The 57,671-nt window shown below is 40.6% G+C and carries 54 protein-coding genes, 1 tRNA gene and 1 rRNA gene (1 of these 56 running past the window's edge); 20 read left to right on the plus strand and 36 right to left on the minus strand.

The window, feature by feature from the left end:
* Positions 1–95: 95 nt before the first annotated feature.
* Together BLP52_RS13155 and rrf are read left to right on the plus strand one after the other, a co-directional pair.
* Positions 96–167: transfer RNA gene (locus BLP52_RS13155), tRNA-Cys, on the plus strand.
* Positions 168–194: 27 nt separating this feature from the next.
* Positions 195–316, plus strand: a 5S ribosomal RNA gene (rrf, locus tag BLP52_RS13160).
* A 317-nt stretch (positions 317–633) separates the two neighbouring features.
* Here the strand turns inward: rrf and BLP52_RS13165 are convergent.
* Complete coding sequence (locus BLP52_RS13165) at positions 634–2,013, minus strand: sodium-dependent transporter (RefSeq protein WP_091710951.1); 1,380 nt, start codon at positions 2,011–2,013, stop codon at positions 634–636.
* Positions 2,014–2,141: 128 nt separating this feature from the next.
* On the opposite strand from BLP52_RS13165, the gene BLP52_RS13170 reads away from it, so the two are divergent.
* A complete protein-coding gene (locus BLP52_RS13170; RefSeq protein WP_091710952.1) occupies positions 2,142–3,575 on the plus strand; it encodes a dihydrolipoyl dehydrogenase in 1,434 nt (477 codons plus the stop codon).
* 35 nt (positions 3,576–3,610) lie between these two features.
* Here the strand turns inward: BLP52_RS13170 and BLP52_RS13175 are convergent, their stop codons facing one another.
* The 14 genes from BLP52_RS13175 to BLP52_RS13245 all read right to left on the minus strand — a co-directional run bounded on the left by BLP52_RS13175 (position 3,611) and on the right by BLP52_RS13245 (position 17,841).
* Complete coding sequence (locus tag BLP52_RS13175) at positions 3,611–4,519, minus strand: glycine betaine ABC transporter substrate-binding protein (protein ID WP_091710953.1); 909 nt, start codon at positions 4,517–4,519, stop codon at positions 3,611–3,613.
* Positions 4,520–4,582: 63 nt separating this feature from the next.
* Positions 4,583–5,416 carry an ABC transporter permease gene (locus BLP52_RS13180; RefSeq protein ID WP_091710954.1) on the minus strand — a complete coding sequence of 278 codons (834 nt, stop codon included), beginning with the start codon at positions 5,414–5,416 and terminating at the stop codon, positions 4,583–4,585.
* On the minus strand, positions 5,403–6,617 hold the full coding sequence (locus BLP52_RS13185; protein ID WP_338011383.1) for a quaternary amine ABC transporter ATP-binding protein: 1,215 nt from the start codon (positions 6,615–6,617) through the stop codon (positions 5,403–5,405). Before BLP52_RS13185 ends, BLP52_RS13180 begins: the two co-directional genes overlap by 14 nt.
* Positions 6,618–6,898: 281 nt before the next feature.
* Entirely contained in the window at positions 6,899–8,461 is a 1,563-nt protein-coding gene (locus BLP52_RS13190; protein ID WP_091710956.1) for an alkaline phosphatase, read from the minus strand.
* Positions 8,462–8,694: 233 nt separating this feature from the next.
* A complete protein-coding gene (gene cofE / locus BLP52_RS13195; RefSeq protein WP_091710957.1) occupies positions 8,695–9,477 on the minus strand; it encodes a coenzyme F420-0:L-glutamate ligase in 783 nt (260 codons plus the stop codon).
* The gene (gene thiC, locus BLP52_RS13200; protein WP_091710958.1) at positions 9,477–10,724 is read right to left on the minus strand and encodes a phosphomethylpyrimidine synthase ThiC; all 1,248 of its coding nucleotides are present in this window, start codon (positions 10,722–10,724) and stop codon (positions 9,477–9,479) included. The genes cofE and thiC overlap by 1 nt, the downstream gene beginning before the upstream one ends.
* Before the next feature lie 2 nt (positions 10,725–10,726).
* Entirely contained in the window at positions 10,727–11,605 is an 879-nt protein-coding gene (locus tag BLP52_RS13205; protein WP_091710959.1) for a methylenetetrahydrofolate reductase, read from the minus strand.
* A 32-nt stretch (positions 11,606–11,637) separates the two neighbouring features.
* A complete protein-coding gene (locus BLP52_RS13210; RefSeq protein WP_091710960.1) occupies positions 11,638–12,306 on the minus strand; it encodes a hypothetical protein in 669 nt (222 codons plus the stop codon).
* The gene (locus BLP52_RS13215; protein WP_091710961.1) at positions 12,293–12,895 is read right to left on the minus strand and encodes a hypothetical protein; all 603 of its coding nucleotides are present in this window, start codon (positions 12,893–12,895) and stop codon (positions 12,293–12,295) included. The genes BLP52_RS13210 and BLP52_RS13215 overlap by 14 nt, the downstream gene beginning before the upstream one ends.
* Positions 12,896–13,162: 267 nt before the next feature.
* Complete coding sequence (locus BLP52_RS13220; protein ID WP_091710962.1) at positions 13,163–14,095, minus strand: ABC transporter ATP-binding protein; 933 nt, start codon at positions 14,093–14,095, stop codon at positions 13,163–13,165.
* Complete coding sequence (locus tag BLP52_RS13225) at positions 14,095–14,844, minus strand: ABC transporter permease (protein WP_091710963.1); 750 nt, start codon at positions 14,842–14,844, stop codon at positions 14,095–14,097. The genes BLP52_RS13220 and BLP52_RS13225 overlap by 1 nt, the downstream gene beginning before the upstream one ends.
* A gap of 951 nt (positions 14,845–15,795) precedes the next feature.
* Entirely contained in the window at positions 15,796–16,353 is a 558-nt protein-coding gene (locus BLP52_RS13235; RefSeq protein ID WP_091710965.1) for a hypothetical protein, read from the minus strand.
* Positions 16,354–16,663: 310 nt separating this feature from the next.
* Positions 16,664–16,951 carry a hypothetical protein gene (locus BLP52_RS13240; protein WP_091710966.1) on the minus strand — a complete coding sequence of 96 codons (288 nt, stop codon included), beginning with the start codon at positions 16,949–16,951 and terminating at the stop codon, positions 16,664–16,666.
* A gap of 140 nt (positions 16,952–17,091) precedes the next feature.
* A complete protein-coding gene (locus BLP52_RS13245) occupies positions 17,092–17,841 on the minus strand; it encodes a hypothetical protein (RefSeq protein WP_091710967.1) in 750 nt (249 codons plus the stop codon).
* Positions 17,842–18,303: 462 nt separating this feature from the next.
* Here BLP52_RS13245 and BLP52_RS13250 point away from each other — a divergent pair, with 462 nt between their 5' ends.
* Positions 18,304–19,011, plus strand: coding sequence for a winged helix-turn-helix transcriptional regulator (locus tag BLP52_RS13250; RefSeq protein WP_154717888.1), 708 nt, complete (start codon positions 18,304–18,306; stop codon positions 19,009–19,011).
* On the opposite strand, the gene BLP52_RS13255 is transcribed toward BLP52_RS13250, so the two are convergent.
* From BLP52_RS13255 to BLP52_RS13280, 6 genes are all read right to left on the minus strand, one after another.
* Positions 19,003–19,623 carry a methylenetetrahydrofolate reductase C-terminal domain-containing protein gene (locus BLP52_RS13255; protein ID WP_091710969.1) on the minus strand — a complete coding sequence of 207 codons (621 nt, stop codon included), beginning with the start codon at positions 19,621–19,623 and terminating at the stop codon, positions 19,003–19,005. The genes BLP52_RS13250 and BLP52_RS13255 overlap by 9 nt on opposite strands.
* A complete protein-coding gene (folP, locus tag BLP52_RS13260; RefSeq protein ID WP_091710970.1) occupies positions 19,620–20,855 on the minus strand; it encodes a dihydropteroate synthase in 1,236 nt (411 codons plus the stop codon). The genes BLP52_RS13255 and folP overlap by 4 nt, the downstream gene beginning before the upstream one ends.
* 88 nt (positions 20,856–20,943) lie before the next feature.
* Complete coding sequence (locus BLP52_RS13265; protein ID WP_091710971.1) at positions 20,944–21,804, minus strand: tetrahydrofolate dehydrogenase/cyclohydrolase catalytic domain-containing protein; 861 nt, start codon at positions 21,802–21,804, stop codon at positions 20,944–20,946.
* Positions 21,805–21,849: 45 nt separating this feature from the next.
* Positions 21,850–23,085, minus strand: a complete 1,236-nt coding sequence (gene glyA / locus BLP52_RS13270; protein WP_091710972.1) for a serine hydroxymethyltransferase — start codon at positions 23,083–23,085, stop codon at positions 21,850–21,852.
* A 76-nt stretch (positions 23,086–23,161) separates the two neighbouring features.
* Positions 23,162–23,770: a phosphoribosylglycinamide formyltransferase gene (gene purN / locus BLP52_RS13275; protein WP_091710973.1), complete on the minus strand. Its 609-nt coding sequence runs from the start codon at positions 23,768–23,770 to the stop codon at positions 23,162–23,164.
* Positions 23,771–23,882: 112 nt separating this feature from the next.
* Positions 23,883–24,851, minus strand: a complete 969-nt coding sequence (locus BLP52_RS13280; protein ID WP_091710974.1) for a transcriptional regulator — start codon at positions 24,849–24,851, stop codon at positions 23,883–23,885.
* 249 nt (positions 24,852–25,100) lie between these two features.
* Between BLP52_RS13280 and BLP52_RS13285 the strand changes: the two genes are divergently transcribed.
* Both BLP52_RS13285 and BLP52_RS13290 read left to right on the plus strand, forming a co-directional pair.
* Entirely contained in the window at positions 25,101–26,999 is a 1,899-nt protein-coding gene (locus BLP52_RS13285; protein ID WP_091710975.1) for an ATP-binding protein, read from the plus strand.
* 67 nt (positions 27,000–27,066) lie between these two features.
* Positions 27,067–28,371, plus strand: coding sequence for a tRNA(Ile)(2)-agmatinylcytidine synthase (locus BLP52_RS13290; protein ID WP_238380841.1), 1,305 nt, complete (start codon positions 27,067–27,069; stop codon positions 28,369–28,371).
* A gap of 17 nt (positions 28,372–28,388) precedes the next feature.
* Here BLP52_RS13290 and BLP52_RS13295 read toward each other — a convergent pair whose 3' ends face one another.
* From BLP52_RS13295 to BLP52_RS13305, 3 genes are all read right to left on the minus strand, one after another.
* Complete coding sequence (locus BLP52_RS13295) at positions 28,389–29,168, minus strand: NAD+ synthase (RefSeq protein WP_091710977.1); 780 nt, start codon at positions 29,166–29,168, stop codon at positions 28,389–28,391.
* A 47-nt stretch (positions 29,169–29,215) separates the two neighbouring features.
* Positions 29,216–29,923: an RAD55 family ATPase gene (locus BLP52_RS13300; protein WP_091710978.1), complete on the minus strand. Its 708-nt coding sequence runs from the start codon at positions 29,921–29,923 to the stop codon at positions 29,216–29,218.
* Positions 29,924–30,001: 78 nt separating this feature from the next.
* Positions 30,002–30,712 carry an RAD55 family ATPase gene (locus BLP52_RS13305; protein ID WP_091710979.1) on the minus strand — a complete coding sequence of 237 codons (711 nt, stop codon included), beginning with the start codon at positions 30,710–30,712 and terminating at the stop codon, positions 30,002–30,004.
* A gap of 112 nt (positions 30,713–30,824) precedes the next feature.
* Here BLP52_RS13305 and BLP52_RS13310 point away from each other — a divergent pair, with 112 nt between their 5' ends.
* Positions 30,825–31,304 (plus strand): NOB1 family endonuclease, encoded by a 480-nt coding sequence (locus BLP52_RS13310; protein WP_091710980.1) that lies wholly within the window; start codon positions 30,825–30,827, stop codon positions 31,302–31,304.
* Between the two features lie 53 nt (positions 31,305–31,357).
* Positions 31,358–31,969, plus strand: a complete 612-nt coding sequence (locus BLP52_RS13315) for an orotate phosphoribosyltransferase-like protein (RefSeq protein ID WP_091710981.1) — start codon at positions 31,358–31,360, stop codon at positions 31,967–31,969.
* Positions 31,970–32,006: 37 nt separating this feature from the next.
* On the opposite strand, the gene BLP52_RS13320 is transcribed toward BLP52_RS13315, so the two are convergent.
* Complete coding sequence (locus BLP52_RS13320; protein WP_091710982.1) at positions 32,007–34,130, minus strand: DHH family phosphoesterase; 2,124 nt, start codon at positions 34,128–34,130, stop codon at positions 32,007–32,009.
* Positions 34,131–34,536: 406 nt separating this feature from the next.
* Between BLP52_RS13320 and BLP52_RS13325 the strand changes: the two genes are divergently transcribed.
* Both BLP52_RS13325 and BLP52_RS13330 read left to right on the plus strand, forming a co-directional pair.
* On the plus strand, positions 34,537–35,301 hold the full coding sequence (locus BLP52_RS13325) for a slipin family protein (protein WP_091710983.1): 765 nt from the start codon (positions 34,537–34,539) through the stop codon (positions 35,299–35,301).
* Positions 35,302–35,312: 11 nt separating this feature from the next.
* The gene (locus tag BLP52_RS13330; protein WP_091710984.1) at positions 35,313–36,662 is read left to right on the plus strand and encodes an NfeD family protein; all 1,350 of its coding nucleotides are present in this window, start codon (positions 35,313–35,315) and stop codon (positions 36,660–36,662) included.
* A 46-nt stretch (positions 36,663–36,708) separates the two neighbouring features.
* On the opposite strand, the gene BLP52_RS13335 is transcribed toward BLP52_RS13330, so the two are convergent.
* The 4 genes from BLP52_RS13335 to BLP52_RS13355 form a co-directional block, all read right to left on the minus strand.
* A complete protein-coding gene (locus BLP52_RS13335; RefSeq protein ID WP_091710985.1) occupies positions 36,709–38,028 on the minus strand; it encodes an AIR synthase-related protein in 1,320 nt (439 codons plus the stop codon).
* Positions 38,029–38,040: 12 nt separating this feature from the next.
* On the minus strand, positions 38,041–38,649 hold the full coding sequence (hisH, locus tag BLP52_RS13340; RefSeq protein ID WP_091710986.1) for an imidazole glycerol phosphate synthase subunit HisH: 609 nt from the start codon (positions 38,647–38,649) through the stop codon (positions 38,041–38,043).
* Between the two features lie 408 nt (positions 38,650–39,057).
* Complete coding sequence (locus tag BLP52_RS13350; protein WP_091710988.1) at positions 39,058–39,324, minus strand: type II toxin-antitoxin system RelE family toxin; 267 nt, start codon at positions 39,322–39,324, stop codon at positions 39,058–39,060.
* Between the two features lie 12 nt (positions 39,325–39,336).
* Positions 39,337–39,528 carry a DUF7557 family protein gene (locus BLP52_RS13355; RefSeq protein WP_091710989.1) on the minus strand — a complete coding sequence of 64 codons (192 nt, stop codon included), beginning with the start codon at positions 39,526–39,528 and terminating at the stop codon, positions 39,337–39,339.
* A gap of 200 nt (positions 39,529–39,728) precedes the next feature.
* On the opposite strand from BLP52_RS13355, the gene BLP52_RS13360 reads away from it, so the two are divergent.
* Positions 39,729–40,220: a carboxypeptidase regulatory-like domain-containing protein gene (locus BLP52_RS13360; RefSeq protein WP_238380842.1), complete on the plus strand. Its 492-nt coding sequence runs from the start codon at positions 39,729–39,731 to the stop codon at positions 40,218–40,220.
* Between the two features lie 30 nt (positions 40,221–40,250).
* Positions 40,251–40,682: a carboxypeptidase-like regulatory domain-containing protein gene (locus BLP52_RS13365; protein WP_091711020.1), complete on the plus strand. Its 432-nt coding sequence runs from the start codon at positions 40,251–40,253 to the stop codon at positions 40,680–40,682.
* A 323-nt stretch (positions 40,683–41,005) separates the two neighbouring features.
* On the opposite strand, the gene BLP52_RS13370 is transcribed toward BLP52_RS13365, so the two are convergent.
* The 3 genes from BLP52_RS13370 to BLP52_RS13380 form a co-directional block, all read right to left on the minus strand.
* Positions 41,006–41,662, minus strand: coding sequence for a hypothetical protein (locus BLP52_RS13370; RefSeq protein ID WP_154717889.1), 657 nt, complete (start codon positions 41,660–41,662; stop codon positions 41,006–41,008).
* A 54-nt stretch (positions 41,663–41,716) separates the two neighbouring features.
* Positions 41,717–41,977 carry a hypothetical protein gene (locus BLP52_RS13375; RefSeq protein ID WP_091710991.1) on the minus strand — a complete coding sequence of 87 codons (261 nt, stop codon included), beginning with the start codon at positions 41,975–41,977 and terminating at the stop codon, positions 41,717–41,719.
* A 61-nt stretch (positions 41,978–42,038) separates the two neighbouring features.
* Positions 42,039–43,334 carry a UDP-glucose dehydrogenase family protein gene (locus BLP52_RS13380; RefSeq protein ID WP_091710992.1) on the minus strand — a complete coding sequence of 432 codons (1,296 nt, stop codon included), beginning with the start codon at positions 43,332–43,334 and terminating at the stop codon, positions 42,039–42,041.
* A gap of 147 nt (positions 43,335–43,481) precedes the next feature.
* Here BLP52_RS13380 and BLP52_RS13385 point away from each other — a divergent pair, with 147 nt between their 5' ends.
* Both BLP52_RS13385 and BLP52_RS13390 read left to right on the plus strand, forming a co-directional pair.
* A complete protein-coding gene (locus BLP52_RS13385) occupies positions 43,482–46,601 on the plus strand; it encodes a DEAD/DEAH box helicase (RefSeq protein ID WP_091710993.1) in 3,120 nt (1,039 codons plus the stop codon).
* 79 nt (positions 46,602–46,680) lie between these two features.
* Positions 46,681–47,238 carry a class I SAM-dependent methyltransferase gene (locus BLP52_RS13390; protein ID WP_091710994.1) on the plus strand — a complete coding sequence of 186 codons (558 nt, stop codon included), beginning with the start codon at positions 46,681–46,683 and terminating at the stop codon, positions 47,236–47,238.
* A 21-nt stretch (positions 47,239–47,259) separates the two neighbouring features.
* Here BLP52_RS13390 and BLP52_RS13395 read toward each other — a convergent pair whose 3' ends face one another.
* The 4 genes from BLP52_RS13395 to hisI all read right to left on the minus strand — a co-directional run bounded on the left by BLP52_RS13395 (position 47,260) and on the right by hisI (position 51,573).
* Complete coding sequence (locus BLP52_RS13395) at positions 47,260–47,418, minus strand: type II toxin-antitoxin system HicB family antitoxin (RefSeq protein WP_091710995.1); 159 nt, start codon at positions 47,416–47,418, stop codon at positions 47,260–47,262.
* A 133-nt stretch (positions 47,419–47,551) separates the two neighbouring features.
* Positions 47,552–49,132, minus strand: a complete 1,581-nt coding sequence (locus BLP52_RS13400; protein WP_091710996.1) for a hypothetical protein — start codon at positions 49,130–49,132, stop codon at positions 47,552–47,554.
* A gap of 129 nt (positions 49,133–49,261) precedes the next feature.
* Positions 49,262–51,103: a PINc/VapC family ATPase gene (locus tag BLP52_RS13405; protein WP_091710997.1), complete on the minus strand. Its 1,842-nt coding sequence runs from the start codon at positions 51,101–51,103 to the stop codon at positions 49,262–49,264.
* A 107-nt stretch (positions 51,104–51,210) separates the two neighbouring features.
* On the minus strand, positions 51,211–51,573 hold the full coding sequence (gene hisI / locus BLP52_RS13410) for a phosphoribosyl-AMP cyclohydrolase (RefSeq protein WP_091710998.1): 363 nt from the start codon (positions 51,571–51,573) through the stop codon (positions 51,211–51,213).
* 104 nt (positions 51,574–51,677) lie between these two features.
* On the opposite strand from hisI, the gene BLP52_RS13415 reads away from it, so the two are divergent.
* The 6 genes from BLP52_RS13415 to BLP52_RS13440 all read left to right on the plus strand — a co-directional run.
* Entirely contained in the window at positions 51,678–52,442 is a 765-nt protein-coding gene (locus BLP52_RS13415; protein ID WP_091710999.1) for an RAD55 family ATPase, read from the plus strand.
* An 88-nt stretch (positions 52,443–52,530) separates the two neighbouring features.
* Positions 52,531–53,766, plus strand: coding sequence for a hypothetical protein (locus tag BLP52_RS13420; RefSeq protein ID WP_154717890.1), 1,236 nt, complete (start codon positions 52,531–52,533; stop codon positions 53,764–53,766).
* 130 nt (positions 53,767–53,896) lie between these two features.
* Positions 53,897–54,226, plus strand: coding sequence for a HesB/IscA family protein (locus tag BLP52_RS13425; RefSeq protein ID WP_091711001.1), 330 nt, complete (start codon positions 53,897–53,899; stop codon positions 54,224–54,226).
* Between the two features lie 46 nt (positions 54,227–54,272).
* Positions 54,273–54,623 (plus strand): nascent polypeptide-associated complex protein, encoded by a 351-nt coding sequence (locus tag BLP52_RS13430; protein WP_091711002.1) that lies wholly within the window; start codon positions 54,273–54,275, stop codon positions 54,621–54,623.
* A 398-nt stretch (positions 54,624–55,021) separates the two neighbouring features.
* Positions 55,022–56,911: an acetate--CoA ligase gene (acs, locus tag BLP52_RS13435; RefSeq protein WP_091711003.1), complete on the plus strand. Its 1,890-nt coding sequence runs from the start codon at positions 55,022–55,024 to the stop codon at positions 56,909–56,911.
* Between the two features lie 88 nt (positions 56,912–56,999).
* Positions 57,000–57,671: the 5' portion of a beta/alpha barrel domain-containing protein gene (locus BLP52_RS13440; protein ID WP_091711004.1), read on the plus strand. 120 nt of this gene lie beyond the right edge of the window; only the first 672 of its 792 coding nucleotides appear in the window; the start codon lies at positions 57,000–57,002; the stop codon falls past the right edge of the window.

Here is a 57,671-nt window from a genome sequence, read left to right on the forward strand (position 1 = left end):
CTTTGTCCAGGCGAAATCTGATATGTGTGTGTTGAGTATACACGGTTATTTCGATAAAGTTTATATACAATGGTTCCATCCATGTATCGCTCATTGCCAAGATGGCGGAGCGGCTACGCAATCGCCTGCAGAGCGATTCCATTCCGGTTCGAATCCGGATCTTGGCTTTAACTTTATCTTTCATCGTGAGTGAGTTTGGCGGCCATAGCGGCGGGGTAATTCCTGTACCCATCCCGAACACAGAAGATAAGCCCGCCAGCGTTCCTTACTGTACTGAAGTATGAGAGTCTTCGGGAAATACGGATCGCTGCCAACTCACTCACAATTAATCCTGCTTTTCTATTAACAATATTTTTATTCTACAAACAGTAACAACTTTAAACTTTTGGTTTTTCTGATAATTTTATTAGAAATTTTAATCATTAAATCGATATACAATTGGTTTTGTATGTATACGATTCTTCTCTTAAATAATCTTTCAATGAGCCCAGCCGATTTTATTATGGGGTATTATATTATATGTATTATATACTCAAAAGCACCTTTATAACATAAAGTCAGTACAAGAATTGTTTCTCTCTTGTTCAAAAATGGGGCTCAACAGCCCTCATTTTCTTTTTTGAAAAACTGTGTTTATTTGAACAGATTTATCCATCCCTGTACGAGTATTACAAGGATCACCAATGGAAGCACATATCTTGCGTAATACTTAGACCATTCTGGTATTTTCTTTCCAATTCCCGTGTTTGCTTCAGTAAGGAAATTATCCCATCCCCAGCCCCTTTTCAAGGCACAGAACAATACTATTGAAATCGCACCAATTGGCAGAATGTTATAGCTAAAAATAAAATCTTCAAGATCAAGAATTCCACTTCCCGGTCCAAATGGTTGAATACTGCTCAACGGGCCAAAGCTCAGTGCACATGGGAGTGAAAGAACAAATATTCCGATCCCATCGACAAGTGCAGCCTTTTTACGGCTCCATCCCCATTCATCCATTGTAAATGCCATTATATTCTCAAAAATTGCAATAACAGTTGACATTGCAGCAGATGAAAGAAAAACAAAGAACAGAAATCCCCACATTATTCCCCATTTCATATTATTGAAAATATTAGGGAGCGTGACGAAAAGAAGCTCAGGCCCCGATCCGGCATCCACTCCAAAAGCAAATGCTGCAGGGAAAATAACAAGACCTGCAAGCAGTGCAATCGAAGTATCAAGAACAACAACATTCATGGCTTCTCCAGACAAAGCTCTTTCTTTTCCAATATAGCTGCCAAAAATAGCCATTCCTCCGGCACCAGTGCTTAATGTAAAAAATGCCTGTCCCATTGCAGCATAAACTGCATCCCGGTTTATCAGGCTAAAATCAGGTTTCAGATAAAAGAGAATACCAGCAGATGCTCCTTCAAGACTTACAGATTTAAAGACTAGGATTATTAATATGACAAACATCCCTGCCATAAGTCTTTTACTGATCTTCTCCGCACCGTTCTGAAGTCCTCTGGAACAAACCCAGAATCCAGAGATTACAACAATTCCCATCCAGAATACTATTTCCTTTGGGTTGCTAAGGAAATTTCCAAAGAAATCACCAACTTCCTGTGGGCTAAGTCCGTTAAAACTTCCAGTGATTGAATAATATATGTATGCAATTCCCCATCCTGCAACTGTTGTATAGAACATAACAAGAATTATATTTCCAACAATTCCCATGTACCCAAAAAGATGCCATTTAGTTCCAGAAGGTTCAAGTTTTCTCATGGCTCCTGCAATATTAAGTTTTCCTGCTCTTCCAATGGAATACTCCATGAGAAGTATTGGAAATCCAAGCAGTAGAAGAAATGCAAGATAAATAACTACAAAGGCCGCTCCTCCATATTTACCTGTTATATATGGAAAGCGCCAGATATTTCCAAGTCCAATGGCACATCCTGCTGATATCAGAAGGAATCCCAGTCTGCTGGCAAGTTGTTCTCTTTCATCATTTTTGTTTTTGTCATATTGCATAGCTTCTCTGTCTATTATGTTTGCATATATAATATATTTATACAACGGTTTTGACAGACAAAAATCTATCAGAAATAATTATACGGGTAAAGGTCAATGTTTACAGGATATCGTATGTGGGGAATTTAATGAAAGAATATGATCTGATTGTAATTGGCTCTGGTTCAGGTATGAATTATGTAAATGCAATGCTTGATGCAGATCCTGAAATGAAAGTTGCCTTGATAGACAAAGACGAACCAGGAGGAATATGTCTTACAAGAGGCTGCATCCCTTCAAAGATGCTTCTCTATCCTGCAGAACTTGTAAGAAACATTGAAAAAGCAGAGAATTTTGGTATCAAAGCTTCAATCGCGGATATTGATTTTAAAGCTGTAATGGATAGGATGCGCTCTACAATATCTTCAGACATCGAAGACATAAAACATAGCTATACACATATTCCTCGTCTGGATTTCTATAACGAGGCTGCAGAGTTCGTTTCACCCTACACCATGAAAGTAGGTGATGAAACCATCAACTCCAAAATGATTTTCCTGTGTACAGGCTCAAAACCGGCAATTCCACCGGTAAAAGGACTTGATGATGTGGAATATCTCACAAGTGACGATGTCTTGAGACTAACAGAGCTCCCGGAAAGCCTTGCCATAATCGGTGGAGGGTACATTGCAGCGGAATATGGTCATTTCTTCTCAGCCATGGGTTCAAAGGTTACTATAATTGGAAGAAATGCAAGGATAATACCTGAAGAAGAACCAGAAGTTTCCACCCTTGCAAAGAAAATGATGTCAGAGTATATGGACATTCTTACCAATTGTGAGGTTGTGGAAGTAAAAAACTCACCTGAAGGTAAGCTTGTGATTGCAAAAGACCGCAAAACCGGTGAAGAAAAAGAAGTTGTTGCTTCTGTAATACTTGTGGCAACAGGCAGGGCTCCGAATACCGATATTCTCAAACCAGAACTTGGGGGCGTCGAAACTGATAAACATGGCTGGATAAAGGTAAATGAACATCTTGAAACATCACAACCCAACGTATGGGCTTTTGGTGACGCGAACGGAAAGTATCTTTTCAAGCATGTTGCAAATCATGAATCAACTGTTGTCTACTACAATGCTGCTCTGAAAAAGAAAGCAAAGGTAGACTATCATGCCGTGCCTTACGCTGTCTTCTCTCATCCTGAGATCGCAGGGGTTGGCATGACCGAGAAGCAGGCCATCGAAGACTACGGAGAAGACAAGATAATTCTAGGTTACTATCGCTTTCAGGATACTGCAAAAGGAATAGCCATGTCGCTTACCGATGAGTTTGTTAAGATAATTCTAGATAATGATACTCAGAAGATTCTCGGTGCTCATATCATAGGTCCTGATGCGTCGGTTCTTATTCACGAGATAATTCCTGTTATGTACACCGAAGAACAGGCTGCCGGTCCTATTATGTACTCAATGGATATTCATCCGTCACTTAGTGAAGTCATCAAAAGAGCATTCTATTCAAGAATCCCACTCAATGAATACCATATGATAATGCAGGCTTATGGATTGGAAGAAACAGAGTAATTAATAATATCTAAAAAAGGAAATATGAGAGAACTTTAGTTCTCTCCTAACCATTCGTTGACTTTATCCGGGTTTGCATCTACCCATTTCTGAGCAGCTTCTTCCTCAGGTACACCATCTGCAAGATCAGACATTACAGACTGGATATCATCGTGAGTCCAGTGGAATCTGCTAATTATTCCGTAAAGTTCAGGGTCATCTTCTGCGAGTCCTTTTCTTGCGAGTGTTTCTACATGGTCAGCCTGTCCATAAACACCATTTGGATCATCAAGGTATTTCAGGTCAAAGCTGTTAAATGCCCAGTGAGGTGACCAGAGAGTTACAACAACCCATTTCCCATCTTCTATTGAGTTCTTAAGTTCAGCTGTCATTCCTGCACTGCTGCTTGCAACAAGTTCGTAATCAAGGCTATAGTTCTCAATTGCAGTTTCGGTTGTTGACATGATGCCTGCTCCCGGATCAATACCAATGATCTCACCATTGAACTGATCCTTATGAGCATTTAGTTCATCAATAGAATCAATTGTCACATATGTTGGAACAACAAGACCGATGCGGCAGTCTTCAAGATTCACTGCAACACTATCGATTTCATTTCCATACTGTTCCCAGTAATTCTTCTGGGTCTGTGGAAGCCATGCGGAAGTTGTAAAATCGAACTGACTGTCTGCAAGTCCCTGATAGAGTGCACCTGCGTCAACAGCAATTATATCAACATTATAACCTGCTTTTTCAAGAACAAGTTTCATAACATTAGTACTGGCAATCTCCCCATCCCAGAGAACATAACCAATTGTTGCTTCTTTTGTAACCGGGGTTGTTTCTTGTACTGTTCCATTGTTCGTATTGTCTGCATTAGTAGTGTTCTGGCCAGCACATCCGCTTACAATGACAAGCATTGCAAGCATCAGTATGACTGTAATTATTTTTGTTTGCTTTTTCATATTATCACAACGTTAATTAAAGGTATAAAGGCCACTTGGGGCCCTTATTTCTGTTTTGTACTGTTACTTTTTAGGCGTGAGACTTTGTGTCAGCCTGTCAAGTATAATGGCAATTATCACAATTCCAAGACCTGCTTCGAATCCCTGCCCAATGTTTACTCTCTGGATTCCTACAAGAACCTGGTAACCAAGTCCTCTTGCACCGATCATAGCTGCGATAACAACCATTGATAGTGAAAGCATGATACACTGGTTTACACCCGCCATAATTGTAGGTAGAGCAACGGGAAGTTCAACTTTGAAGAGCTTTTGTATTGAAGTTGTTCCAAAAGCAGTTGCAACTTCTTCTAGTTCTACAGGAACCTGGCGGATACCCAGATTTGTCAGGCGAATTGCAGGTGGCATTGCAAACACGATTGTTGCCACAAGACCGGGAACATTTCCAAGTCCAAAGAAGATAACTGCAGGTATCAGGTAAACAAAAGAAGGCATTGTCTGCATGAAATCCAGTATCGGTTTGACAATATGGAAAATCGTTTCATTCTTTGCAGCTATGATTCCTGTTGGAATAGCAATTAACAAAGCCACAAGGGCCGACGATAATACAAGGGCAATGGTTTCCATGGAAAGTGTCCACAATCCCATGCTATCAATTAGTAATAACCCGAATGCGCTTCCAATTGCAAGTTTGATATTTTTCCTGGAAATGAGGTAAATAAGAATTGTAGCCACAATGATGAATGCAAAAGGTGGTAAAAATAACAAAGCATCCTTAAAACTGGATATTAAGATGTCGATGATATTACTGAAAATATCCATCAAAAAACCGAATTTGTCATTCAGCCAGTAAACTCCTGATTCTACAGTTTCCCCTATGGGAAGGTCAGGTAAGATCATTCTGATCATCCTCCGTGATCGCCAGAGCACCAAGTATGCTGCCTCTGACAATTACTCCTATGAGTTTGTTGTTTTCATTAATTACCGCAAGCGGACTGGAAGAGTCTGACATTACAGGAATGATTTCCTTGATAGGTACGTCAGGTTTCACAGACAGAATATCTGTAACTAAAACATCTTGTATTGTTTTTTTGTCTTTCACTGCCGCAACGGCATCATCTATGAAGAGTATCCCCTTGACGGTCTTTTCAGGATCAACCACAAATATCGAGGATATTCCGTGTTTCTTCATAAGCTGAAGTGCAACTTTAAGTCCTGAGTTGATAGAAACAACAGGTTCAGGTCTTTTCATCACATTTTCAGCAGTAAGTATTTTAGTCCTGTCAACTCCGGCAACGAATTCTGAAACGTAATCATCTGCTGGGTCAGTAAGTATCTCCTCTGCAGTACCTATCTGGGCGATGATACCATCCTTCATGATGGCGATACGGTCACCGAGTTTCAGTGCTTCGTCAAGATCGTGTGAAACAAAGACAATGGTTTTTTTCATCTTATCCTGAAGTGCAAGTAGCTCATCCTGCATCTCTGATCTGATAAGAGGGTCAAGCGCACTGAATGCTTCATCCATAAGCAGGACATCAGGGTCAGTAGCAAGTGCCCTTGCAAGTCCTACTCTCTGTTGCATTCCTCCGCTTAACTGTGATGTTTTACTTGATTCATAACCTTTAAGCCCGACTTTAGCGATTGCTTCTTCAGCTTTTGCATACCTTTCTTCTTTTGAAACTCCCTGTATCTCAAGACCAAAAGCCACGTTGTCGATAACAGTTCGGTGAGGCAGGAGTGCGAATCCCTGGAATACCATACTTAGCTTTTTTCTCCTGGTTTCCCGGAGTTCCTTATCGTCCATGGTGGCAATATCGTCACCATCGATCAGAATGTGTCCGTCACTTGGCTCAATCAGACGGTTAAGGCAGCGTAAAAGAGTTGATTTTCCTGAGCCAGAAAGTCCCATAAGCACAAAAGTTTCTCCTTCATAAACATCAAAACTGACATTGTACAGACCAACCGTCTGTTTTGTCCTTTCGAATATTTCCTGTTTAGAGACGCCTTGCTCTACTAATGAGATTGCTTTTTGAGGGTGTTTGCCAAAGATCTTGACAAGATTACGAATTTCTATTTTCTTTTTTCTATGAATTGTAATACCTCAATTTGAATTACGATCATTTGAATTAGTTGCCTATATTTTTGACTTGACAACCCTATATTAATGTATCGTTTAATTTTTGTCTAAATAAGTTCTATTATGTTTGATTTTGCCAAAATAAGCTCAAAAACTAATTTTCTGTGTATTATTATAATAGTAGCGCAGAGGGACTATATTCATTTATATATAATTCTTATTTGCTTGAATAAAAGACATTATCACAAAAGAAAAGGGATAATATCCCTTTTTGGTAAAGAAATCAGATAAATTCTGATATTTTATCTTTTGAATTTGCCGTTAATTAACCACTTGTTGTTCTTACTCTTTAAGATATCGACAGCTTCCTGTGGAATGAATACTTTTCCGTTTCCATCGTCTGCTTTTGGAGCATATACTACAACACCATTGAGTTCGATCTCATCTCCACTGCCAATGGTCATAATATCCTTGTTTACAGGAAGTTCGGCCACCTTGTCCTCGTATGTGATTACAAGTACGGGGTTCTTTGCATCTGTTGTATCAAGTTCCCACATTCCCGGGAATGCTTCTTCTACATCTACAAAGAGCTTGTCACTTACGTCATCAAGGACAAACCCAAACTCATCAGCTACATATGTTGCAAGTTCTGTGTTGTCGAAAAGACCTATTGGCCTGTCAGGACCGTATGACCAGAGAGGTACATCTCCACCGGTGTGTCCGCCTGTTGTCCATCCAATCTCATTGTCGCTGTCTTCTGCTACAAGTGGGTCAATGAGTTCTTCAACTGTGAGGTCTGTGTAGGATGTTTCTCTGTTTCCGATTGTCATTCCACCTGTGTTGTGATCAGGGAAAACAATTACCAGAGTATGTCCGTCCTCTTCTGCGAAGTCAACAGCTGCTTTTACAGCTTCATCAAATGCAAGGAAATCAGTTACCATGTATACAGGATCATTTGCGTGTCCTGCCCAGTCAACCTGACTTCCTTCTACCATAAGGAAGAAACCATCCTGGTCTTCTGAAAGAAGATCAATAGCTTTTGTGGTCATTTCTGCAATTGTTGGTTTTTCATCCACGCGGCTCATTTCTGGAGACATAGCTGCTCCTGCAAACATTCCCCATACTTTTCCGTATTCAAGTTTTTCAAGTTCGCTTGATGTTGTAATGAACTGGTAGTTTCTGCTTTGAAGGACATCAATTAAGTTTTCTCCGTCACCACGGGCTTCATAGAGGTAGTCTTCTCCACCGGCAAGTACTACGTCAACATCCTCGTAGACCATCTGCTCAATAATGTCATCATAAGACTTTCTTGAATCGACGTGTGAAGCAAAAGCTGCAGGTGTAGCATGTGGAATCTCTGAGGTTGCAACAAGGCCTGTTGCCTTTCCTTCAAGTTTCGCACCTTCAAGAACAGTTGCAAGTGGTACATATTGTTCAGCCACTTCAGATTCATCGATTGTGCTGAGAAGTGTGTCATATTCTGGACCTACACTGAGGAATCCGTTAGATGTCTTATAACCAGTTGAAAAAGCAGTTGCAGCAGATGCAGAGTCAGTAATTATTGAATCTGCCATGTATGTCTTGACCATTCCAGAAACCATGCTGTCAAGCTGAAGGTCTTCGCCACTGTACCAGCGAGCAAGTGTCTGGACACTCTGGTCACATCCGTCAGGTACCATTACAATAATGTTTTTGATCTTCTTTTCTGAATTCTGGTTAGAATTGTACTGGCCTGAGTTTTTGTAATCATCATCATAGTTCCAGTTGTTGTCATTGTTCTTGCCAGCCACAGCAGAAGCTGCACTTCCAAGAACGAGCATGCATATAACAAATAACGCAAATAGTATATTGTGTCTCTTATCCATCAAATCACCAACCTCTTTTGAGGTTCACTGGCTTGTTTTTGGTGTAGGGACATTTGAACTTTCTACCAATAGATTATGTAGCTGAATTTTTTATTTTCTTTATTAGTAGTGCTATATACTACGTTGATAATAAAATAGTTCCGTTAGAACTCAAAAATCTATATAGTTCTATAACTGCGTAGCATGTTTTTTTAAGATCAAAGAAATAATAACATGAAAAAGAAACTGAAAAGCTAGGCTTTTCTTATATTACTGTAATACATGCATTCTTCCCTGCTGAAAAGTGGCATGTCAATATCATCATCAACTACCTGGGCAGGTGACCCTCTTACAAGTACAGCAGGTACACTTTCCCCGGCTTCTCCCATAAGAAGCTGAGCAGCAGAAACAAGATTATCAGCAACTGCTTTGCGGGTGATTGTCATCTCTTTTCCAAAGAGGTCAAAAGTTCCCCTTGCATCCTCAACAGGAACCATTCCGGAAGTTCCAAGTGCAATTCCAACACACCCAAGTCTCAGAGGCTGTGTACGGCTGTCACCGACGATAACTCCAATGTTGCGTTTGCAACGTTCTTTGATCTCTCTTCTGATCCTGCCAGCACTTTTCTGTGCATTTTCAGGAAGAAGAACTACATATCCTTCAGGTGCATTGGAAGCATCAATACCGGCATTAGGAGCAAGTGTTCCTTTGGTAATGGTAAGTGCAGCTCCCGGAACGCCTCCGAATATCTCATCGCATTCCTGAAGTATCAGTTCCATTTCCCTGACATCAAGCTGGTATTTTTCAGCAAGCTCTTCTGCTTTTTCTCCGGGAATAATATCATCAAGGCGCACAAGCCGTCCTTCGGCTGTTGCAACTGGTGATTCGGCAATGATGAGAATGTCATTATCCTTAAAAATCAATCCTTGCTTTTCAAGTGAATCAATGATCTTCTCTGCAATGTTGTCTCCGGGTTTAATTAGCGGAGTTTTTATCCCAAACATTTGCAGGGATGGGAAAGATGGCTCATCTGGCATTAGTTCTCTCCTGTAAGATAGTTTTTCATAATTTTGATGGCACAGTAATCTCCACACATGGAACATGGCCCTTCATCAGGACACATCTGTGCAGGTCTGGTAGGGTCTATAGCAAGTTCTGCCTGTCCTCTCCAGTCAAAGTTTGCTCTCTTTTCAGCTAGCATCAGGTCAGCATCAGTTAATCCATATTTCATGGAATCTCCGATGTGAGCTGCAATCCTGAATGCAATAAGTCCTTCTTTAACCTGTTGCGGGTTTGGAAGTGAAAGATGTTCTGCAGGTGTAATGTAACAGAGATAATCTGCTCCGGCACCACTGGCCATACTTGCGCCAACTGCTCCTGCAATATGGTCGTATCCAACAGCAATATCAGTAGGAAGTGGTCCTGCAACAAACAATGGAAAATCAGCTTTTTCCTTGTATAATTTCACAGAATCCCGAATGTCAGATGCCTGAATGTGTCCCCCCATTCCGTTGATTATAACTTGCACGCCCATTTCATTTGCTCTTTTAGCAAGTGCTGCATTAGTTTCAATTTCCATTAACTGGGCACTATCTTTCAGGTCATGTACGCATCCGCTTCGCATTGTATTTCCAAGTGACAGGACGACATCATTCTCCCTAAGTATCTCCATTATCTCGTCAAAATGCTCAATGAAAGGATTCTCACATTCATTAAGAAGCATGAAACTGCTGGTAAAGGAGCCACCTTTTGAAACCATTCCCATAACCCTGCCTGTGTCTTTGAGTTGTTCAAGCATCTCCTTTTCCACGCAATGAAGCAGCACTGAACTTACTCCTTCATCAACATGTTTTTTCAGGTAGGAAAGAATGTCATCGGTAGTTACATTCTCCATTCCACATTCAACTATTGTCTGGTAAATAGGAACAGTTGTTACAGGAAGTTCTGTGTTCTCAAACACCATTTTCCTGATGGCAGAGATATCTCCTCCCATTGACAGATCAGTAATTGTAGCCGCTCCGTATTGCTGTGCGATCTTCACCTTTTCGATCTCTGCTTCAGGGTCAATTGCAGCTGATGATGTTCCCAGGTTAACATTGATCTTGGTGCTGGCACCTTTGCCGATCGCAACAGGCGGGCACCCTTTGCGAGTCATTATAACAAGGCTGCCGTTTGCAACTCTTTCCAGAACAAGTTCTTTATCAATATTCTCTTTTTTTCCAATTTCCAGCATCTCAGGTGTGAGGGTGCCCTCTTTTGCATGGTCGATCTGCGTTTTTGTCATTATTATTTCTTCCTGATATCGGCCAGTTCAAGTATGGTTGGTGTATTGTTATGTTTGCCAATTGGCATAAGGTGAATTCCACGACAGAGCTTTTGCAGCTCTTTTATTGCCTCTGCACAAATGGCCACTCCTTCTTCCATTGGTCTTTCAGCTGAGTCCATTCTCTCTATAATCTCATCAGGCACGCTTATTCCAGGAATGTTCCCGTTCATAAACCGTGCCATGTTTGCAGACCTGAGTGGAATAACTCCGGCAATAATCGGGACTTCAATGTCTCCGATGGATTCCATGAAGTCTTCGAACATAGAAATATCATAAACAGCCTGCGTCTGCATGAAATCAATGCCTGTTTTGACCTTCTTTCGCAGTTTCATCATCTGTGCTTTTTTGGAAGGATCAGTATTTGTCACAGCTCCCACAACAAACTGCGGCGGATTATCAATGACATTGCCTGCAAGATCGAGACCTTCCTGCATCTTCCTTATGATATTCAGAAGCTGCACGGAGTCCAGGTCATAGACCGGTCTTGCTTTAGGATGATCTCCTTTTGTTGTGTGATCACCTGTCATAATGCAGATGTTCCTGATGCCCATGGAGTATGCCCCAAGCAGATCGGATTGCAGTGCAAGCCTGTTCCTGTCCCTGCATGTAAGTTGCATGATAACCTCATGACCGCTGTCAAGGAGAGCTTTACTCACTGCCAGTGGACTCATACGCATAATAGCTTTCTGGTTGTCAGTTACATTGAGAGCGTCTACCCACCCTCTTGTGAGTTCCGCATCAGAAAGCATCTCTGCAAGGTCTGTTCCCTTTGGAGGGCTGACCTCTGCTGTTATCAGAAAATCGTTTGATGTGAGTTTATCTTTGAAGGTCCGGGACATCGGGGAATTATATGTATGTCAGGGTTTTAAAATCATCGCAGGAGGGAATCTAGTTTCTTTTTCAAGAGTAAGTATTTCTCTTCGTTTTCAGGATAAAGGTTGATTTCTCCAGGCTTGATATTTATTTTGATGGCTTTTGGATAATGGGACATTCTATATGCATTTATGAAAATTATTATGCACATCAGAGGGACAAAGATTGATCTTATAATTATTTGTAAATCTATATTTCCAATTCTACGCGTGTTATCCAAGGAAAAATATGTTGTCGCCAGTATCGCTGAACCTAAAAATAAAAAATATGGTATCTTATATTTGTACAAGAAATTGTTAAAATCAGAGATATCTATGATTTTTTCCACAGGTATTGTCGTTTCTCTGAAAAATGGTTTTTTTATTCTCACTTCATCAGAGTAGATTGATATTTTATAAAGTGCTAGCAAATAGATTGTTGCTAAAATGCACGCACTTATAATCGTAATTCCCCATTCTGTGAAGATATGTATATAGAATAACTCCATAAAAAATAACATCACTAATGCTGTAGACACGGTGACTACTACGAATATCACTTGAAAGTCTACCATGCTCAAAGGTACTTTCATTTTGACGACATCGTTTGCTTTGTTCTGATCAACAATTTGTTGAGATGATTTAAAATTTGAATTGCTTTGTTTTGTCTCCATGTCATGCAGTTTCATGTGTTTCAATTATCCTTTTCAGTTCTTCAGGTTCCTTTGAGTAAAATATGAAGTTGGATTTGTCGGTATCTACTCTCAGCAAATTTGAGTATGGAAGTCTTTTCAGTAGATTTATAATAACTACTGCTTCCAGGAATATAAGCCAGAAATCATAAAGGAATAGATTTATTCCTTCCATTAATGAAACTCCTGCTATCCCATAAAAGAAGTCTTGCCCGGATTTGTAACTTATATATATTGTAAGAAAAAGTAATATGGTTACTATTGCCAAACGATATGCGTAGTTTCTATTCTTCTTTATTTGCACATCTTTTATGTCTTTCTTGTTAATCACCAGAGGACTCATAAGAGGTCTGTGAATTATTATCATGTGGGGATCTATCTCAACCTGTGTCCGTTCTTTAATAAGAAGGATGATGAATCCCATGTACCAGATTACATAAATCAGTATTTTGCATTCTGAAGTTCGCAGGCACAGAGCATAGAGTATTAAAGTTGCTACTATCATGGGGACAAGAACTTTTAACATGCTTTTGTCAAAGGTCATGTCCAGTTGCATCTTTTGTTTAAACTGGTTGTCTGTGTTCATTTTAGCAATCTCTTCTCAAATTAGAACCTGGCATTTCAATAGATCATTTGTATCATCAGGAAGTTGGGGGAGCAAGGCCACATGTATGTGAGTCTAATCGGATTACATTGCGACCTTGCAGTTGGTACATTGGGTTCCCACGGACTTTCTATATTTGTGGGGGACAATACTAAAAAAACATTAATTTATTTATGTATTATGGCCAAAGATTCAAACTGTTTGGTATGGATCAATTATAAAAAAGTACAGGGATGATCAGAAATCTCTTTATTCTTTCATTTCTGTTGCACTGAGGTATGCATCTTCCAGTGAAAGGGAGTTCTCGATAAGTTTGAATACCTGTCCTCCGTTGTTCACAATTAATTTGTTAAGTTCCGGTTTAACATCTGTTTTAGAGTTAACATAGATCTCCAGAATATTCTTCTCTTTTAATTCGGTCTTTACAACGTATTCCACACCTTCTACTAAAGATACTATTTCAGGTGACATGTTGTAAATTCCAACTGTAATTACTCCATTTGACTCAAGCCGTCGGATATCTCCGATTGTTCCTTCGGTGATAAGCCTGCCATTCTTCAGGATTCCTATATGGGTGCAGATCTCCTGAATTTCCAGAAGGTTGTGGGATGAGGCGAATATTGTAATTCCATTATCATTGCAGTCACGGATTATCTGTTTGACCTGTCGCACTCCAACAGGGTCGAGACCATTTGTGGGTTCGTCGAGAATGAGTATTTTCGGGTCATTTAAAAGGGCCTGTGCAATGCTTAATCGCTTTTTCATTCCATGGGAAAAAGAGCCTACTTTTTTTGTCATCTCGTTTTCAAGGCCGACACGTTCCAGTAAAAGCATTGATTGTTCCTGTCCTTCATCTTTGCTAAGACCTTTCAGTCTGGCAAAATAATTCATCTGGCTGAGGGCAGTTCGTTCATCATAAAACTCAGAGTCCTGCGGAACCAGACCCAATATATTTTTGATTTTGTCAGCTTCCAGGGACAGATCCATATTATCAATAAGTATCTGACCACCATTTGGAATTGAAAGTCCTGATAGTATTTTGATGGTGGTGGTTTTTCCTGCGCCATTCTGTCCCAGAAATCCGTATATACTTCCCTTTTCCACGTCAAAGGACAGATCTTCCAGTACGTATCTTGGGCCATATTTTTTGTACAGGTTCTTAATGGAGATTGCTGTTGCCATTATAGATCTCTCCTTTTAAATACTAATACATCAATGGATAAAGTGGCAATTATAAAGACCAACATTGAAAAGAGGTTCTTGATTATATTGAAATAGTCATTTTCTCCGGGGAGATTTTTCATCGTTTCTGAAACAGCAAAAGCATAATAGGGGGGAGTTAAGTATCTCAAATACTCGATGCCACCCTGCATAAAGAAGTATATGGTAATTCCCAGTAGTACTGCTGACATCGTAAATGCTATTTTGTTATTTCCTGACAGAATTGACACAAAAGTAAAGATACTGATAAAGCATCCCAGATACAGACTTGAAAATAGCCAGAAAAATATCATTTTCTGCAGGTCAAAGACGTTGCCTGATGTGAAATTATCTACCTGTCCTACAATTGCAACAATAAAAGTAAGGAATGCAAATATTATGAATAAAAAACAAAACTTGCCAAGCACAAAAGATGCTCTGTCAATTTTTGAAATTATATATCTGACCGTTCCATTTTCAACTTCATTGCTTATGCTGTCAAATGCTGTAACAAGTATGAAAAAAGGTCCGATGATCAGTATTATCATGAAAGAAATATAGGTGAACGGAATATTACCCGGATCTGAAAACAGGAATGCTAAAGATGTGCTGTAGTGCATTGCCAGAATACAAATGAATGCCAATGCACTGCTGAAAAACCATACATGCCTGCTTTTTACCCCTCTTAATATCTCGTCCTGGGCAACAATTCTTATTTTAGATATATTCATGTTATCAGTCCGTTCTATTATCACTGATGTTGCATGCGACAAATGCTGCAAATGATCCAATATCGAATGAATTAAAATATTAATAACTACAAACCCACTTAATAATGCTGTGGCTGCAATCTTCAATTAATATGTTCTATATCCTCGCTGCATTATGATTATATGTTTTTCTTCTAATAGTTGAAGTGATTGAATAGGTGGTTATAGCAATTACCAAAATACCAAAAATGAAAGACAAATTCTCAAAATCTGTTATCTTTTATCGTATGTATTTGTTCATATGTCCAAAAAAAGACTATAGACACAATTCCAAGAATTGTTATTCCTTTTAGTATAGGTAAAACTGGATACTTAAGAACAGAGTAACGAGCAAGAATGAAAATTGAGCATGTAATATAGAAAAAAATCCAATTTTTTAGATTAATTATATATGTATCATTTTTTATGAAGAAAATCTTTGATACTTTATCGGCAACAATTATCAGAACTAGTATCCAAAATATCTGATTTATGTTATACATTATGGAACTGTAAATATATACCAGGTATATTAATGTTAGAAATGCAATTATTTTTATCTGAATTTCTGAGTTTCTCTTATTTGTTTCATCTTTTATATTAAGTGCATGTTTTAGTATCAAATTTATAGAAGAATTTTCCAAATTCTCTTTCCTCCTATACCAAACCATAATAGTGAAGTGAATTATAGTAATTAATAGCGGCAGAGTAAATTGAACGGATGTTTCTATTGAAATGTAGCCTTCCAGTTTAACTAAACCAACAATCAGGAAAGAAAAAAATAAACTGGAATAGAACGCCAGATTTCTTCCTTTACAATTGCATTCATTTAATCCTTCCCCTCAAAATCTACAAAATAAAATATCGCTGATTATGTTTTCATCGATGTTGCTGTTACATAACCCTAATTTTCAAAATTGATGTAGTGCTTTTTTAATCATAAACTTGATCATCTGAACTAGGAGGAGTCCCACTGGAATCCACATCTACATTACGGTATACAACATCAACTTCCATTTTTTCCCCATTTCGTCTTATCTCCCCTGCTTGTTCAATTATGTATTTTATGTTTAGTATGCCCCCGAAATCTACCCAGCCAATTACTCCCGCTTCTGATGCTGTAAAACGAGCTTTGCTTTTAGAATAGCCAACGACATTTCCATTGTAGATATATATCTCTGGCTTACTTCCTTCATTCATAAGTATGCCGGGTTCTAATTCTAATTTGTATTCTTTCCCGGATAACTGAATAGTAATTTTGCCAGAATCTGCATCTTTCATGAAAGCTACAGGGTCAACAGTGACAATATCATATTTCGTTATTGAATCGAACCTCTGTAAATTGACTCCATCATCTCCATTAATTTCTATTTTTTCAAAATGCACATTTTGTGAAGTTTCGTTTGATGATTCTACTGCTTTCTCATTTATAACTATCAGAGAAACGAATACCAGTACAAAACAAATTATTATAATTTGTTTATTATTCATTTATCTCTCGCCTTGCCTTTATACGCTTTTGAGCCGAAATAACTCTATAATCTTATGTTGATATATGGTGCATATTATTGCAATGTAGTCGTTTCATTTTTTATTTAACTATTATGGCCAGAGCTCAAACTGAAAATACTATAGTTCAATTTTTTGATGCAAAAAGACACCAGTAATAAACAACTTCAAAAAAAGAAAATAGAAGGCTATGGATAACCTCAGCCGATTTCATAAGATGCTACAAGCACTTCTCATGTATTTACATCAATAACAAGATTCATGTTCTACCGGATATTGCATACAAAATGAATTAGCGATTTTCCATTGCGATCGTGATCCTGTAAAGAAGTGATGACAAAACTATCACTGCAACCACCCACAAGATGCCGGTTTCAACCAACATTCTGGAAAAATCCGCACCTGATATGTCCATCAGGTACAAGGAGCCCGTTACATATCCAACCTTAAAAATATCATTTTGAAATCGGGAGCGTTTCATGTCCGGATCATTATCAAAATACTTGTCCTGCAACAAATAATATAATTTATACAGTATCACGGATTCTATTAAAAAAACAAGACTTGATAGCATATCCATATTAAGATCTCCGATTTTGATTATTGTGAGTGTGATCTCATTTTATATTAGTTAGAAACTATGCCTGTATTAGATCAATTTGAAATGATCGTATCGGTCTAACACAGTGCAAGTTTCAATCAAGTTTGTTTAATTTGCCTTTAATATTCGTTAGCACTAGCATACCACGTGAAACTGGGATATGTTCCTGCTGGAGATTTTACCTGTACCCCAGCAGCATTAAATCCTACATCAAAAGTGCCTGTTCCACTAGCAGACCACTTTGATTCAAACTGAGTTGTAGTGAAAACATTAGGATATAACTTGCCATCGGGATCAGTGAATGTTTGAGATATTGAAGCAACTACTGGCACGGATAATCCAAGTGTAAGTGTCTTAGTCTCACCACTTTCTGTATACACCGTTCCACTTGGTGACCAATCAACAATTTCTCCATTATTAATATTTTTGATACCCGTTTTAATCCATTTCAATGGTAATGGCACATTAAGCTTATCAGTAGATTGTACCCAAATAACGAAATAATCATAATCAGGGTCATTTTCATTATCGACAGAATACATTCTGTAGGACATCAATTGCTGGCCATAGATGTTACTTGTATCTGATGCATCAGACCCTATTAATGTTAATCCACTTGTAGAAGGATTGGGGTTACTTAATGAACGTATGCCAATATCTGATTCATTTAGTAGTATTTCAGGTTTAGAAACATGCTTACTCACCGAAATTCCACCACCATCAAAATTATTTACTTCTTTAGCACTCACAGCCGGTACAAACGCCATGCTAACCAGCAACGTTGCCGCAAGCATCATGCTTAATCCAAATATAATATATGTTTTCATCATTTCACCTTTTGTTTTGTCCCAAAAAGCAAAATTTGACAAGCTTTAAGTATCCTCAAAGCCAACCATAACCTTGCCTTAGGGCGTTCCGGGGTTCAAGTAGACTCTGCAAGTTTAGTTTGAACCCCACCCCACATTATTATAATGTGACATCGTAAAATTATTTGTTGTTTTATTTATCTATTGTGGCCATCGTTTAAACTGAGTATGCAGAACATATAATTTATAATTATAAATTTAATACTTGTCTCGGTTATTTTTTTATAATTCTGCCGGTATGTTACGTTTTCTACGTGGGGTACTTTATGTAAAATAATGTGGTATATTTGATGACGTAGTATTTTGAAATTAGTTGGAATGATTGGCCATAATCTATATATCTTATATTTGTTATCTTCAACCAGTTGTTTGTTTAAACGTAGAACGCATCGACAAATGATGTGATGGTGGGGGATCCATTATTTGAAAATAAGGTTAAGCAACATTTTGAAAATCTTGGTTTTTTTGTTATTAATTGTATGCGGCTGCCTTATTGCAAGTGCCGAACCTTACGTTACTTTTGAGCCAGTAAAAGACATTCCTCGGGAGAATGTACATGATACTGGATGTGATGTTAATCTTACTTTCCGGGATCTTCCCCTTAAACTCAAATTTATATGGGTAGGTTGTACGATCTGGTTTCTCATAGTCTCACTGGGAAAATTCATTCCACTGATTCTGGGGAAAATGGCTTGTAAAAAAGGTGAAAAGAACAGGAAAAAGATACTTTCGTATGTGTCTGAAAATCCCGGATGCTCGGAGAGCGATATTCTTTCTGATTTGGAGATGAAAAGAGGAACGTTCAGGTATCATGTAGATAAGCTCCAACTTTCAAATCTCCTTGTTGCTATCAGGCAGGGGCGCTTCATCAATTATTTTAGTAAGGGTAATTCTAATGAAAAATCTCTGCAAGCCTCTGTTTCTAATACACAAAGTGATACCAGAAAATGCGTTCTGGAAACAATATGTGAAGAACCCGGTGTGACTGGTAAAGAATTATCAGAAAAAATAGGTGTTGACAAGAGTACCATTCACTGGCACATAACCAAACTGAAAGATGAAAATGCAATTCGTGATGAAAAAGATGGCAGGTACAGGAAATATTATCCAGCAAGCAACTTTTCAGCTATTCAGGACAACAACAATAACAAATTCGCAGTTATGTCAGACTGACTTTTCAGTGCCTTCTTCAGCATCCCATGTGATATCAAGCAGGTCAAGTCTTCCTATTTTCTCAAGCCTGTTGCAGATGAGTTCCCATGCACAGTCCTTTTCTGGATCAACTTCGCATTTTCCTTTTACTGAACCTCCACAGGGTCCGTTCAGCAAATGCTTGGGACACAAACTCTTCGGACACACACTGCCAAAATAATATATCTTGCATTTACCACACATGGCACAGAGTTCAGGAACAACTTCTCCCTGAGTTTTTCCTCCAAGGGATACAGTGTCATTTGATGGATAAACCGGTACATCTACAACACCTGCTACAATAGAAACTCCGCTTCCACAGGCCATTACAAGAATAGTCTTAGCATCCTTTATGGCGGGATTCTTTTCAACAAGTGAATCATATGAAGCTACACTGCAGGCAGCGCTAGGGATTACCCAGCCAACTACATGCTTTCCTGCATCTTCAAGGCGCTGGCACATCTCAAGAACTTCAGGCTCACCGCCAACGTGTATCTTTGCTGCACATGCATTGCAGCCGACAACGAAGATATCATCCTCGTCCTTCAGTATTTCAAGTATCTCTTCAAAGGGCTTTGCAGATGAGATTATCATAGTTCCCTCAGGTAACCATGCTCTACATCCATGTCATTTTCAAGCACTTCCGCAATCATCTCTGCAATCAAAGGAAGGTTGCGTGCCTGGAATGAGAGCTTATGGACCAGTTTCTCAAATTGTAATATAGTTCCAATTATGAGCACATCTGTTTTGTCGGTTTCGTGTGACACTGCATCACGCTCAAGGGCAGCATCTCCACCTCTTGCAAGAATCTCCTGCTTGATGATCAGTGCCTCAGTGGTTGTAATATTGTTTACACGAACAACCTTGCTTACGGTCTTGTTCTTCATGACCTTTGCACCGGAACCTGTAACTTTCATGCTTCTCATGAGATATTCCGCATCATCAGGATGGGTTATATCTGAAATGCTAACTTCAAAATCGCCTTCCTTAACAACGGGTTGTCTTCTTCTCATTGCAGCTGCTACCTCAACAACATCCTTTGTTTCAGCGACATCGTGTGTTCTTACAATATGGGCGCCCTTGTGAATCACAATTGCAGTTGCAGCAAGGCTTCCGTACAGCCTTTCTTTTGCAGGTTTGTGTAACACAGCATCGATACAGGATTTTCTTGATACTGCTGCAAGCAGTGGCCTGCCAAACACTCTTAGACTCTCGAACTGGTCTATGGTCTCAAAATCAAATATCGGGTCTTTTTCAGGTATCCATTTACCTACTGCAGGGTCAAGAATAAGTTTACTGGTGTCGATGCCTTTTGAATCTGCTTTGCTTATTATGTTAGCAAGTGACTGCATGATTTCATCCATTCCAATGGGGTCACCAGGAACTTCTTCCGATGCCATAACAACAGCAGGACAATCGTATTCAGCAACAACATCCATCATCTCAGGATTTGTTGTAAACCCGGATACGTCATTGACAATATCTGCACCATGTTTCAGGGATTCTTTTGCAACACTGGCATAAACAGTATCTACAGAAATGAGCGCATCCACGTTTTCATTCAGCAGTTCCAGCGCAGGGATCATGCGATTAAGTTCTTCTTCCTCGCTGATTATCGGATTTGCCATGGGCCATGTTGAACGGGCACCAATATCAAGTATAGTTGCACCGTCATCTATCATCTTTTGTGCAACATCAAGAAGAGAGTCATTACTAACAACAGAACCTTTGTAAAAGGATTCCTTGCTAAGGTTGATGATACCCATAAGTCTTACAGGATGCTCGTCACCAACTTTCAAGCCACATATGTCTACATCAACAACCATTATTCAACCTGGTAGTTTTGATTAAAGATAAATGGGCAAAACAGTTTTGCCAAAATAGTATTCAATTAATAAAATATAAGTGTGCTTATCAGATGTTTGAAGCTGCCATAAGCACGTGTTCCATAAGAATTGCAATGGTCATCGGACCAACGCCTCCAGGAACTGGAGTTATCAGTGAAGCTTTCTTCACGACATTATCGAAATCAACATCACCGTAAACCTTACCTTCTTTTTCGCTGATCCCTACGTCAAAGATCACTGCACCTTCTTTTACCATATCGGCTTTAATGAGGTGCATCACGCCGGTTCCAACTACAAGGATATCTGCATCAAGGGTGAACTTTTTCAGGTCATCGGTGAAAACGTGGCATACAGAAACCGTTGCATTCCTGTTAATGAGCATTGCAGCCATTGGTTTTCCAACAACGTTGCTGTGTCCTACAATTACTGCGTGTTTTCCCTGGATTTCTACATCATACTCTTCAAGTGCTCTGATAACACCTTTCGGGGTACATGGTACAAGTCCTTCATCACCAATGAGAAGTTTACCCATATTGTATGGGTGGAAACCATCTGCATCTTTCGCAGGATCGATTGCAAGCATTGCTGATTTATCATCAAGGTGTTGTGGAAGAGGCAACTGGAGGAGAATTCCGTGGATATCCTTCCTGACATTCAATTCCTGAATACGCAGTATAAGTTCTTCCTGTGTTATGGACTCAGGCATATTGTGATCTTCTGCGTGTATGCCGACCCGGTCACATGCCTTGTGTTTAAGGCGGACATACATCTTGGAAGCAGGGTCTTCGCCAACAAGTATTGTTGCAAGTCCGGGTGTAATTCCCTTTTCTGCCTTTAGCCTGTCAACTCCCTGTTTTACCTGATCTTCCACTTTCTTTGACAGGCTCCTGCCGTCTATCTTCCTGGAATCGTAGTTCTCTTCTGCCATTATGCAAACACCTGATGTAGTTTCTATACAGCCTGCGTTTTTAAATTACTTGTAAACAGGGAATCCGCTGCACATCTGCTCAACATCGGAGTTGACACCGTGGAGGACTGAATCATTGTCAAGGTTGTTAACTACCTCTGCAATGTATCCTGCAATTTCCTTCATCTGGTCTTCCTTCATTCCTCTTGTTGTTGCTGCAGGTGTACCAATTCTGATTCCGCTTGTGATGAATGGGCTTCTGGTCTCAAATGGAATGGTGTTCTTGTTAAGGACAATTCCTGCCTTGCTCATTCCTGCTTCAGCTTCTTTCCCTGTGATGTCGAACTTGTTAAGGTTTAGGAGCATTACGTGATTGTCAGTTCCACCGGACACGATATCGAAATCTCTTGCCTGAAGTTCCTTTGCAAGGACATCTGCGTTCTTAACTGTCTGAAACTGGTCTTCCTTGAACTTTTCACCAAGTGCTTCCTTGAATGCAACAGCCTTAGCGGCAATGATATGCATGAGTGGTCCACCCTGGATTCCAGGGAATACTGACCTGTTCAGGTCCTTTGCATACTCTTCCTTACACATTACCATTCCACCCCTTGGACCTCTGAGGGTTTTGTGGGTTGTGGTTGTGACAAAATCAGCGTATGGTACTGGACTTGGGTGTGCACCTGCTGCTACAAGACCTGCGATGTGTGCGATATCTGCAAGGAGGTATGCTCCCACTTCATCAGCGATGTCCCTGAATGCTTTGAAGTCAAGGGTTCTTGAGTATGCTGAGGCACCGCAGACGATCATCTGTGGCTTGTGCTCTTTTGCCATTGCCATGAGAGCATCGTAGTCAAGAGCTTCAGTCTCCTTGTCAACACCGTATGGTACTATATTATAGAGCTGTCCTGCAAAGTTAACAGGGCTTCCGTGTGAAAGGTGACCACCATGTGTGAGGTCCATTGACATGATGGTGTCACCTGGCTTGATAACTGAGAAATAACATGCCATGTTAGCACCGGAACCTGAGTGTGGCTGCACGTTAACATGCTCAGCACCGAAGATCTTCTTTGCTCTTTCAATAGCAAGGTCTTCTGCAATATCTACAAATTCGCAGCCGCCGTAGTAGCGCTTTCCTGAGTATCCTTCTGCGTATTTGTTTGTCATGACAGAGCCCTGTGCTTCCATTACAGCACGGCTTGCATAGTTCTCTGATGCTATCAGGTTCAGCTTGTAATCCTGACGGTTTGCTTCAAGCCTTAAGGCTTCTGCAATATCCGGGTCAATTTCTGAGATGTAAGACATTGTTACCACGTTAAAGATTGTATATGTTTTTGGAATCCTGACTTGCCAGGACAGTATTTGGTTAATATGAGTTAATTTATGTGTGTACTACAATTCGACCTTCCACTTTAAGTTTACCCTCAACAAAGAGTTTCACAGCTTCCGGGAAAATCTTGTGCTCCTGTTCAAGTATGCGGGCTGCAAGGTCATCTGCAGTATCAGTGTCAAGTACAGGAACACATTTCTGTATAATTATCGGTCCAGTGTCCATTCCTTCATCGACAAAGTGAACTGTACAGCCACTGACCTTCACACCATATTCAAAAGCCTGCTGCTGTGCATGAAGTCCTTTAAAAGAAGGGAGCAGTGCAGGATGTATATTTATTATGCTGTTACGGTATGCTGCTATCAGGTCTTTACCAACAAGACGCATGTATCCTGCAAGGAGCACCAGTCCGACATCATTGTCTTTCAGTACTTCCATTAGCTCTTTTTCGTATTCCTGTTTTCCTGAATAGTCCGAAGGGTCAATGAACACATCAGTAATTCCGTGATTGCGTGCACGCTCAAGTGCATACGCGTCACCAACATCGCTGATAACAACGGATATCTTTGCATCCTTTATGTATCCGTTTTCGATATTATCTATGATAGACTGTAGATTCGATCCTCTTCCTGAAACAAGTACTGCAATGTTGGTAGTCATTGTTAGTTCTAAAAGGGATTTCTGTATATTAGGGTTTTGGAATTGTCAAAAAAGCGAAAATATACTGGGAAAGTTTCTCCTGATTTGTTACCATTGAAAGAGACTTTAGCGTTCAAATATTGATGTTGTGTTTCTTTGTTCTTTCATCAATAAGTTCAGCAAGCTCCTCTGAACCAGACAATTTATCCAGCTCGGTCTTCTCAATAAGTACGGTATTTTCCACAGTCTCAGATTTGATCTGTCCATTGATGATAAAAACCGATTTTGTCATTGTAACACAGGAAATACTGCTCATCAGGTCTGCACGCTTTATCATTGCACTGCTGTAAGTGCTGACTCCTGTAAGCAGTGTATCGGAAGTATCCTTTGAGATAGCTTTAAATGGTGCCTGGCTTGTGGACATTACCTGATATCCCAGAGCATTGAGCATACTGAGAATACCGTCATCCGGTTGAGCCTCAGCGGGCTTTTCCTGTTTTGCTTCCAGATTTATACGCTTCTCAAAACACTGGAGTATATCTATGGACTTTGCAAGTGCCACGTCCAGCAATTCCTCAAGCTGAAGGACAATATCAATTGATGCATCCATTCCGCCTTCTTCATATTTACTTATGGTCCTTCTTGAAACCCCAAGTTCTGTGGCAAGTGCTCCAAGTGACATTGCAGTTCTTTTACGTGCTTCCTTAAGCACATCCCCGTCAATAGATACATAAAGTCCTCCGGGAGCTGCGGATACAAGCGGCGGGACATCCTCTACAAAATAGTCATAAAGTGTCTGAACATTCACAGCAGGAATATCGTAACGCATGTATACCACGCTGTCTTCCAGCATCTGATCTCTGGTTTTGGCACCAATAAGAACAGCAGTTCCTCCAAGATAACGTGCAAGGCTTTTCATTTCTCTTGCAGTTTCTTCATTCAGACCATCTATATTATACAAGACCTTGTAAAAGATGAGAACATCCCCTTTTCTGGCTGCAAGGTCAAAGCTCCGTGGACGAATGTTGCATCGTTTTGAGACCATAAAGCCGGCTTGTTGTAATACATCAATAATCTGATGTATGAGGATGTCTTTTGTCATAGGTAAATAGCCATTGTTTGCACATCTATATATAGTTATCTTGACGGTATCATTTAAATACAAACTTGCAATCCTTATGAATGCAACATTATAATATTTTATGAGTAAATTATTTATCTAATGTGCAGAAATAATGTTGTATATACAATAACGTGTTATTTTTTATGATAGTTGGTGCATTGCTTGTTGAATGAAAAATACGGAACCAGAAATATAAAATATCTATATTTTATTTGAGGGGTATTTCTGATGTCTGCACTTGAGAAAGCTTTTCTCAATACTAAAAATGTTATCGTATTCTCTTTCCTCTTTGGAATTCTATCCTGGTTAATTGATGCATTATTGGACTACGTTTTTTTCTCGGAGAGATCATTTGCAGATAGCTTGATCTTCGGTCTTTCAACTCATGAAATGTACATGCGCCTTTCAATGTTCTTCATTATTCTGTTGTTCGGATCAATTATTTCCTTCTTTGTCCATCAAATGCAGGAAATGAACAGTGCTATTGTAAATGAAAAGAACAAATCTCATAAGATCATGAACATTCTGCCAACAATTATCCTTTTTCTTGATACTGAAATGAATGTTTCATGTGTCAACAGGAAGATTCTTGAACTTACAGGGTACGAAGAAGTCCGGATATCAGGTAATAAATGGATAAACCTTCTTTTTCCAGAGGAATTCAGAGCAGAAGTATTATCCTACTGGGACAAATTCGTATCAGGAGAGATTGGTTCTGTCGCTGGTCTTGAATCACCTATTATATGTTCAGACGGTTCTATAAGGTATGTTCTTTGGAATGCTGTTTCTTTTATTGATGACAACGAGAGGTTTGCTGGTGTCACAATATCAGGTGAAGATATCACTGATAGAAAAATTGCTGAAAAAGCACTTCTAATGGACGAATCCAGGCTTGAAGCCCTGGTTGAACTAAATCAATATTCAGATTCTACAATAGAAGAAATACTTGACTTCTCACTTGAAAAAGCAGTAAACCTTACAGAAAGCAGTGTAGGTTATGTTGGTTTTGTGAATGAAACTGAAGAAACTTTCTCCATGTATTCCTGGTCTGAAAAATCAGAAAACGGTTATGGTATAAAAGCGCTAAATAAGAATTTCAGTATAAAAAGGGACAATCTATGGGGCATGATCGTAACGCAGCGTAAGCCTATAATATCAAACACGTATCCTGATGATTCTCCTATCAAAAAAGGTTTACCTTCAGGACATGTGAACATTCGCAATTATCTGTGTATACCAATATCAGATTCCGATAATGTTGTCATGATAGCAGGTGTCGGTAATAAGAATGGTGAGTACGACAGTTCCGATATAAGACAGATAACACTCCTGATGGAAGGTACCTGGAAGATCATACAAAGGAAAGAGAGTGAAGAACAGATAAGATCCTATGCAAGGGAAGTTGCTGAGAACAACAAGGAATTGGAATCCCTTGACCGCATGAAAGACGAGTTCATGGCAAACATAACACACGAACTGAAAACCCCACTTATTCCTATTAAAGGATACAGTGAGCTTCTTTTTGAAGGGCACCTGGGTTCACTGGACGATGATCAGAAAAAAGGTATAGGTGTGATCCTTCAGAATGCTGACAGATTGCATAAACTGATCGACTCTCTATTATATATGCAGAATATCCGTACCGGAAATATACAGTATCATCTTGATTCCGTAGATATTGTAAATCTACTTGACAATGTGATCGATGAGATGCTAATTTTTAAAGACAGAGATGTCCCTGAACTGAAAAAGGAATACTCTCCCTCCCTGCCTTTTGTTTGTGGTAATATTACCTATCTGGAGCAGGTTTTTTCACACATACTTGAAAATGCCTTAAAATTCACTTCATCTGATGGTTTGATAACAGTTGTGGCTTCCCATGAGAATAAGAATATACGCATTATTGTAAGGGATACAGGCATAGGGATATCCCCGGATGAAATGCCTCACATCTTCAAACGATTCTATCAGGTAGATGGATCACTGACACGCCGTTACGGTGGAAATGGTCTTGGCCTGTACCTTTGTAAAAGTGTGGTGGAGGCTCATGGCGGTTCTATCCGTGCATTTAGTGAGGTTGGAAAAGGAACTGAGATGCATGTCCTTTTGCCGATCATAGAAGAGTAAAATGTCAGATAATTTACGTTCCATAGGAATCATTTAACACTAATCAATTATATCTGCAATTGGTCAAATGAGCAGTGAAATCACTAAAATGGTCATTGGGATCGATGACACTGATTCCAGGGAAGGAATGTGCACCACATATCTATGTGCTCTTTTAAGGGATGAGCTCTCTTCCTTTACAAAACTTATATCAGATCCAATACTTGTGCGCCTTAATCCCACAATTCCTTACAAGACCCGTGGAAATGCATCAGTGGCACTGTTCATTGAATGTGGTGATAGGGAGAGAGTTATCGGGCACGTTAAAGAAAAAATAGCTTCAATGGCATGTCTGGACAATGAGAATACTAATCCGGGTGTTGTCTTTGTTGATGAGGAAAAGTTCAATGCTGTCAGGGATAAGCTACGTTCTTTTTTTAAACGTGCAGTCAAAGATGTGATCACAATAGATGAAGCAAAGGAACTTGTTTCTGAACTAGATCTTGAGTTTCAGGCTTTCAAGAATGGTAGAGGTCTTATTGGCGCTCTTTCTGCATGCGGAGCCATGCTTGATCCTGAATGGGACCATACTTATGAGTATCTTGCTTACAGGAAAAAAGATGTATGGGGTACCAAACGTTCTGTTGATGAAAGCTCTCTTTTTAATGCTGACAGGCAAACATATCCTGACACATGGGATACAGTTGATCTTGTAAACAACATTGTAGTCTGCGTACCACATTCAGGTGACCCCGTTCTTTATGGAATAAGAGGGAAGGATGTTTCATCTGTGGAAAAAGCTGCTTCTTTTGTAGTTTCAGAGCCAGTAGAACGCTTCTGCATCTATCGTACAAATCAGGGAACTGATATGCATTTGATATCAGTTTCATCAATTAGTGAAATTGAGGAAATGCGTTCCTATATTCTGGAAGGTGAGGTTTGTTCAGAACCTGTGACTATCAGGGGTGGACATACAATATTCATTCTTAAAGATACAGCAGGTGATATCATTGACTGTGCTGCCTTTGAACCAACAAAGAACTTCAGGGAATTAATACGTAAACTAATATCTGGTGACAAGGTGCTTGTTTATGGCAGTGTTACTGAAAATACCATTAACATCGAAAAGATAAAGATCACTGACTTGTCACCAGCCTATGAAATTAGAAATCCCCAATGTCCTTCCTGTGGAAAAAGAATGAAATCAGCAGGTTCTGGTCAGGGTTACAGATGTAAGAAATGTGGAACCAATTCCGAGATTCCTGAAAGAACAGAAATCAAAAGGGATATTGTTCCGGGATTCTATGAAGTTCCACCATGTGCAAGACGTCATCTTGCAAAACTACTTCTGCGGTTTGAAAATGAGGATCTGCCAGTGTTTCCTGGCAGGTGAATGAATTTAACTTCAATTTATCTTAGTGATTTTAGCTCTGCTATTGGAGCAGATTTCTGTTTGTGCAGGTTTGCATTAATTCTTTTGAGAACTGAATCTCTTTGAGTTACACTCATTCCAAGAGTATTCTGGGCTACCTGAGGCGTTTCACCTTCAAGTAAAAGCGCAAGGAACCTGTCTACAAGTTCATATGTTATTCCAAGCTCGTCCTCATCTGTCTGGTCAGCCCAGAGCCTTGCAGACGGAGCTTTGGTGATTATGTCTTCCGGAACTCCCATAAGCTTTGACATTTCCCTTACCTCTGTTTTGTAAAGGTCACCTATGGGTTCAAGGTCAACTCCTCCGTCACCGTATTTAGTGAAGTATCCTAGAAGAATTTCAGTTTTATTACCGGTTCCCATAACCATTCTGGACATAATATTTGCATAATAATAGAGAACTGACATTCTTATTCTGGCTTTGAGATTACCGTTGGCTTGGGAGTTTGCCTCTGAACCTTCAGGAATTGAGTTAAGATATCCTGCAAGTATTTCCGATATGTCAACAGTCTTGAATTCAATTCCAAGTCTTTCTGCAACTTCAGTGGCATCCAGTACATCCTCGGCAGGTGTCAGAGTGAGTTCAGGCATGTGTATTCCTAGAACATTTTCCTTTCCAAGGGCTTCAACTGTCAGATAGGCTGTAAGTGCTGAATCGATTCCTCCACTAAGACCTACAACAGCACCTTTTACGCCTGCTTCTGTTGTTTTATCTCTTATGAACTCAACTATGATGTCTTTAGCTTTTGAAATATCCATTTTTATCAGCCCTGGCAGTGTTTAATTGAGAATGTTCCCAATAATATTTATTTATTGGTCTTTGCGTGTGACAGTTTAATCCCCTGTCCTGTTATGTTATAGTTTAGTATCTCAAGTGAGATCTCTGTATCTCGCATTTTAGGAATGTAAATGAATCTTTCCATTTTGCCGGTATAGGGATTTTCCTTAATCATCAAACGGATGGTTCCGCTAGTAGAATATTCAGATATCCTGTGAGTGAGTTCATGTGCAGTTTCATCCATTATTATCAGAGAAGTCCATTTTGATTCAGAGAACAGATAAATGAGGGTATCCAGTTTATCCCTGAATACATTCAGTTCTTCTCCTATTGAAAAAGTACCAATGTTATCAATGACAACTACCTCGATGTCTTCAGGAATGATATATTTGATATTGCGTGGATCACTGGTATTTGTGATAATATTTGCGTACTTATCTTCCATACCCTCTATTCTTTTTTCAAGCACACGTATCATTGTAAGCTGGTTGCTTTCTACAAAAGGTTCAATGTCAAGTCCAACAGTTTTCCCATGCCGCACTATCTTTTCAGGAGTTTCTTCAGTTGCCAGCATTGCACATTTTTTCCCTTCCATGCATGCATTGTAAAGAAAGTGCAACCCAAATATTGTTTTACCTGTGCCGGACTCTCCTGTTAATAAATAAGACTCCCCTGCAGGAAATCCTCCCTGTATTCTCTTATCTATCTCAGGAATTCCTGTAGATATCCTTTCCATAATTAACACCACGTTTTTCTTAGTAAAATCTGATACATGTCACATAAATAGTAGCTTCAATAACCACAGAACTTTCTCTTATCTATTGATCTTTGGTGAAAATAACGTGATCCCTTCTTCAGTAATATCGTAATTGATCAGTTCCAGAGTGATCTTTGTTCCTCTCATCTTAGGAATGAACATGAACCTTTCCATCTTACCTGTGTAAGGGTTTTCTTTGAACATCAGTTTGATGGTCCCATAAGTGGAATATTCAGCGATATTATGCGTAAACTCATGTGCTGCAGCATCCATTATCATGAGTGAGGTTCTCTTTTGTGTGGAAAGCAGGAATGAAAGTACTTCAAGTTCTTCTTTGAATGTTTTAAGATTCACTCCGATGGAAAATGTTCCCAGGTTGTCAACAACAATTACGTTCACATCATCATCAATTATATGGGCAAGGTTATTCAGTGTGTCAATATTCATAAATGTGTAGCTGTCCGGATCTTCTTCCATATTCATTACTCTCATCTCAAAGAAACGTATCATTGTAAGTTGTTTGTTCTCAATGAATGGTTCCAGATCAAACCCGATAGCTTTTCCATGCTCTACTATCTTTTCCGGAGTTTCCTCTGTTGCCAACATGATACATTTTTTCCCTTCAAGACAGGCATTGTACAGGAATTGCATTCCAAATATTGTTTTTCCTGTACCGGGTTTACCTGTGATGAGAATGCATTCCCCTTCAGGGAACCCTCCCTGTAATCTTTTGTCAAGGTTCCTGATGCCGCTAGATATTCTTGCCATGAAATGTTCCTCTTGAGTTTATATGTATTTACAAGTATATATTCAATTGTGTAACAATTGCAACAACGCTGGACAAAGAATTAATCTATATTCAGAAAGTATCTGGCATTATATGGAGTACTACATCGCAGATTCTGCAGTCTTTATCATGGGTAGCGGAATAGAACCTTATCGTATCATAACCATACCTTCAGTTGTAAATGAGCTGAAAAGCAGCGAGGCTGCAATGCGTTTTGATCTTGCCCGGGAAAGTGGTGCAAGGGTTGAAATGCCAGAGGATTCTTTCCGCGAAAAGATCCTGCAGGTTGCCAACGAGACAAAAGACTGTGAAGAATTGTCCTCAACTGACATTGATATATTAGCCAAAGCTCTTGAATACAAAGGAAATTCAGTTCTTCTGACCGATGACTATGCAGTCCAGAATGTCGCAAAGGTCCTGGGACTTGAAGTAAAACCCGTGGCACAGAAAAGGATCAAGGATGTTCTGGTGTGGCAAAAGCAGTGTACAGGCTGCCGGAGGAAATTTGACAGCGGTGATGTATGTCCTGTTTGTGGTTCTCCCTTGAAGAAAAGACGCAAAAGAAAAATATAACATCTCTGTTGATATATTACATATAAGGTTAAAGATGAATATACGGGATACATATGAAGAATATTGATAAATTGATCCAAAAAGCCCTTGAATTGCAGGCAAATGGTCTTGTTACAAGGCAAATTGCAGATGAGCTTAACGTTTCCCGGGAAACCGTCACATGGCTTCTGACCCGCGCAAAAAAGGAAGAAGTTTCCTCTGCACCAAAAGACATTTCTGTCAACTGGAGCAGCATAGGAAAGAGTGCATTCAGGATGCGTCATGTAGGAATTGCCATGTGTGACATGGTCCTTGATACAGTAGAAGCAACGGGCAATGAAATTGATCTGGTGGTAGGAATTGGCCTTAGCGGAGTACCTCTTGCAAGCCTGATTGCAGAAGAGCTCAACACCGAACTTTCAGTTTACCATGCTTACAATGAGCAGGGCGATGATTCCAAGCTTAATGGTGCCTTCAGCAGGAACTTTGCCGGTATCAAAGGAAAGAAATGCATCATAGTGGACGATGTAATTACAACCGGTAACACAATGGCTGATGTTGTAACACATCTGCGTAGTTCAGGTGCCAAACCTCTGGCAATTGCCGTACTTGTGGACAAGAGTGGCTCAGAGACCCTCTCCGAAGTGCCTGTGCACTCTCTTGTACGCATCACACGTGTAGACTGATTAAAAAAGAAATTATTTTTTTGTATTTCAGTAGGAGTTATTCAACTCCTACGGAACCTATTTTTTCAACAAGTTTAGAAAGCACTTCTGTGCGCATACCCTGCACGAATTTGATACTTCCGACTACCAGGTGTCCTCCACCGTTGACACCGCCACCTTGCACTTCCTCATAGAGTTCCCTTACCATCTGTGGTATGTTCATCAGAACCCCTTTTGAGCGGATTACAGCAAAGTCCGGTCCGTACCCTATGGTTACGACAGGTTTGCCATCGTATTTCTTACAAAGTTTGTCGTGGACTTCACCTGATGTCTTTCCTGGTGGTGGGAATGTGAATGTATGTGCATAGTTCTCCACATCAAGGACATTAAGGATTGCTCCATTTGGAAGGTCCTGGGATTTCACATGTGCCATACAGACATCCATCTGTTCGGCTATCATCTCGTTTGCCTGTTCGCAAAGCACATTGACAAGGTTCTTGTGTACCGTGTGGTCACCAAAATCCAAGATATCATCAACAATACCTTTTCCAGTGTTGAACTTAAGCCAATATGCTGCAAAATCAAGGGCAAGTGCCATGTCTCTCAGGTTCTGCTCGGTATACTTATCAGATACAAGTTCTATGTATCTCTTTGCCTCTTCCGCTTCTGAGCGGTCACCAAGAGCAGCTACTGCAGGAAGGTGTCTTATCTCGTTCTCAACGTTAACGTTAATCATGCGTGCCACTTCGGTACAGAGCATACCTGCTGTCATACCAAAGTCTCCTCCGACGTGTGCAGGGTTAACATGGGTTAACAGGTATTCATCAACCACATCGTCAGGGTGATGGTGGTCCATGACTATCATCTGGATGCCGTATACCTTTGCCTGCTTCATTGCAGCCACGTTCTCGTTGGATGATCCATTATCCACACTTATGACAAGGGGCATCTTCTGTCCATGTCTTGCCACATCTTCAAGGGCAAAGCCTATATCACGAACTACATCGGTCACTTCATAGAACGGTGCTTTTGAAGGCGCACGTTTGTAGAAGTAATATTCCCCGTCAGCTCCATTTACTTCTTTAATCAGAGGGATGATGGCTTTCTCAATTGACATTGCAGCAGTCATACCATCAGCATCTGCATGGTGGCGCAAAAGTATAGGCGTGGATTTAATGATCGCCTTTCTGATTTCCTTTGCAGCCTTTTTCATGATTGGCCTGAGATTTTCAAGAACCTCACTCTCTACCATGAATTCAATCTCATAAGGCTCTGCTCTTTTGTCGATAGCATCTTCTATACGCTGGAGGATCTCAGCTTCCTGTGGTCCGCTCAGCTTTTTAAGACTCTGGATCTCAAGCTGGAAACTGTCACCACGGGCTGTTATTTCCCCAGTGGCTGCAACGATCATATCAGCTTCTATTTCAGGATAAGCTCTCTCTCCTGCGCTCTCAAAGGCAGCACCGGAAACCTGTCCTGTTTCATCTGCAATTGTGAATATGGTAGGTCCTGCAGTCTGCTTGATCTGTATTACCTCTCCCTGCACCTTTACTTTCTTACCCACCATCTTTGACATTTCGCTGGCAAGTATAATAGGAAGCTTCTTCTCAAGTTCAATGGTCTGGTATTCTTTCAGTTTACGTGGAACCAGATCCATTTTTCCTCTTGGTTTTATCTCCTTTAAGCTAACAATGACATCCTCGCCAACTTCCAGGGTTCCATTCATGTTACTGGAATGAATAAGGCCCCTAAGATTGGAATTAAGGTCAACGAAAACACCGAAATCGGCAATGTTTCTCACTGTTGCATGGTACATTTTCCCGACTTCAAGCTCATCAAGGGTGCATGTGTTGTCAAGTTTGTAAACGATCTGCTTCTTTGCGCATGACTGGCATACCTCATCTCCATCATAAAGTCGGTCCATTTCTGTTCCACATACCTTGCATTTGTAAAATACGCCTTTACCAGAGCATGCAGCACATTTTTCTCTCTCTTCTATTTCTCCTGTCCCGCCACAGTTGTTGCAGGAAGAACCATTTTTCAAGAAATTAGCCATGTCCTTCTCAGAAAGCTTCATTAGATCTACGGACTTTGATTTTCCTGTCCCTTTGCACTCGGGGCATTTGGTAGTGCCTGTTACACTATAGCCTTTCCCGTTGCATTCATTACATTTCTCGCTCATTGTATCTAGTCTTAGATAGTATATATTGGATTTATGTGTTTGCTTGTTATCTTGATTGGTGAAAAACAAAATATTTATATTGTCTATTTATATATTCTTCTCAGCATATCGTTTTTCTACAGTTTGTTTGAAATTATTAACGTCAAAATCAATCACATTAATAAACGATAAATGAGTTCTATTATCTGTTGGGTCTGAAATGTTATTTCAATAATAACAATGCTTTCATGCTTTCGTGTACATCCCCTCAAACAAGTACTCAGACCCAGCCTTCTATATCTTTTCTATTGTTTTAATTTCCTGAAGCGATGATTTTGTACTCTCTCCACCGGCATATTTTTAAGAAGTAGGCTCTTTATATCTATTTAATAAGTTCTCTGTTTCTTCTTCAGGAGAGTGGCAAAATATGGCTTTAATCGACATTATTTTTCCGTTAGCTATAGTGGCAGTTCTCATATTGTCCAAAGCTATCAAGATCGTTAATGAATATGAACGTGTAGTAATCTTCCGTCTGGGAAGGTTAAGTGGAGTTAAAGGCCCTGGTCTGTTCCTTATTATCCCAATAATTGATACGGTTGTAAAGATAGACCTACGTGTAATAGCAATTGATGTACCAAAACAGGCTGTGATCACCAGGGATAATGTAACAGTGGCAGTTGATGCTGTTGTCTACTATCAGGTAGTTGACCCTTCCAGGGCAGTCAATGAAGTTGAGAACTTCAGGTACGCAACTGCAATGCTCTCACAGACGACCCTCAGGGACGTTATAGGTCAGCTTGAACTTGATGACGTACTTTCCAACAGGGAAGATGTCAACAGGAACATTCAGGAGCAGCTTGACATTTCCACTGATCCGTGGGGTATCAAGGTTACCGGTGTGACCCTGCGAGATGTAAGTATTGATGAGACAATGCTTCGTGCCATTGCAAAGCAGGCAGAGGCAGAGCGTGAGAAGCGTTCACGTATCATTCTTGCAGACGGTGAATTCATTGCTGCTACAAAGATGAAAGATGCGGCACGTCTTTATGAGGAAGTACCTGTTGCAATCAAACTCAGGGAATTGCAGACATATGCTGAAATAGCAAGGGAAAAGAACATGATTGTTGTGGCCAACTCCGCGAATGTTGGAGAAGTTGCAGCTCTTTCAAAGGCATTTGCCAAGAAAGAGTGATTGGAGGAATCATGTTACATAAGTGCCGGTCATACCTGAGCACTTTTCTTTTTTTAACATTGCTCTTATCTCTGTTCTCAGGTAATGCATGTGCTGCAGGACAACAGAAGGTTCTGGTTGTTGATATCTCGGATTCCATCACTCCTGTAACTGATAATATTGTAGCGGATGCTATTGCTTTTGCAGAAAATGGTGACTATGAAGCTCTTGTTATTACTCTCAATACTCCCGGTGGTAACCTCGATGAAACCCTGAAAATAATCGAGCAAATTGCTGCAACTGATGTGCCGGTAATAGGATATGTCTATCCCGAAGGGACTAAAGCATGGTCTGCCGGTACTTTGATACTCATCAGCACTGACGTTGCTGCAATGGCACCTTATACTATTATAGGTTCTGCGCAGCCGGTTGCAGTGACTGCAACTGGTAGTGAGCCTATAGAAGATGATAAGATCATCAATGCCATTGTCAAAAGGGCTACGGAGAATGCAAAAATGCATGGTCGTAACGAGACGGCGGCAGAGGAATTCATAACAAAGAACCTGAACCTTGATCCTGAAACAGCTCTTGATTACGGGGTCATCGAATATGTTGCATCGGATATTCCGGATCTTCTGACACAGGTTAATGGAATAGAAGTAAAAGGAAAGGTTCTTGACACGGATGGTGCGTCTATTACTTATTATGAACCATCTCTGAGACTGGCTTTCATGGGAATAATCTCCAATCCACTTGTTTCCTCGATGCTTCTGCTTCTCGGTGTTTATGCAATTATACTTGGAATTTCACACCCAGGCTTTGGTGCTGAATTATTCGGTTTGATTGCTATTGCTCTGGGACTTATCGGAACCGGGTTTGATGTGAATGTAGGTGCACTGTTCCTTGTTGTCGCCGGTGTGATCCTGTTGGTACTTGAATTCCAGGCTCCCGGATTCGGGGTCTTTGGGATTGCAGGTTTTGTATGTATAATAGCAGGCAGCATTTTGCTGGTTCCTACTGATTTTCCAAATAACTACACTCCGGCAGAATTCCAGCGTTCGCTGATAATATCCGTAGCAACGCCGACAATAGTAATCGGACTTTTCTTTGTGTTCATCATTTACAAGGTATTTGAGGTCAGGAGGAAGAAACCACTGTTTGGTGAACTTATTGGCGACATGGCTCTAGCACTTGAACCAATTGGAAACGGTCAGACAGGATACGTTCTGCACAGGGGACAACACTGGAAAGCACGTTCATCTGACATAATTGAAAAAGATGACAAGGTAACGATTCTTGAAAAAGACGGTGTTGTACTTGTGGTTGAGAAATTGAAAGATAAATCAAAGCCTGAAAATCAGGTTGATGATGAGGTAAATTAAAAATAGAATGTGGAGTTTCAAGTTTTAGGTAGAAAGGAAAATCTTTCTACTTTCTCTTTACCATTTCCACAACGCGGCGTTTCTTCTCAATAGCATTGAGAGCTGCTTTGTCAATGGCCTTTTTCATTTCTTCAAAATCACGGGGATTTTCGTCACCTATCATCTTCTTGATAGGCGTGTATGCGGATTCCCTGAAACGTGGTGTGAAATCCCTTGCTTCTCCGTCAATTATAACCTCTGCACCGGTCCCTTCAACAACTTTTCCGATTATTGAAATATCGACATCTGCACTTCTGATGGTATTCATGATGTCTTCTGCATATTCTTCCGGTGCGATGACAAGCAGAGCATCAAGGGAAACTCCAAGATAGTCTATTTCCAGTGACTCAAGCATCTCAAGCACCCTTGGGTTTACAAGCTTTCTCATATCCTTTTCTTCAAAAATGAGTTTGACACCTGCCGTTCTGGATATCTCCTTTGCATCTCCTCGAATTCCACCGTTTGTTACATCTGTCATTGCATGGATGTGCTTAACAAGACCTGAATCCAGAAGTTTCTCGCATGCTTCAAGGAATTTGATGTTGATGGTCTCATCAACAATATCATGCATCTCATAGTAGAGTGCAGTTGTGGATATTGTTCCCCCTCCTGCTCCTTCAGTCATGAGGATGACATCTCCTACCTGTGTCTGTTCACGTGATGTGAGGTCGGTTGAAACACCAACAGCACCAACTCCTCCGGTCATGCGCTCACCGATGACCATGTCGCCACCGATTCTTAATGTGCTGCCTGTTATGAGTGGAATATTTGATAGATCAGCTACCGCAGTGATGCCTGCAATGTGATCAAAGACCTTGCCGACATCTCCGTCATCAGCAACATGAATGTCAGAGAGCATTGCCACGGGTCTTGCACCCATGACATAGACATCACGTAGTGCAGCCCTTGCAACATGGAATCCTGCAAGGAATGAATAATCGCTAAGTCTGGAGTGCATGCCGTCAACTGTGAGGATAACATATTCTCCTCCTTCTGATTTCACAACCCCTGAGTCATCAAGGTGTGTGGTGTCCACGACTGCTTTTGTCTTTCCGATGACCTCTGCAATCTTCTCATGGGTGTAGAAATCTCCAAGCCCTCTGGAACCGACACCAAATTCTCCCATTGTTACACCGGATACGGTAGGTTCGAGTACATCACCTTTCAGGACAAGGGTTGCTTTCGCTTCGGTGATGGTTGCCTGTGCAAGTTTGCGTGCATGTTCAGGATTTGTTTTCTTGACTTCCAGAATTCTGGCAGTCAGCTTATCTTCAAGATTAGGGTCGTTGCTATTGAGCCCTCGTTTTGCATAGCCTTCAATGTCCATATTTTCATCCCTTCAGCACATAGTAACAAAGTTTTTCAGTATTTTAAGGCCTGTATCACCGCTTTTCTCAGGGTGGAACTGGGTTCCGATAACGTTACCTGCGTCATTGACAATGGCGGCTGCAAATTCAGTTCCGTATTCACATGAAATAAGCGTGTTCTTATCTGTAGTGTCCACGTAGTATGAGTGGACAAAATATACGAATGAGCCATCAGGTATTCCATCAAAAATAGGATGTTGCTGGGTGATTTTAATTGAGTTCCATCCCATGTGAGGAACTTTAAGCTCAGAGTGTGGGAATCTGAGTACCTGTCCTTTTACAAGGTCAAGTCCTTCTGTAAGTCCTCCTTCCTCTGATGTGCTTAACATCATCTGCTGCCCAAGGCAGATCCCGAGCATTGGCTTTCCTGATGCCACATACTCATCGATGGTGCTTCTGAGAACTTCCACGTTCTTCATTGCATCCCTGAAAGCACCAACTCCCGGAAGAATAACACCATCCGCACTTTTTATCTCTTCAGGGTCACTTGAAATGATTACGTCTGCACCTGCGTGTTCCAGCCCCTTGCGAACACTCCTGAGGTTGCCAAGTCCGTAATCGATGATAACGATCTTCTTCATGTGAGAATTAAAGAATGGTTTTGGTACATGAATGTAACGATGTGGGATTTTGTGATTTTTATGAAATATGTTTCAGATAATTTCAACTTTCTTTTATATATTTGAATATCTGACACCTTTGTATGCAATTGATTCTATTATCATGCAATCAAGCTCTTGAAAAATGTAGGGATGTGATGTTTTGGCAAAAATGAAAGCAAACGTCAATTGGACTCTCTATAGTTCATGCGTCATTGTTTTTGGTGCGGTGTTCAGTATCTTTAAATCAATATATTCATTGGATATTGATGATAATCTTAAAATAGTCTGCTATCTTGTGATTGCATTTCTGCTTTATGCAATATGGGTAGAAGTGAGAATACATAATTTGGTAAAATCTTCTAAAAAATGAACATCACACATCTCAGTTCAAAGCCATTTGTACCCATAGCCTCTTGGAATTATTTCCAGTACGTAAACAACATCATCTTCAATTGCAAAAATAGCTCTGTAATCACCAATGCGAAGACGGTAAAGATCCTGTCTGCCTTTTGTACCTTTCAGTTTTTTCACATCATGGCTTAAAGGATCATCCTGCAATTTCTTAAGTCCTTCAATTAGTCTGCTTTTCGTTTCATCATCCTGTGAGTTAAGGAACTTACTGGCATGCTGGTGCACGCTCACTTTGTATGGCATAGTTTCCCACTATTAAAGATCGTCAAGGGAGACGAACTGGTCCTTTTCTTCAAGGCGCTGGTACATGCGGTCCATGAATTCATCTCTGTCAACAGCATCCATCAGGCGTGTGAGAATATCGCTGTATGTCTCTCCTTTTTGTCCATAGGTTTTCAGTCTGTCTCTTATCGTTTTTGTGGTTGGTATTGTTGTTGTGGTTGCCATTTTTCTTCCTCCTTATATGTGCTTATATCTAATAATAGTTACTTATAATTAATTATGAGTTTTAATTACATCTTATAATTAGTGATTGTTTGATATTGACTTGCCTTTGCTGTTTTTAATTATTAACCGTACAACATAAAAATCAGAAACAAATCAGTAAATTTATATATAATGTTCTTTTGTTAGCATTCGGTGATTTTTTGACCAATATTAAAAAACTGTTTGGTGATGATAGGGCCATTGAACTTCCTATCAATATTGTTGTAATGTTGGTGGTTGGTATGGTTGCCCTTGCGGCGCTTGTGGCTATCATTCCTCCTCCAACTAAGAATATGTCAGTGAACATTGTTGAATCAGGTGAACAAAGTACAGGCCCTGCTGCTGGAAATACTGTAATTGTTGATTCCTCAACAGCAAACTCTCCTTTCACAGTAGATGTTTTGATTTCAGTGGCGGACCCGGATGGCTATCCTGTGAGGGCTGCCAATGTTGTGCTTAGAGGCCTTGGTGGTGTGGCAACAGGCACGACTGATGATTACGGAAATTGTACTTTGACCACAGCTTCACCTGTTGGTGCTCAGGTAAGCCTTGGTTCCAATCAGAACGAAGGAAGCATGGATCTTACTATCTCCGCAGATGGTTTCTATGATTTCGAGAAAGCAGACGCTGTAATGATAGTCAGGACATCATGATCCTGGCATCTTTTTATTTTTTTGATTTCTATGTTAGATGATGAATCCGCATCCGTGGGCCTTCCAATACGGATCGTTGTCCTCACGATCATCGGTATGATAGGTATCTATACTATTCTATCTGCTGTTACAAGTACACCTTTTGTTCCTGATACTATGTTCGCATCATCCAATTGCAGTAGTTTCAACCTGACCGGCGGGACTGGAGATTCTCCGTACCTCACAGTCAATGTCTTTGACAATGACGGAAGGCCAATAGGCGATGCTAATGTCATTGTGTGGGGACCTTCAAGAGAAAAAGCGGCAGGAGGACTCACAAATGCTGACGGTGAGTTCCGGTACAGGTTGCTGAACATTTCACTCCCGCAGGGAAAATCCGAAGGTTACCTTTCTGTAAAAGTGATGCAGGAAGGATATCTGGATTATAGTAATGATTATTTCCTGAAAGTAAAAAAGGTGTGAGAAATTTAGTTTTTTTTTTCTCGCTCCTTTTATTTTATTTTTAGAATTTTGGGTTTTGTAGAAATTCTGTTTATGTGAGTGACATGAACTTCGCTTATTTTTCCGTTCCAAAAAACATTTTGCAATCTATAAACAAAGTAACCACTCACCGAAGGCGGCACGTTCCGATGCTGCTATACAGAAGATTATTCAAGTGATCAGTTGATTTATGCAGAGAATGCAGTAAAACTACTGCAAAAAATATTTCATGGCATTAAGCAGATCACTTTTTAGTCATATGGAAAAGAGCCGGCTTCGCCGGACCCTTCGGGATTATTCAAGTTTCATACTGCCTTTCTGTTGACCATATAGAACTTCATGAGCACCGCAACAGCAAATACAAGAGCAATGCCGAATGAGAAATAAGCTGACCTTATGATATTCCATTGTCCGTTCATTATTAGGAATCCGGTAAGTGCAAGGATAGCAGCTCCCACAATTCCTGAGAGTTCAACCGGAACTTTCACAGAACCTATATTGATGCGGTTGTGATTCTCGGCTTTTTCCAGACGCATGTTCAGTTGTGAGATCTCATTCCTGATCTCTACTGAGAGATTCTGAATATCCTCCGTTTCGTTTGTGTTTTTAACTAATACCTGCTCTGAGAGTTTACTGTTCTCTTCCCGCAGTTCCATTATTTGTGAGTTTAGGCCGGTTATCTCAGAATTGAGTTCCTGTAATCTGATGGCATAGTCATGGTTCTGAGTATTTTTTTGGATGAGATTATTCATCTCGGCACGTATTGAGATGATCTCGATCCTTGTGCTCTCAAGCGCTTCCTCAAAATTAGTCTCATACTCCGGGATGGAGTCTTCCACGGGCACGTCAACAGATAGCCTGCGTTCCACCGCACGCAGTCGTTTTTCCACACTTCTTACGGTCTGGTCAAGAGAGTGTAACCTGCCGTTGATATCGTCTTTTACCTGATTGTCGTTTTTCATGGTCTGCACCAACAGACCTGTCATTTTTATTTAGAGTATTAAAAATCTTCGATTTTACTCGGGTAATTGTAGGGTTATATATTCAGAATTTACATCAATGATGTAGTACTTTCGTTTGTTCAGGGTGATATATGACGATCTTTTGGGAAAATAAAGGTTCAGGGCATGTCCCTGGTATCCTTTTGAAAAAAGAAGGCCGATGGAAAAGGTGTTCTCTGAGGACATTCCGCAGTACATTATATCCTCAATGGTTCCCCAGAAGCTTTTAGTGATGTTCCTTCTTTCACCTATTCCAAGGGTGAATGTCTCGGTCATGGTTATTGATCCGTTTTTCTGTTACAGTTTTCTGCTACAATTGTTATTCCCGTATTCCAGCTTACCAACAGATGCCTTCGTAGTCTATTTCTGTGCTGAGCTTCTCAGGATTGATGAGATGTCTGCCATCGATAACCACACGGTTTGCCATGAGATCGAATTCTTTGTCAAGGTTCCTGAACTCGTTCCATTCTGTCATGATGAGGCAGCCTTCAGCTTCTGTCAGGGCTTCGGATGCGCTCTTGCAGTATGCAACATCATGGAAGAGTTTCTTCATGCCTTCCTCAGCCATCGGGTCATATGCGGCGATGTCAGCTCCAAGTTGCATAAGTTTGTCTATAACAGGAATGGATCTTGATTCTCTTATATCATCGGTATCGTTCTTGAAAGCCAGACCAAGTACGGCTATTCTCTTGTTCTTAAGATCACCTGTCTTTTCCTGAAGCAGTTCGATCATCTTCAGGGGCTGCCTGTTATTTACATCAACAACGGACTGGAGAAGATCCGGTGCATATCCGATCTGGTTTGCTTTGCCGATGAGTGCCTTTACGTCCTTTGGGAAACATGAGCCACCAAATCCTGCTCCGCAATTGAGGAATTGGCGCTCTATCCTGAAGTCTGTTCCCACGGCATCCATGACCTCGTATGTGTTGATGCCAAGCTGCTTGCAGATGTTGCCTACCTCATTGGCGAAGGATATCTTGGTTGCCAGGAAGGAGTTGTTGACGTATTTTATCATCTCTGCTGTTCTTGGATTGGTGCGTGTGATCTCACAGTCCAGCTTTCGATAGAGTTCTGATACGACAAAAGAGGACCTCTCATCTATTGCACCAACCACGATCTTGTCAGGGTGCATGAAGTCATAGACAGCCTTGCCTTCCCTGAGGAACTCGGGGTTCATTGCAATACCAAAGTCCTTTCCTGCCTTTTTACCGGAGTACTCTTCAACTATCGGAAGTACGACCTTCTCGGTTGTCTCAGGCACTACTGTGCTCTTTACAACCACTACATGATAGCGATCTTTCTTTGCAATGGCTTTCCCAAGGCTGGCACTTGCAGCTTTGACTATTGAGAGGTCAATGCTCCCATCCTCTCCTGATGGTGTCCCCACACATATGAATGAAGCATCGGTGTTCTCAACCGCATAATCATAATCCGAGGTAGCGATGAGTGTCTTCTGGCTGTACTTTCCCAGCAGTTCATCCAGTCCCTCTTCCCAGATAGGTGCTGTTCCCGCATTGATCTGTTTTACTTTCTCTTCATCAATGTCAATGCAGATGACTTCATGCCCGAGTTCCGCAAAACAAGCGGCTGAGACGGACCCTACATAGCCTGAACCAATAATGGATACTTTCATGATAAGATTCTCCTGAGCTGTAAATTGTTTGGGAGTGTATATTAGGATTTGGGATGTGATTTTTGTAGAACTATCTTCCAAAAGCAATTTATTAATGTATTCTTAATATCATTCTCTTAACAAATATTGATTGTGAATGTGGGTGCTATGAAATCAGGATTGTATGAACATATTGTTAATGAGTTCCTTTCTAAAAACTTGTTCGACATTGATGAGAAGCACAAACATTTATCTCGGCTAAATGATGCTGATAGTAACGATTACTTATCACAATATCTATATCGGGTTCTTTCTCACGCTTTATCCGAGATTAAAGGCGATAAGGAAGGAAAATCAAAGATCGATAAACAGATAGAACTATGCAATGAAATAGTAGATACTTTAAACAGGTATGGTATCGAAACTCGAGGTTTAGATGTTTCTGAAACTGCTGAAAAACTCATGGCAGTTTTTGATGAAAATCTTAGTGTTGACTTTTCACGTCCCGATACTCCTCTTTCTTTAGGTGCATTACTCACAGGTACAAGACAGGATCCTTCGTTAGTTTCTCAACTTAAAAAAGAGATTTTGTCATCTAACAGAGTAGACATTCTATGTTCATTCATAAAATGGAGTGGTATAAGAATTCTACAAGAAGAACTAAAAGAGTTCACTTCAAGAAAAGGAAGTGAATTAAGAGTTATAACAACCAGTTACATGGGTGCTACTGATTCAAAAGCAATTGAATTTCTAGAAAGTTTGCCAAATACAACTTTAAAAGTCAGTTATGACACTAGAAGAACAAGGTTGCATGCAAAAGCCTATCTATTTGAAAGGCAAACTGGTTTTTCTTCTGCATATATTGGTTCTTCTAACATCTCTAATGCAGCACTTACAGATGGATTAGAATGGAACATCAAAATTAGTCAGTATGAACAACCGTTTCAATGGGCTAAAATTAAAGCTACTTTTGATACTTATTGGAACGATAGAGAATTTGAGACTTATAAGAAAGATGACAAGTCTAGATTGATACAGGCGTTACAAACAGAAAAATACGATAATAATACTGAATTTGTGATGCCTAATTTTGATTTAACGCCATATCCATTCCAAAAAGAAATACTCGAATCAATATGGACAGAACGTCAACTACATAGAAACAAACACTTAATTGTAGCTGCAACAGGCACTGGAAAAACTATGATTGCAGCTTTTGATTTCAAGAAATTCAGACAGGAGTTTTTTGAAACTTACAGAAGAGAACCACGTTTGTTATTTATAGCACATAGAGAAGAGATATTAAAGCAATCTCTGTACACTTTTAGAATGATTCTAAGAGATCACAATTTTGGGGATATGATGGTTGGTGGAAACGTTCCATCAACTACGGAACAAATATTTGCATCAATTCAAACATACAATTCTAAGGAAATTCATGATCTTTTAGATTCTGAATATTTCGATTATATTATAATAGATGAGTTTCATCACGCAGCAGCGCAAAGTTATAAATCCCTTTTAGATCATGTAAATCCTAGTTGCTTGTTAGGTTTAACAGCAACTCCAGAACGTGCTGACGGTTTAGATGTCAAGATGTTTTTCGATAATCACATAACTGCAGAAATTCGTTTACCAGATGCAATAGACCGAAAGTTGTTGTGTCCATTTCAATATTTTGGTGTTACTGATAGTGTTGATTATTCTACTTTAAAGTGGCAACGTGGCGGTTATGTTCAAGGTGAACTCAGCGATCTTTACACAACAGATGAAAACCGTGCAAAACTAATTTGTGAGAAAACCATTAACACGGTTTTGGATATCAGAGATGTTAAAGGTCTAGGTTTCTGTGTTTCAAAAGCACACGCTGAATACATGTCTGAGATATTCAATAAAAATGGTATTCCAAGTGAGTATCTGACTTCAGGTTCTAGCAAAGATGTAAGAGGTTCTGTTCAGAAAAGGTTATTGAATAAAGAGATTAACTTCATTTTTGTTGTTGATTTGTATAATGAAGGAGTTGATATTCCTGAAATCGACACAGTTCTGTTTTTACGTCCAACTGAAAGTTTAACAATATTCTTACAACAATTAGGGCGTGGACTTAGATTAAGTGATGACAAAGACTGCTTAACGGTATTGGATTTTGTAGGGCAAGCAAACAAAAACTATAGATTTGATTTGAAGTTTAAAGCATTGATCGAAAATATAGGTCAAGATATCGCTTTAGAAATAGAGCAAGGATTCCCGCATTTGCCTGCTGGTTGCAGCATAGAACTAGAACGAAAATCTAGGGAATACATATTAGATAACATTAGTCAGGTTCTCAATCTCAGGCGGCAAACTATTGTGAATAGAATTTCTAGCTTTGTTGCTGATACAGGAATGGAATTGTCTTTTGAGAATTTCAAAAATTACTATGATTTAGACTTCGATGATATCTACAAAAAGATGTGCTGGTCAAGAGCACTAGCAGAAGCTGAAATAATTGATGATTTCAATGAACCTGATGAAAAACAATTAACTAGCGGTCTAAGAAGAATTCAACATATAGATGACAGTAGTTACATTGATTGTGTTCTCAGGCATTTAACTGGCAAAAATATAGATGAAGAAACTCTCTCTGAAAAAGAAAGATACTATTTGACAATGTTTGTTCTAACGGTCTGGAACAAGGAAAAGTTTGCTTCATTAAATGATGCTTTTTCTAAATTGCTAGATAATCCTGTAATTTATGATGAAATAATCATGCTTTTAGAATACAAAATAAGCATCATAAAAACTATTTCTTCTGAGGCAATATTGCCATACGTTTCATCTCTAAGTTTGCATTGCAAATACACGCAAGCAGAAGCACTTGCTGGATTTGGATATTTTGATTTGCAAAATAACCATACTATACAGACTGGTGTATTATACATCAAAGACAAAAAGACAGATGTGTTTTTCATTACGTTAAATAAGAATGAAAAGGACTATTCTCCAACTACGATGTACAATGACTACGCAATAAATGAAAATCTCTTCCATTGGCAAAGTCAAGCATCAACCAGGGTTGATTCAAAAACGGGACAGAGATATATCAATCATAAAGATATTGGTCAAACAATTCTTCTTTTTGTGAGAGTAAATAAAAGTATCAATTCTTTAGCTCAACCTTATTACTTCTTGGGACCTGTGGAATATGTAAGTCATGAAGATGAAAAGCCAATCAACTTCGTATGGAATCTAAAATACCCTATGCCTGCTCATTTATTAAGAGAAACTGCAAGGCTCATAGTAGGATGATATTCTTTATTTCTCTATAGAAAGCTTATTTATCCCCACAAAACCAACCTCTTATTAACCACTCCAAAAGAGCACAACCATGTCTCACGACAAAACCCGCGTATGCCCTGTAGAACGCTCCGGCAGCCTCGATAACAGGATTCGCAGATGGCTGCAAAACCCGCAGAAGATACTTGGTCCCTATATCATGGAAGGGATGGAAGTACTGGAAATTGGCTGCGGTCCCGGATTCTTCACCATGGATATGGGTAGGATGGTCAGGAAAAGCGGGCGTGTGGTGGCAGTTGATCTTCAGGAAGGCATGCTTCAGAAGGTAAAAGAGAAGATCAGGCTGTCCGGGGAAGAGCTGAATATAGAGCTTCACAAATGTGAGAGTGACAGAATAGGAGTATCCGGGGAGTTTGACTTTGTTTTTCTTTTCTACGTTGTCCACGAACTGCCGGATCAGGAGAGTTTCTTCAGGGAACTCTCCTCGCTGCTTAAGAATGATGGCAGGATTCTCATAGTTGAGCCGCCGATGCACGTTTCAAAACAGGCGTTCAATGAGATGCTCGAAATAGCTGGTAAAGCCGGGTTTGTGGTTGTGGACAGGCCGAAGATGTTTCCTAATAAAGTCGTGTTGTTGGGGAAGAATTAGAACTGAGTTATTTATACAGGTTCATACGTCTGCGACCCCACACACTAGTTCAATAGCCTCTTTTATATTTTCAAGGGCTTCCTCTTTCGTATTGCCTTCACTAATTGCGGCAGGAAGTTCCAGACAACGAGCAGTGTATCCACCTTCTTCTGCTGTTTCAAGAACGATTGTGTATTCCATACCAATTCATCTATAATGCGTATATATTTGATTTTTCCGGGGATTAGTACAATTCATTATTTGATAGTAAACTTATACGCAGGTGACCACAATATCACATGTAAAATGTAGTCACCCACAGTTCTCACATCATTCATCCCTGCTCGCCCGTCACAATATCGTTATCTGCAGTTCCGATCTCATACGGCTGGTCGAATGATATCCCTATGATCACCCAGTATGCTTCGCTTTTTTGCAACTGGAAATATACCGGAATGACCTTCGGCTCATTCTCATTACCCATGATGTTAAAGGTGACTGCAGTACAGTTGCTTTCAATTACCGCAATGTCATTCTCAACATCTGTTGATACGATGTTGAACTCTTTGATGCCGCCTGCTTCTATTCCATTGTTGTTAACCAACATCTGAATGCTTGCAGGTACAAGGAAGTCCTGTCCCTCGCATAGTTTGAAAGCGGTGGTGAAATCACTTTCATTCACTGCATTAAAGAAAATTATAACAACATTCTCAGCAGAGGCGGATGAAGAAGAAGCATATTCTCCACCTATCTTCTCCCTTATTAAGGGACTTTGTACCAGGTAGAGGGCACTTATCAAAAGAATAACAATAATCAGTGCCTGTTGCATCAATTTTTTCTTTGATCTTTCAGGCTTTTTCACAGTTTTCTTTTCTTTTATTGTAGGAGTAATACTGCGAAGGGATCTTATCTCTCTTTCTGAAGTAAAAAGTTCCCGGGGATACGAAACAGTTTCATCAGTATCCCGGCTTCTTTTCATTTTAGGCTTGCTTTTTACATCTTTTAAATAAGAGTCATACATTCTGGCAACATCAGCATCTTCAGGCTTCCGATAGTTTTGCTTCTCCCCGTGGTGAAGGTTTACACTGGATTTCTGCATTACAGGATTCTGGATATTTACAGGAGAACCGCTGTTAACGGCTGCTAACTTATTTCTATTTCTCGGAACCACAGTATCTATTATACTGGTTACCAGTTCATTTTTGATGAAACCGATATCTTTTGCAGAATTGATTTTACTATCCAGGTGTCTGAGCTCTGATACTATCTCACTGAGAAAGCCTTCTATTCCTATTTTCTTATCAGAAGCTGCCCTGAACATCGCCTGAGTAAGTCCATCATTCTCTTTTAACAAAGCTGTCAGTAAATAATAGGTATTATCATCAGATCTACCCGAGAGATGGATCACTTTAGCTTCTTCAATGATGTATCCGTCCACAGTATTGAGATTTCTTGCACAGACCCGCATCAAAAATGATAGTAGCTGCTGTGCGTTGATCCCTTCATAATTCATGCCGATGTCAGCAGAATAGTAGGTAGTCGATAGTTGAAAAAATTCATTTTTTGTGATTGCTTTTGGATGCAGGAAAGGACAGATACAATGAACCTTCTTTGCCTGCATGGCAGCCATGTGCTTTTCCCGATTTGCATCACGGTATATTATACTTGCTTCGACAATCTCATTATGAACGCATGTTGCAGGCTTCAATGTGAATTTAGCAGTCCGGGCAATGGTTGGCTGAATTTCTCCCAGTTTCAGGACTCTGTCTTCCTGTAACTCGAAGATCGATTCATTACAATCAAGGATAACCTGCACGTCAGAAATAGCAGTATCTGTATTATTGGTGATTCTGATCCCGAATTCGATGTTGTTGTCGGAGAGGATCTTATAACCACGTTTTATGTCAACATCCATTCTAGTTAAAAATTAATTATTTTTGCATATAAATAGCTTTTGAACTCAACAATGTTCATTTATTGTTTTCATTCCTGTAAAAATAAAAAATCAAGAAAAAAAAGAAAAAGATTGATGTTGACAGTGTCATCAGATCTCTTTTACCCAGAGGACCTCTCCTTCCTGTAAAGCATACATAATATCATGTGCGACCTCCGAATCAGACCGGACCTTGATATCTCCATGCCTGCCAACGGTTGCCGAAAAAAGGAATCCTTCTCCTGCGTAGACTTCAACATCTCTTGTTGCAGCCTCCGGGACATTGAGTATAACATGCTTTCTACTACGCTCGATGATAGGGTGATGTTCCTTCTTCTCTCGAGGTCTGCGTTCCTCTCCATCTTCGAATTTACGCACATCAATATGGATTCCCAGTGACCTTTCAATTTCATCTATGGTCTTTCCACCTTTACCAATAACTCTTGGCAGATCCTTGTCTCTTACACGCACAAAGGCACGGTTGTCTGAGACCATTTCCACTTCGATTGGACCACTGGCGTAATTGCTGATGTAATCCTGGACTTCTCCTTCAGCCAGTTTCCATGAGGGACTTCTTTGCTTCTCGCTACCTAACGGCATAACTACAACCTGCTCGCCGTAGGTGTATATCTCAAACTCACTCTTTCCTGTCTCAAGGTCAGAAACAAGAATTACAGGTCTTGCAAGGTCTTGTTCCATCATTCCGGCAGGAACCTTCACAGTGAACTCAAGCACCTGTACTTTTGCGATCTCTCCCTTGTCGATGAAAATAACCGTGTCGACAACCTGAGGGATAACACCAAGTTCCACCCTGCCGATAAGTCTCTGGATAGCGTCTACTGCGCGGTTTGCATGGACTACTCCCATCATACCTACGCCTGCAAGTCTCATGTCTGCAAATGTCTCGAAGTCTTTGGTCTTGCGTACCTCATCATATATGGTATAATCAGGACGCACAAGCAGCAGTACATCTGCGGTGTTCTCCAGACTTCCGTCAAGAGGTGCGTATTGAGTAATATCATCCGGAACCTGCAGGTCACGTGGTGATTCCATGGTCTTGACCACAAATCCCCTGTCTTTCAGGTAGATTGCAACTCCTGCTGCAAAAGTGGACTTACCTGCACCAGGTGGCCCGGCTATGAGTATTCCTCTCTGGGTTCTTATCCTTTCCTTGAGTACGTCGCTCAGGCGATATTCTTCAAGTGATACCGATGCAACCGGTCTTACAATTGTTATTTCAACATCATCAGAAAAAGGTGGTGTGGAAATAGCTATTCTCATGTTCCTTATCTGAAGTACCGTTGCACCGCTGAATGACATTTCTGTGAATGATTCAATGTCAGAGCGTGCCCTGTCAAGCAATTCCCTAGATATCATTTTCAGTTCCTGATATGTGCATGGATCATCCCTGATCTTCATGTACTGCACATTTCCTATGGAACCTCTTTTTGCCATGGGGGATACTTTGTGTTTCAGGTGTACCGACATTGTGTCAGGTGTGAAGAACTCATCAATAAGAAGTGGTCCGAATTCTCCCATCGGTGGTTTAACAAATTCAACATCAAGTCCTTTTGCTTTTGCAACAAGTGATTGGACCTTGTCCCCTGTGACAAATTTAGCATTAAGTTCAACTGCTGTCTCTCTGATAAGGGCATCTATCTCTCCGCCCTTTGCAAGTTTAACCTGGTCAGAATTAGGTCTGATGCCTGTGAAAAATAATCTGATGTCGCCGCTTTCAGCGAATTTCTGGAGTTCCTGCACCTCTTCAAGGCCTTTGTATCCAATCTCAAGCCCACGGTTTGCCTGGGCTTCCAGCTCAGCCATAACGGCTTCAGGCACATAGATGTCTACATCCCTGAGTCCATGATCACGTATCCTTCCGGAAAGGATACCGTCTATGACCGCACTGGTATCAGGAACTATTATTTGTCTGTTCTGTGAACTCTCTTCCATAATTACGAATAAGCTGCTGATTCTATAATATTATATTGCCATCCTGTCCCAGGCAACGCAAAAACAGTGACTGCTGTTTGTGTTAGCAGTCAATTATGCATATGTTCTCAGTAAACATCTTCCGGGTCGAAAACTTTCTCGCCGACTTCGTTTCCATCGATTGTCCTGTAGAAACATGATCTGAATCCAGTGTGACATGCTCCTCCTGTCTGCTCGACCAGCATAAGTACAGCGTCCAAGTCACAGTCGATACGAATCTCTATGATTTTCTGGGTATGACCTGAACTTTCTCCTTTTTTCCAGAGACTTTGCCTGCTGCGGCTCCAGTAATGGGCGATCCCAGTTTCAATTGTTCTCTCAAGTGCTTCCCTGTTCATGAAAGCGCACATGAGCACTTCTTTAGTATTACTGTCCTGTGCGATGGCCTGGATGAGACCATTGTCATATTTCAGATCATCGAGATTTATCATGTGCACCACTAATTGCTATATACTATAAAATACTATTATCTATCTGTATTAATATAATTCCTGATAAATTAAATCTAAATATTTTTATTAGCAGGGGTCAAACAATGGATTACAGTTTTGATGGTACAGGTGGATTCAGAATCCCTACGGGTATAGGCGGACTTGATGTACAGCTTGGAGGAGGAGTTCCTCCGGGAACAACTATTCTAATTCTTGCAGAACCGGGGGCAAACTCCGACATGTTTGCCCAGCAGTTTGTTTATGGTGGTCTTCTGAACAATGAAGATGTCTTCTATTTCACCTCAGAGCACCCGGCCCAGGAAATAGTTCATGAGATGGAGGACATGAAATGGGATGTAGAAAAATTTGTGGAGGATGGTCAGCTCCAGTTTGTGGATGCGTATCTTCCAAGATTCTACAGCGTTCTTCCTAAAGAGTTCACCAACGATCTCTCAGCCAAGGATTTTCTCAAAAAAGGAATTGATTCAATGGGTTTGCTTAAGGCAACAGTGAAACAGCCAAGAACTCAAAAATACCGTGGTGTTATTGATTCAATATCATATTTTCTGCGTGCTTACAACCTTAACAGTGTGGTAGAAGCTATTGAAATGATCTCTTCTATTGGAAAGGCAACAGGGGCTATCCAACTTATACTAATGACAAGCGGGATGCATGATTCCATCACGGAGAACACGTTGCGTCATATTTGTGACGGTGTTATCGAATTCAGGATCAAGGAACGTGGAAGTGAGATCGAAAGGAATATCATGATACGCAAGATGCGTGGAATGCTTGTTCCTAACAGAACGATATCTTATATGGTTACTCATAAAGGAATTGAACTTGAAACGACTACCCGTGTCCTCTGATACCCACCTTTTTCAGGGTGTTTTTACCTTTACTTTTTTATTCACAGAAAGCTATTTTAGTTAATCGGCAAAATGGATAATGATCATAATGAAACAGGAACTAGTGCGAATTTTGAGGGATATCTTCATATCAACGGGCTATGATATGTCCGAATCATTCAGGTTTGACCTGATAGCCGAAAAGGACGGCTCAAAGACACATATTAAACTTTCATACGATCCTGATCTTGAAGATATAAGGAACTTCAAAAGCCAGGTCACAGAAGGCCAGGGTCTTTACATACTGGCAGGCGAAGTCACTGACTCATTCTTAATCAATGCACGAGACATCGGCCTGACCGTGTGGACCCGTGACGATATGGCTGTAAGGATCGGCAGGGCGATACTTGCGGATATGGAAGGAACTACTAAGGATCTTCAACTTCTTGATGTACTATGTACAAAGAAGCCTGCTTCCAGCAGTGTTGATGAGGTTGCAAAAGAGGCTATCAATGCGATATTTGGTACAGGTTCCTCTCCTCATGTGGAAGAAAAAGCCCTGGAAGAATCTCTGGCATCGCGTCCTCCAAGACCTTCGCTTATTCAGAACGAAAAGCCCATGGAAGTTCAGTATTATCGCCCTCGTGCATCTACTCCATCTGTGGAGCTGGCTCCTGAAGGCTCTTATGTATCTGAAGCATTTGATGAACCGGAAGAAGAACATGAAGAGGAATTTATCCCGGAACCTATTCCAGTTGTGGAGAAACCAGTTTCCCAGGAACCAATAGTTATGAGCCTTCACTCTCCACCGGTGAATATCTCCCTTGATCAGGCTTACTCCTTAGCTGCTCCCCATATACGCGGTGCCAATGCAGCAATACTGAAATTCGTACCTTTCTGGATGTACAGTTACTCACTTAATGTGGAACAACGTTACCGTTCCAAGATCATAGATATCTCTGGAGATGGTTCAGGTTATATCAATGCTCTGAATGGAAATCAGGAGGAAATGAGCCTTCAGAATATCCAGAAGACCGTTGTTGTTCCAAATGTGGAATATGATGTCAAGATGCCAGCGACCACTGAAGATGAGGCTACTAAGGAATTGCTAGATGGTATCATAGAGGAATATACACGCGACCTGCGTTTTGATGATACTAAGGGTGATGCAATAATTTCCGAACACAAAAGGTTTAAGCCAGCAGCATCAGATATTAATCTTAATGTAGAACTTGTCTACGTGCCTGTATGGGAAGTCAAAGGTCAGAGAAATTCTGTAGAGATCAACGCTTCAAGTGGTGAGGTTCTGCGAAATCCTGTTGACGATGATGTCGAATTCGTATAGTCTTTATATATTTGACAGGCGGGTAAAAAGTTCGTATCGATACGAATAAACTTATATATCAAAAACACATATAAAGGATTACCCGGTAGTCACCTTGTATCAATTTCAAACAAATAATGAGGAATCAACAATGGTAGAAGTAACTGACAAAGCAGCAGCTGAATTAAAATCACTGCTTGAGGAACAGGACAAACAGGATCACGCTCTCAGGATTTTCATTGCAGGCATGAGCTGCTGCGGTGTGCAGTATGGCATGTCACTTGAGAACGAGATCAGTGAAGAACATGACCTTGTAGTTGAGGACAAAGGACTCAAGATCGTCATGAACAAGGACGATGCAGATGGTCTTTCAGAAGCAAAGATCGATTACGTAGATGGTCCTTCCGGCAAGGGCTTTATCATCGATAACAATAACGGCGGTGGCTGCAACAGCTCATCCTGTGGTGGCGGTTGCTGTTAAGCAACATTTATCTGGCCTATTGAACAATATCATATAAGGTGATTACATGTTTCCGGGAATAGGTGGCAGGGGAATGAACCCTGCAAAAGTTAAGCAGATGATGAAACAGATGGGTATAAACATCACTGAGATCGATGACGTTGAACAGGTTATCATCAGGACTCCTGCAAAGGATATCGTTTTTAACGATGCCAATGTCTCTATTATGAATGCTCAGGGTGTGGATACTTATCAGATAGTCGGCACTCCGGAAGAGGTCGCCAGGGAAGTCCAGATACCTGATGATGATGTGAGGCTCGTTGCAGAGCAGACGGGTGTTTCTGAGGATCAGGCACGTGAAGCATTGAAAAATGCCAACGGTGATCTGGCAGAAGCAATTCTGGCACTCTCATCATAATTCTTTTTTCTCTTTTTATCTCAGACTTAAATCCATCCATAGATTATTCTATGTGTATCCTATCCCTGCTATTTACTTGCTAATGTGACTAAGGTAATTATCTGTAAGTTTCTCATATTTTTTCATACTTATTTGTCTGATTTTATGATCTGTTATTTACGTAGGGACCAAAATAGGTATATATTATTATCATGATTATACATGATGATTGAGGAGTGACTAACTATAGATTGCTCTTTCAACGCGGTCCCTTTCATGTCCCGGGGTTTCATCTGGAACCTTTGTTTGTTCTTCAAAATGACATGAGACGGTTGCTCTGCAGGTATTGGTTCAAGGCCTTGAGATAACTTGAGGTCATGAAAGAAACATAACGATTATTGATTATAGATGGAGTAAACATGTCTGAAAATTTTGATGTCAAATTGGATGGGAAAAGTTATCTTCCTGATCCTTCTGTAAAAGAAAACTCATGGATAGGCGATTACGAAACTGCCTATAATGAATTCCTTAAAGACCCTGAAAAACACTGGGAAAACGTTGCTGAAGAACTCGAGTGGTTTGAGAAATGGGATAAGGTCAGGGAATGGGACCATCCACACGCAAAATGGTTTACCAATGCTAAAATGAATATCACTCACAACTGTCTTGACAGGCATGTGATGAACGGCAAGAGGAACAAGGTAGCTATCATCTGGGTAGGCGATGACGGTGAGGAAGTCGTTCTCACATATCGCCAGCTTTACCGTGAGGTTATGAGATTTGCCAATGGTCTCAAGTCCCTGGGAGTAGAGAAAGGTGACCGTGTTTGTATTTACATGCCATTTGTCCCTGAACAGATCATAGCAATGCTTGCATGTGCACGCATCGGTGCTGTACATAGCGTTGTCTTTGGTGGTTTTGGTGCCAATGCCCTTCACTCAAGGATAAAGGATGCACAGGCAAAGATAGTCATTACTGCTGATGCAAGTCTGCGACGTGGAAAGAGAATTGACCTTAAGTCTCTTGTAGATGAGGCTGTTGTTAATGCTTCAAGTGTTGAGAAAATCGTTGTCCTCAGGAGAATGACACCTCAGATGGAGCTTTTCTCTGAGATCGAGGTCGATTTCTACGAGATAATGGAAGATGTCGAAAAGGAATGTGAACCAGAGGTAATGGATTCCGAGGATCCGCTGTTCATTCTATATACCAGTGGTACAACAGGTCCTGCAAAGGGAATCGTGCATGCATGTGGCGGTTACATGGTCGGTACATATTATACAACAAAGAATATGTTCGACCTCAAAGAAAGCGATGTCATGTGGTGTACGGCAGATCCGGGATGGATCACCGGTCACAGTTACATAGTCTATGGTCCGCTTTCCATGGGAGCTACTATCCTCATATCCGAGACTACTCCTGATTATCCGGACCCTGGAATCTGGTGGAGCATGATAGAGGAGTTCGATGTTACAATATTCTATACAGCACCTACTGCAATCAGGATGTTTATGAGAATGGGTGAAGAGTGGCCTGAAAAGTACAACCTCAGCTCACTGAGGATACTGGGCTCTGTCGGTGAACCTCTCAACCCTGAGGCGTTTGAATGGTACTATCGTGTAATTGGTAAGGAAAAGTGTCCGATCCTTGATACATGGTGGCAGACCGAGACCGGAATGCACATGCTCACAACAGCTGTCGGTGAGCCTATGAAGCCAGGTTTTGCAGGCCGTCCGGTTCCGGGTATCGTTGCAGATGTTGTTGATGAGAATGGAGAACCGGTTCCTGCCGGAACAGGTGGTTTCCTTGTTATTAAGGAGCCATGGCCTTCCATGATGAGAACGGTTTACAACAACGATGAGAGATATCGCCAGTACTGGAGTACTGTTGGTAACTATTACGCAGCAGGTGACCTTGCTGTAAAGGATGAGGATGGCTACATCATGATCCTCGGACGCTCCGATGATGTCCTGATCGTTGCAGGTCACAACATCGGCAGTGCAGAAGTTGAAAGTGCCCTTGTTTCCCATGAGGCTGTCGCAGAAGCAGCAGTAATCGGAAAACCAGACCCCCTCAAGGGAGATTCCATCAAGGCTTTCATCATTCTGCGTATGGGCTACAATGCCAGCGATAAACTCAAACTGGAACTTGTCTATCACGTAAGAATGAACCTCGGCCCAATAGCCATTCCATCAGAGATCGAGTTCGTGGAATCCCTGCCAAAGACCCGAAGCGGAAAAATAATGAGGCGTCTCCTCAAAGCACAGGAACTTGGCCAGGATCCCGGAGACATTTCCACACTGGAGGACTGAATCCTCCTTTCTTATTTTTCTTTATTATTTCTTTTTAAAATAGTAATAGTTATGAATCATCCACGCCATTATTCTGTCAGGTGACAAAATGATAGACTTTTTTGACCTTTACCTTGCAGAGGATTGCCCATACGGAGATGAGACTACCGAACTTCTTGAGATTCAAGGCAATGGAAGGCTTCGTATCAAATCAAGAGAACATGGTGTTGCGGCCTGCATGGATGACCTTGCAGCTTTCTACAGGAAAAATGGTCTCGAAGTCGTAAGCATGGTTGCAGATGGTGCCGAGTTCAATCCGAATGATGTTATATTTGAAGCTCAGGGTGATCTCCCGACTATTTTCAAACTCTGGAGAATATCACAGACATTCCTTTCAATGGTCTGTTCCATTGCATCAAAAACACGTTTTGCTGTTGAACTTGCAAGAAAATCAAACCCTGACATAATGGTGGCAACAAGCCGCAAGACTCATCCGGGATTCAGGAAATATGAGCTTAAAGCGGTAAAGATAGGTGGAGGAGACCATCACCGCAACTCTCTCAGTGATTCAATTCTTATCACACAGAATCACCTCGATATCATGGAAAAGCGTGTAAAGCTCAGGGCCATGCGCAAGATAGAGATAGAACCAAGGACAAGAGAGGAAGCTTTCGAGTCAGCTCCGGTTGCAGATGTGCTCCTGCTTGACCATTACAGTCCGGAAGAGCTGGAAAGCCTTGTTCCGGAGTTACGTGCCCTGAATCCAAAGCTTGAGGTTGGA

The organism is Methanolobus vulcani (assembly GCF_900100715.1).
Lineage (GTDB): Archaea > Halobacteriota > Methanosarcinia > Methanosarcinales > Methanosarcinaceae > Methanolobus > Methanolobus vulcani.

Bases quoted from the DNA above. Each gene is read 5' to 3' on its own strand.
- BLP52_RS13430 (WP_091711002.1), top strand. From the start codon at position 54,273: ATGTTTCCGGGAATAGGTGGCAGGGGAATGAACCCTGCAAAAGTTAAG.
- BLP52_RS13235 (WP_091710965.1), bottom strand. From the start codon at position 16,353: ATGAATAATAAACAAATTATAATAATTTGTTTTGTACTGGTATTCGTT.
- purN (WP_091710973.1), bottom strand. From the start codon at position 23,770: ATGACTACCAACATTGCAGTACTTGTTTCAGGAAGAGGATCGAATCTA.
- BLP52_RS13170 (WP_091710952.1), top strand. From the start codon at position 2,142: ATGAAAGAATATGATCTGATTGTAATTGGCTCTGGTTCAGGTATGAAT.
- BLP52_RS13265 (WP_091710971.1), bottom strand. From the start codon at position 21,804: ATGGCAGAAGAGAACTACGATTCCAGGAAGATAGACGGCAGGAGCCTG.
- hisH (WP_091710986.1), bottom strand. From the start codon at position 38,649: ATGAAGAAGATCGTTATCATCGATTACGGACTTGGCAACCTCAGGAGT.
- BLP52_RS13210 (WP_091710960.1), bottom strand. From the start codon at position 12,306: ATGAAACTGCATGACATGGAGACAAAACAAAGCAATTCAAATTTTAAA.
- BLP52_RS13255 (WP_091710969.1), bottom strand. From the start codon at position 19,623: ATGATAATCTCATCTGCAAAGCCCTTTGAAGAGATACTTGAAATACTG.
- BLP52_RS13355 (WP_091710989.1), bottom strand. From the start codon at position 39,528: ATGGCAACCACAACAACAATACCAACCACAAAAACGATAAGAGACAGA.
- BLP52_RS13320 (WP_091710982.1), bottom strand. From the start codon at position 34,130: ATGAGCGAGAAATGTAATGAATGCAACGGGAAAGGCTATAGTGTAACA.
- BLP52_RS13380 (WP_091710992.1), bottom strand. From the start codon at position 43,334: ATGAAAGTATCCATTATTGGTTCAGGCTATGTAGGGTCCGTCTCAGCC.
- BLP52_RS13330 (WP_091710984.1), top strand. From the start codon at position 35,313: ATGTTACATAAGTGCCGGTCATACCTGAGCACTTTTCTTTTTTTAACA.
- BLP52_RS13305 (WP_091710979.1), bottom strand. From the start codon at position 30,712: ATGGCAAGAATATCTAGCGGCATCAGGAACCTTGACAAAAGATTACAG.
- BLP52_RS13390 (WP_091710994.1), top strand. From the start codon at position 46,681: ATGTCTCACGACAAAACCCGCGTATGCCCTGTAGAACGCTCCGGCAGC.
- BLP52_RS13385 (WP_091710993.1), top strand. From the start codon at position 43,482: ATGAAATCAGGATTGTATGAACATATTGTTAATGAGTTCCTTTCTAAA.
- BLP52_RS13225 (WP_091710963.1), bottom strand. From the start codon at position 14,844: ATGAATATATCTAAAATAAGAATTGTTGCCCAGGACGAGATATTAAGA.
- folP (WP_091710970.1), bottom strand. From the start codon at position 20,855: ATGGTTGTTGATGTAGACATATGTGGCTTGAAAGTTGGTGACGAGCAT.
- acs (WP_091711003.1), top strand. From the start codon at position 55,022: ATGTCTGAAAATTTTGATGTCAAATTGGATGGGAAAAGTTATCTTCCT.
- BLP52_RS13420 (WP_154717890.1), top strand. From the start codon at position 52,531: ATGAAACAGGAACTAGTGCGAATTTTGAGGGATATCTTCATATCAACG.
- BLP52_RS13415 (WP_091710999.1), top strand. From the start codon at position 51,678: ATGGATTACAGTTTTGATGGTACAGGTGGATTCAGAATCCCTACGGGT.
- BLP52_RS13220 (WP_091710962.1), bottom strand. From the start codon at position 14,095: ATGGCAACAGCAATCTCCATTAAGAACCTGTACAAAAAATATGGCCCA.
- BLP52_RS13425 (WP_091711001.1), top strand. From the start codon at position 53,897: ATGGTAGAAGTAACTGACAAAGCAGCAGCTGAATTAAAATCACTGCTT.
- BLP52_RS13335 (WP_091710985.1), bottom strand. From the start codon at position 38,028: ATGGACATTGAAGGCTATGCAAAACGAGGGCTCAATAGCAACGACCCT.
- BLP52_RS13290 (WP_238380841.1), top strand. From the start codon at position 27,067: ATGAGCAGTGAAATCACTAAAATGGTCATTGGGATCGATGACACTGAT.
- BLP52_RS13285 (WP_091710975.1), top strand. From the start codon at position 25,101: ATGTCTGCACTTGAGAAAGCTTTTCTCAATACTAAAAATGTTATCGTA.
- BLP52_RS13310 (WP_091710980.1), top strand. From the start codon at position 30,825: ATGGAGTACTACATCGCAGATTCTGCAGTCTTTATCATGGGTAGCGGA.
- BLP52_RS13165 (WP_091710951.1), bottom strand. From the start codon at position 2,013: ATGCAATATGACAAAAACAAAAATGATGAAAGAGAACAACTTGCCAGC.
- BLP52_RS13325 (WP_091710983.1), top strand. From the start codon at position 34,537: ATGGCTTTAATCGACATTATTTTTCCGTTAGCTATAGTGGCAGTTCTC.
- glyA (WP_091710972.1), bottom strand. From the start codon at position 23,085: ATGTCTTACATCTCAGAAATTGACCCGGATATTGCAGAAGCCTTAAGG.
- BLP52_RS13375 (WP_091710991.1), bottom strand. From the start codon at position 41,977: ATGACCGAGACATTCACCCTTGGAATAGGTGAAAGAAGGAACATCACT.
- BLP52_RS13205 (WP_091710959.1), bottom strand. From the start codon at position 11,605: ATGTCCCGGACCTTCAAAGATAAACTCACATCAAACGATTTTCTGATA.
- cofE (WP_091710957.1), bottom strand. From the start codon at position 9,477: ATGCCAGATGAGCCATCTTTCCCATCCCTGCAAATGTTTGGGATAAAA.
- BLP52_RS13295 (WP_091710977.1), bottom strand. From the start codon at position 29,168: ATGGATATTTCAAAAGCTAAAGACATCATAGTTGAGTTCATAAGAGAT.
- hisI (WP_091710998.1), bottom strand. From the start codon at position 51,573: ATGATAAATCTCGATGATCTGAAATATGACAATGGTCTCATCCAGGCC.
- BLP52_RS13395 (WP_091710995.1), bottom strand. From the start codon at position 47,418: ATGGAATACACAATCGTTCTTGAAACAGCAGAAGAAGGTGGATACACT.
- BLP52_RS13405 (WP_091710997.1), bottom strand. From the start codon at position 51,103: ATGGAAGAGAGTTCACAGAACAGACAAATAATAGTTCCTGATACCAGT.
- BLP52_RS13175 (WP_091710953.1), bottom strand. From the start codon at position 4,519: ATGAAAAAGCAAACAAAAATAATTACAGTCATACTGATGCTTGCAATG.
- BLP52_RS13315 (WP_091710981.1), top strand. From the start codon at position 31,358: ATGAAGAATATTGATAAATTGATCCAAAAAGCCCTTGAATTGCAGGCA.
- BLP52_RS13400 (WP_091710996.1), bottom strand. From the start codon at position 49,132: ATGGATGTTGACATAAAACGTGGTTATAAGATCCTCTCCGACAACAAC.
- BLP52_RS13240 (WP_091710966.1), bottom strand. From the start codon at position 16,951: ATGGATATGCTATCAAGTCTTGTTTTTTTAATAGAATCCGTGATACTG.
- BLP52_RS13370 (WP_154717889.1), bottom strand. From the start codon at position 41,662: ATGAAAAACGACAATCAGGTAAAAGACGATATCAACGGCAGGTTACAC.
- BLP52_RS13180 (WP_091710954.1), bottom strand. From the start codon at position 5,416: ATGATCTTACCTGACCTTCCCATAGGGGAAACTGTAGAATCAGGAGTT.
- BLP52_RS13280 (WP_091710974.1), bottom strand. From the start codon at position 24,851: ATGACAAAAGACATCCTCATACATCAGATTATTGATGTATTACAACAA.
- BLP52_RS13215 (WP_091710961.1), bottom strand. From the start codon at position 12,895: ATGAACACAGACAACCAGTTTAAACAAAAGATGCAACTGGACATGACC.
- BLP52_RS13365 (WP_091711020.1), top strand. From the start codon at position 40,251: ATGTTAGATGATGAATCCGCATCCGTGGGCCTTCCAATACGGATCGTT.
- BLP52_RS13300 (WP_091710978.1), bottom strand. From the start codon at position 29,923: ATGGAAAGGATATCTACAGGAATTCCTGAGATAGATAAGAGAATACAG.
- thiC (WP_091710958.1), bottom strand. From the start codon at position 10,724: ATGACAAAAACGCAGATCGACCATGCAAAAGAGGGCACCCTCACACCT.
- BLP52_RS13350 (WP_091710988.1), bottom strand. From the start codon at position 39,324: ATGCCATACAAAGTGAGCGTGCACCAGCATGCCAGTAAGTTCCTTAAC.
- BLP52_RS13190 (WP_091710956.1), bottom strand. From the start codon at position 8,461: ATGGATAAGAGACACAATATACTATTTGCGTTATTTGTTATATGCATG.